Raw genomic sequence first — 57,671 nt, 5'->3', positions numbered from 1 at the left:
GTTTCCGCTGGCCCCGGCGACACGCCGCGAACGGGCGAAGCCATATGCTGCCTAGCATGACGAGTGAGCCGGAGCAGCAGATCGGAGTGGGGACGCAGGACGCGTTCCAGCGCCTGTGGACACCCCACCGGATGGCCTACATCCAGGGTGAGAACAAGCCGACCGGCCCGGGCGCCGACGACGGCTGTCCCTTCTGCTCGATCCCGGCCAAATCCGACGAGGACGGGCTCATCGTCCGGCGCGGCGAGCACGTCTACGCGGTGCTCAACCTCTACCCGTACAACGGCGGCCACCTGATGACGGTCCCGTACCGCCATGTCGCCGACTACACGGACCTGACCGGCCCGGAGACGGCCGAACTCGCGGAGCTGACCAAGCAGGCGATGACCGCGCTGCGGACGGCGTCCGGCGCGCACGGCTTCAACATCGGCATGAACCAGGGCACGGTGGCCGGCGCCGGCATCGCGGCCCACCTGCACCAGCACATCGTCCCGCGCTGGGGCGGCGACACGAACTTCATGCCGGTGGTCGGCCACACCCGGGTGCTGCCGCAGCTGCTGGCGGACACCCGCACGATGCTGGCCGAGGCCTGGCCGGCGCCGCGGGACTGACACGGCCCGCTCCCGGGGGCGAACCGTCCCCGGGAGCGGACCGCGGCGTCACGCCGGTCACGCGTCGTACTTGTCGGCCTTCTTCGGCGACGCGTCCTGGACCGCGCCGCTGAGATTGCCCGCGCGCGAGCTGAACTTGTCGATGTCGACGTCGTGCTCCTTCAGGACGCTGAGCGCGGCCCGGTGCACGGCACGGAGTATCGGCGTGGCCGCGCGCAGCGCGTCGTCGGCCATGAAGCGGTGGTCCCAGGGCTGGTCGGCCCAGGCGTGCCGCAGACCGAACGGCTCGGGCAGCCCTATCGAACCGCCGAGCCACTTCAGCAGCGGCGGATACCAGCTGACACTGGCACGGGCGCCGAGCCGGACCACCTCGTCGGGGGTGACCAGCGGCAGCTTGACGGTCCGGGTCTCCCAGAACCGCACGGTCTTCGCGACCGTCTTGGTGGGGGCCTCGGGCTTGCCGTTGAACAGGCCGTTGACCGGGCCGAGGGCGTGTCCGGTGACCTCGATGCGCAAGGTCTCCTTGAGCACGGTCACCGTCGCCATCATCGTGATGATCAGGTCGCCGTTCCACAGGTACGGCCACTGCACGCCCAGGTAGTGGCGGTCGCCCTTGTCGAAGTGGTTGCTGTTGCAGATGTCCTCGACGTCCTTGGGCCCCACCTTGTAGTCGGTGCCCTCGGGCCGGGACACCGCCTTGGCGCCCGCTCCGACATGGGTGACGATCCAGTGCTTGACATGGGGTTCGGGGAAGCCGCCGGTCTTCAGGTGCTGCCGGTGCAGCACGCTCAGCTCCTTCTCGATCTCCCGGACGACCGTCCAGGCCCGGAACTCGTGGACGCCCTTGACCGGATCGAGCGGGACCAGTTCCTCCGCGAGCACCCAGGAGCCCCAGCGGGTGCCCATGCCGAGTATGCCCTTGGTGCCGGCGTAGAAGACGGAGTTGGACTGCTGCTCGGCGCTGAGCCGGGCCAGCGACTGGCGCAGCTGCTCGGCCGCGGCCTGGTCCGGGCTGGTCGGCACCGCCTCGGGGACCTTCGCGCCGACGCTGCCGCCGGAGAGCAGCCCGCCCCAGGCCTCGCGCAGGTCGACCGCGGTCTTCTCGCAGAACCGCTTGGCCAGATACCAGCCGACGACGGGGAGCACGATGCAGCCGCGCGCGTACCAGCCCCAGAAGCCGGTCAGCGGCATCCGGATCAGGAAGATCACCGCGAGCACGCCGACGGCCGCCAGCAGGGCGCTGCCGAGCCCGGAGACCCGCTTGTTGTCCGCCTTCAGCATGGACGCGCGGAGCTGGAAGACCAGCAGCCAGACCACCAGGCCGGGCAGGAACAGCACCCCGCACAGCAGCATGACGGCGGTCAGCCGCTGGTCGCGCTCCTTGCGGATGCGGTTGGCCGCCAGGCAGTGCTCGACGACCACCTGGGGTTCGCTGCCGAAGGACTGGATCAGCGGCTTGCGGCCCACGCCCAGCATGCGGTCGATGACCGCCTGCGAGTACGCCTCACCGAAGTTGGGCCGGAAGATCTTCGCCCACTTGCGGCCTTCGTTGACCGTGGACTGGTGCCATTCGTTGTCGGCCTTCTTGATGTCCTCCATCGGCGTGTCCCGGTAGGCCGCCGAGGCCAGGGCATAGGTCGGGGCCTGCGCCTCGCCACCCGGCCTCGGCACCTGTGGCCCGAAGAAGTCCTCGAAGCTCATTCCCGCCCCCACTTGCCGCCGTCCCGCTCCTGCGGCCTTCCCGACTTCCGCACTCCGCACACCTGTTGATCAAGTACTCAGGGTATCCCCGGCCACCCGCGAGCGTCGGCGGACGGCCGAAGCCGTCCGCCGAACACCCTTGTTGTCGACTATGAGGCCGACTACGAGGCCTCCTTGACCTGTTCGCGAATCTTCTCGGCGATCTGCGGCGGCATCGGCTCATGACGGGCGTACGCGCGGCTGAAACGCGCCGTGCCGTGCGAGAGGGACCGCAGGTCGACCGCGTACCGGCCGATCTCGAACTCGGGCACCTCCGCCTTGATCAGCGTGCGTCCGCCGCTGGTCTGCTCGGTGCCCAGCACCCGGCCGCGCCGCCCGGACAGGTCGCTCATCACCGCGCCCACGTAGTCGTCGCCGACCAGCACGGAGACCTCGGCCACCGGTTCGAGGAGGTGGATCCTGGCGTCCGCGGCGGCCTCCCGCAGCGCCAGCGCGCCCGCCGTCTGGAAGGCCGCGTCGGAGGAGTCCACCGAGTGCGCCTTGCCGTCGAGCAGGGTGACCCGCACGTCGACCAGCTGGTAGCCGGCGGCGACCCCCTTGGTGGCCTGCGCCCTGATGCCCTTCTCCACCGACGGGATGAACTGCCGGGGCACCGCGCCGCCGACCACCTTGTCGACGAACTCGATGCCGGAGCCGCCCGGCAGCGGCTCCACCTCGATCTCGCAGATCGCGAACTGCCCGTGGCCACCGGACTGTTTGACGTGCCGGCCGCGCCCGGCGGACCTGCCGGCGAACGTCTCCCGGAGGGACACCCGGTGCGGTACGACGTCGACCTGGACGCCGTACCGGCTGCGCAGCCGCTCCAGGGCGACGTCCGCGTGCGCCTCGCCGAGGCACCACAGCACCACCTGGTGGGTGTCCTGGTTCTGCTCCAGACGCATGGTCGGATCCTCGGCCACCAGGCGGGAGAGGCCCTGCGAGAGCTTGTCCTCGTCCGCCTTGCTGTGCGCCTGGATGGCCAGCGGCAGCAGCGGGTCGGGCATCTCCCACGGCTCCATGAGCAGCGGGTCGTCCTTGCCGGACAGGGTGTCCCCGGTCTCCGCGCGGCCGAGCTTGGCCACGCACGCGAGGTCACCGGCGATCACGTGCGTGACCGGCCGCTGCTGCTTGCCGAACGGCGTGGACAGGGCGCCGATCTTCTCGTCGACGTCGTGGTCCTCGTGGCCGCGGTCGGCGAGGCCGTGCCCGGAGACGTGGACCGTCTCGTCGGGACGCAGGGTGCCGGAGAAGACCCGCACCAGCGAGACCCGGCCGACGTAGGGGTCGGAGGCGGTCTTCACCACCTCGGCGACCAGCGGGCCGCCGGTGTCGCAGGGGGTGATCTCGCGTGGCTCGCCGTCGATGGTGGTGACCCCCGGTGTGGGGTGCTCGAACGGCGTCGGGAAGCCGCCGGTGACCAGTTCCAGCAGCTCGACCGTGCCGAGGCCCTGGCGGGCGCCGTCGGCGGCCGGGGCGGCGGCCAGCACCGGGAAGAACGCCCCGCGTGCGACGGCCCGCTCCAGGTCCTCGATCAGCGTCTTGAGGTCGATCCGCTCGCCGCCCAGATAGCGGTCCATGAGCGTCTCGTCCTCGCTCTCCGAGATGATCCCCTCGATGAGCCGGTTGCGGGCCTCGTCGATGTCCGGCAGCTGGTCGGGGCCGGGCTCGGACTCCTTGCGCTCCCCTGAGGAGTAGTCGAACAGCTTCTGCGTGAGCAGCCCGACCAGACCGGTCACGGGCGCGTGCCCGTCCGGACCCTGCGGGCCGTGCAGCGGCAGGTAGAGCGGGAGCACCGCGTCGGGGTCGTCGGCGCCGAAGGCCTCGGCGCAGACCCGGGTCATCTCCTCGAAGTCCGCGCGGGCGGCCTCCAGGTGCGTGACGACGATCGCCCGCGGCATCCCGACGGCCGCGCACTCCTCCCACACCATCCGCGTCGAGCCGTCGACCCCGTCCGAGGCCGAGACGACGAAGAGGGCCGCGTCCGCGGCGCGCAGACCGGCCCTCAGCTCACCGACGAAGTCGGCGTATCCCGGAGTGTCCAGGATGTTGATCTTGATTCCGTTCCATTCGACCGGCACCAGCGACAGCTGGACGGAGCGCTGCTGCCGGTGCTCGATGTCGTCGTAGTCCGAGACGGTCCCGCCGTCCTCCACCCGGCCCGCCCGGTTCACCGCTCCCGCGGTCAGCGCGAGCGCCTCCACCAGCGTGGTCTTGCCGGATCCGGAGTGGCCGACCAGCACCACATTCCGTACGGACGCGGGGTGGTCGGCCGCCGTAGCCCTGCCGGCGGCCCCGGGGTGTTCCTTTGTCTTGTCGCCCATGGTTCTGCCTCCCGTGCACGGTGAGGTCATCTGTGGGCGCGGGCGAGCAGGGCGGGCCGCGTGCGGTGGCGGCACCGATGACGCCCGCGGTTATTCGAGCTTTCCACTCCCGTCACGGTGCGTCCATACGAAGGACGTGATCGCGCCCGCCGCCCGCTTCGGGCGCCGCCGGCGGCGCCCGCCGCGAGTGCCCAGCCGTCGCACACACGCGCGCGTGGCTACGATGGGCCAGCCGGGGCGGCCAGCAGGGGCCGCACGGCGCAACGACCGTCGGGAAGGCCATGCTGAACAAGTACGCGCGTGCATTTTTCACGCGTGTCCTCACACCGTTCGCCGCGTTTCTCATCCGCCGGGGTGTGAGCCCGGACACGGTCACGCTTCTCGGCACCGCCGGAGTCGTCGCGGGCGCGCTGGTCTTCTTCCCCCGGGGCGAGTTCTTCTGGGGCACGATCGTGATCACGCTGTTCGTGTTCTCGGACCTGGTGGACGGCAACATGGCCCGCCAGCTGGGCCGCACCAGCCGCTGGGGCGCCTTCCTGGACTCCACCCTGGACCGGGTCGCCGACGGCGCCATCTTCGGCGGCTTCGCCCTTTGGTACGCGGGCAACGGCGACAACGACATGCTGTGCGCCGTCTCCATCTTCTGCCTGGCCAGCGGCCAGGTGGTGTCGTACACCAAGGCGCGCGGCGAGTCGATCGGCCTGCCGGTGGCCGTCAACGGCCTGGTCGAGCGGGCCGAGCGCCTGGTGATCTCGCTGGTGGCCGCCGGTCTGGCCGGTTTCCACAACTTCGGTGTGCCGGGCATCCAGATCCTGCTGCCGATCGCCCTGTGGATCGTGGCCGTGGGCAGCCTCGTCACCCTCGTGCAGCGGGTCGTCACGGTCCGCAGGGAGTCCGCGGAGGCGGAGGCCGCGGCAGGCCGGGAGACCGCAGGTCACGGGAGCGAGGCCGGACAGTGAGCGCCGCCGACCGGCTCACCGACGGGCTGTACGGGCTCGGCTGGAGCACCGTCAAGAAACTGCCCGAACCGGTCGCCGCCCGCCTCGGTCGGACCGTCGCGGACCTCGCCTGGCACCGGCGCGGCAAGGGCGTCCAGCGCCTGGAGTCCAACTACGCGCGCGTGCTGCCGGACGCGAGCCCGGAGCGGCTGCGCGAGCTGTCCCGGGCCGGCATGCGGTCCTACCTGCGGTACTGGATGGAGTCCTTCCGGCTGCCGTCCTGGAACGAGGACCGGGTCAGGACCGGTTTCGCGCCCAAGGACGTCCATCACCTCACCGACGGTCTCGCCTCCCGCCGCGGTGTGATCCTCGCGCTGCCGCACCTGGCCAACTGGGACCTGGCCGGCGCCTGGGTCACCACCGAGCTGAAGACCCCGTTCACCACGGTCGCCGAGCGCCTCAAGCCGGAGACCCTCTACGACCGGTTCGTCGCCTACCGCGAGGGTCTCGGCATGGAGGTCCTGCCGCACAGCGGCGGCTCCGCCTTCGGCACCCTGGCCCGCAGACTGCGCGACGGCGGCCTGGTCTGCCTGGTCGCCGACCGCGACCTGTCCGCCTCCGGCGTCGAGGTCGACTTCTTCGGCGGCACCGCCCGGATGCCCGCCGGACCCGCCCTGCTGGCCCAGCAGACCGGCGCGTACCTGCTCCCGGTGACCCTCTGGTACGACGGCACACCGGTCATGAAGGGCCGGGTGCACGCACCGGTCGACGTGCCCGAGTCAGGCGACCGGGCGGCGAAGACGTCTGTCATGACACAGGCGCTGGCCGACGCCTTCGCCACCGGGATCGCCGACCATCCGGAGGACTGGCACATGCTCCAGAGGCTGTGGCTCGCCGACCTCGACCCCGCGAAGGGACCGTCGTGAGGATCGGCATCGTCTGCCCGTACTCCTGGGACGTCCCCGGCGGCGTCCAGTTCCACATCCGCGACCTCGCCGAGTACTTCATCCGCCTCGGCCACGACGTCTCCGTCCTGGCGCCCGCCGACGACGACACCCCGCTGCCGCCCTACGTCGTCTCGGCCGGCCGCGCGGTGCCGGTGCCGTACAACGGCTCGGTGGCCCGTCTCAACTTCGGGTTCCTGTCCGCCGCGCGGGTCCGGCGCTGGCTGCACGACGGCGCGTTCGACGTGGTCCACATCCACGAGCCGGCCTCGCCGTCCCTCGGCCTGCTGACCTGCTGGGCGGCGCAGGGCCCCATGGTGGCGACGTTCCACACCTCCAACCCGCGCTCCCGCGCCATGATCGCCGCGTACTCGATCCTGCAGGCCGCGCTGGAGAAGATCAGCGCCCGGATCGCGGTCAGCGAGTACGCCCGCAGGACCCTGGTCGAGCACCTCGGCGGGGACGCGGTCGTCATCCCGAACGGCGTCGACGTCGACTTCTTCGCCAAGGCCGAGCCCCGTCCCGAGTGGCAGGGCGACACCATCGGCTTCATCGGCCGCATCGACGAGCCCCGCAAGGGCCTGCCGGTGCTGATGAAGGCCCTGCCCAAGATCCTCGCCGCCCGTCCGCAGACCCGCCTGCTGGTGGCCGGCCGCGGCGACGAGGAGGCGGCCGTCGAGTCCCTGCCCGCCGAGCTGCGCTCCCGCGTCGAGTTCCTCGGCATGGTGAGCGACGAGGACAAGGCCCGCTTCCTGCGCAGCCTCGACCTGTACATCGCGCCCAACACCGGCGGCGAGAGCTTCGGGATCATCCTGGTCGAGGCGCTCTCCGCCGGCGCGCCGGTCCTCGCCTCCGACCTCGACGCCTTCGCCCAGGTCCTGGACCAGGGGGCGGCGGGCGAGCTGTTCGCCAACGAGGACGCGGACGGCCTGGCGAAGGCCGCGGTACGGCTCCTGGCGGACCCGGAGCGCCGGGCCGCGCTGAGCACCCGCGGCAGCCTGCACGTACGCCGCTTCGACTGGTCGACCGTCGGCGCGGACATCCTCTCCGTCTACGAGACGGTGACCGCGGGCGCGGCGGCGGTGGCCACCGACGAACGCCCGGGGCTGCGGTCCCGCTTCGGCCTGGCCCGGGACTGAGGGCCCCGCCGCGACGGCCCCGAAGCCGTCGCGGCCGGGCGCGCGGCACCCCGCGCCCCTGACGGGGCGCTCGCGCGGACGCTTCCTATAGCGTTCCGCCCGTGACCGCAACACTCATCTGGACGCTCTGGATCCTCGCCGCGCTCGTGGTGGTCGGCCTCTACTTGAGCTGGACCGCGGGGCGGCTCGACCGGCTGCACGCGCGCATCGACGCGGCCCGCGCCGCCCTCGACGCCCAGCTGCTGCGGCGCGCGTCCGTCGCCCAGGAGCTGGCGACCTCCGGGGTGCTCGACCCGGCCGCGTCGATCGTGCTGTACGAGGCCGCGCACGCGGCCCGGCAGTCCGAGGAGGACCAGCGCGAGGTCGCCGAGAGCGACCTGAGCCAGGCCCTGCGGGCGGTCTTCGAACATCCCCAGCAGGTCGAGGAGGTCCGCGCGGCCCCCGGCGGCGAGGCCGCGACCAGCGAACTGGCCGAGGCCGTGCGCCGGGTCCCGATGGCCCGCCGCTTCCACAACGACGCCGTCGGCGCGGCCCGCCGGCTGCGCGAGCACCGCAAGGTCCGCTGGTTCCGGCTGGCCGGCCACGCCCCGTTCCCGATGGCCTTCGAGATGGACGACGAACCGCCCGTGGCGCTGGCCGACCGCGGCACCGGAGCGGCCGCCTGACCTGCGGCGAACCGGCCCCACAAGGCCAAAAGGATCCACCGGCTTGCCATTGGCCCTTGCTGTGGACTGGTCCGCTCGCGTTTCCTCGGTGTTCGCAGAAACCCTCTTTCAGCAAGTGAGGTCACCCGTGTCCACCACTGACAACCAGGCTCCCGAGACCGGCACCGCCCGCGTGAAGCGCGGCATGGCCGAACAGCTCAAGGGCGGCGTGATCATGGACGTCGTCACGCCGGAGCAGGCGAAGATCGCCGAGGACGCGGGCGCCGTCGCCGTCATGGCGCTGGAGCGGGTCCCGGCCGACATCCGCAAGGACGGCGGAGTGGCCCGGATGTCCGACCCGGACATGATCGAGGGCATCATCGAGGCCGTCTCCATCCCGGTCATGGCCAAGTCCCGGATCGGCCACTTCGTCGAGGCCCAGGTCCTCCAGTCGCTCGGCGTCGACTACATCGACGAGTCCGAGGTCCTCACCCCGGCCGACGAGGTCAACCACTCCGACAAGTGGGCCTTCACCACGCCGTTCGTCTGCGGCGCCACCAACCTCGGCGAGGCCCTGCGCCGCATCGCCGAGGGCGCGGCCATGATCCGCTCCAAGGGCGAGGCCGGCACCGGCAACGTCGTCGAGGCCGTCCGCCACCTGCGCCAGATCAAGGGCGAGATCGCCAAGCTGCGCGGCTGCGACAACAACGAGATCTACGCCGCCGCCAAGGAGCTGCGCGCCCCGTTCGAGCTGGTCAAGGAGGTCGCCGAGCTGGGCAAGCTGCCGGTCGTGCTGTTCTCCGCCGGTGGTGTCGCCACCCCGGCCGACGCCGCCCTGATGCGCCAGCTCGGCGCCGAGGGCGTCTTCGTCGGCTCCGGCATCTTCAAGTCCGGCGACCCGGCCAAGCGCGCCGCCGCCATCGTCAAGGCGACCACCTTCTACGACGACCCGAAGATCATCGCGGACGCGTCCCGCAACCTCGGCGAGGCCATGGTCGGCATCAACTGCGACACCCTCCCCGAGACCGAGCGCTACGCGAACCGGGGCTGGTGATGACCACTCCGGTGGTCGGAGTGCTCGCGCTCCAGGGCGACGTACGGGAACACCTCGTCGCCCTGGCCGCGGCCGACGCCGTGGGCCGCCCGGTCCGCCGTCCCGAGGAGCTCGCCGAGGTGGACGGCCTGGTCGTGCCGGGCGGCGAGTCCACCACCATCTCCAAGCTCGCCGTCCTGTTCGGCGTGATGGAACCCCTCCGCGCGCGCGTGCGGGACGGCATGCCCGTCTACGGCACCTGCGCGGGCATGATCATGCTCGCCGACAAGATCCTCGACCCGCGCTCGGGCCAGGAGACGATCGGCGGCATCGACATGATCGTGCGCCGCAACGCCTTCGGACGGCAGAACGAGTCCTTCGAGGCCGCGGTCGCCGTCGAGGGCGTGCCGGGCGATCCCGTGGAGGGCGTGTTCATCCGCGCGCCCTGGGTCGAGTCGGTCGGTGCCGCGGCCGAGGTCCTCGCCGAGCACGACGGCCACATCGTGGCGGTCCGCCAGGGCAACGCTCTGGCCACGTCGTTCCACCCGGAACTGACCGGCGACCACCGCGTTCACTCCCTCTTCGTCGACATGGTGCACGCGTACCGGACGGCGCGGTCCTAGTAGGATCTCTGGCGTTCGTTGTTTGGATGGGTTACGCGAAGGAGACAGGCAGATGTCCGGCCACTCTAAATGGGCTACGACGAAGCACAAGAAGGCCGTGATCGACGCCAAGCGCGGCAAGCTCTTCGCGAAGCTGATCAAGAACATCGAGGTCGCGGCCCGGATGGGCGGCGTCGACATCGAGGGCAACCCGACTCTCTACGACGCCATCCAGAAGGCGAAGAAGCAGTCGGTCCCGAACAAGAACATCGACTCCGCGGTCAAGCGCGGCGGCGGCCTGGAGGCCGGCGGCGCCGACTACGAGACGATCATGTACGAGGGTTACGGCCCGAACGGCGTCGCGGTGCTCATCGAGTGCCTCACCGACAACCGCAACCGCGCGGCCTCCGACGTCCGCGTCGCCATGACCCGCAACGGCGGCTCCATGGCCGACCCGGGCTCGGTGTCGTACCTCTTCAACCGCAAGGGCGTCGTGATCGTCCCCAAGGGCGAGCTGTCCGAGGACGACGTCCTGGGCGCCGTCCTGGACGCGGGTGCCGAGGAGGTCAACGACCTCGGCGAGTCCTTCGAGGTGCTCAGCGAGGCCACCGACATGGTCGCCGTGCGCACCGCCCTCCAGGACGCCGGCATCGACTACGACTCGGCCGAGGCCAACTTCGTCCCGACCATGCAGATCGAACTGGACGAGGAGGGCGCCCGGAAGATCTTCAAGCTGATCGACGCCCTCGAGGACAGCGACGACGTGCAGAACGTCTTCGCCAACTTCGACGTCAGCGACGAGGTCATGGAGAAGGTCGACGCGTAACGCCGCCGCGGGCTGAACCGGCCGAACGGGCCGACGGGACACACCCGTCGGCCCGTCGTCATGCCGGCCGTTGTCGGTGGCACCCGCTAGCCTGCACAAACAGGTGACCGAAGGGAGGGGCGCGGTGCGCGTATTGGGGGTGGACCCCGGACTGACCCGATGCGGTGTCGGGGTCGTCGAAGGCGTCGCCGGACGGCCGCTCACCATGATCGGCGTGGGAGTCGTCCGCACGCCCGCGGACGCGGAACTCGGCCATCGCCTCGTCGCCGTCGAGCAGGGCATCGAGCGGTGGCTGGACGAACACCGGCCCGAATTCGTCGCCGTGGAACGGGTGTTCAGCCAGCACAACGTCCGGACCGTGATGGGCACCGCCCAGGCCAGCGCCGTCGCCATGCTGTGCGCCGCCCGCCGGGGCATCCCGGTCGCCCTGCACACCCCGAGCGAGGTCAAGGCCGCCGTCACCGGCTCGGGGCGCGCCGACAAGGCCCAGGTCGGCGCCATGGTCACCCGGCTGCTGCGACTGGACGCCCCGCCCAAGCCGGCCGACGCCGCCGACGCCCTCGCGCTCGCCATCTGCCACATCTGGCGCGCCCCCGCCCAGAACCGACTCCAGCAGGCCGTCGCCCTGCACGCAGCCAACGCAACGAAAGGCCGTACGGCATGATCGCCTTCGTGAGCGGCCCGGTCGCCGCCCTCGCCCCGGACTCCGCGGTCGTCGAGGTGGGCGGGATCGGCCTCGCGGTCCAGTGCACGCCGAACACCCTGTCCGGACTGCGCACCGGCCGGCAGGCCCGGCTCGCCACCTCCCTCGTCGTACGGGAGGACTCGCTCACGCTGTACGGCTTCGCCGACGACGACGAGCGCCAGACCTTCGAACTCCTGCAGACCGCGAGCGGGGTCGGCCCCCGGCTCGCGCAGGCCATGCTCGCGGTGCACAGCCCCGACGCCCTGCGCCGGGCCGTCGCCACCGGCGACGAGAAGGCACTCACCGCCGTCCCCGGGATCGGCAAGAAGGGCGCCCAGAAGCTGCTCCTGGAGCTGAAGGACCGGCTCGGCGAACCCCTCGGCACCCCCGCGATCGGCTCGCCCGTCAGCCAGGGCTGGCGCGACCAGCTGCACGCCGCGCTGATCGGCCTCGGCTACGCGACCCGGGAGGCCGAGGAGGCCGTCACCGCCGTCGCCCCGCAGGCCGAGGCCGCCGCCGGCACCCCGCAGGTGGGCCAGCTCCTCAAGGCGGCCCTGCAGACCCTCAACCGCGCCCGCTGACCCCACCACCGCTGAGGCACATCACTTATGAACTGGGACGACACGACCGACACCGGCGCCGACGCGGAGCGGCTGGTGGGCGCCGTCGCCGACCGGGAGGACCAGGCCGTCGAGGCCGCCCTGCGCCCCAAGGACCTCGGCGAGTTCATCGGCCAGGAGAAGGTCCGCGAGCAGCTCGACCTGGTCCTGCGGGCCGCACGCGCGCGCGGTGCCACAGCCGACCACGTGCTGCTCTCCGGCGCCCCCGGCCTGGGCAAGACCACCCTCTCGATGATCATCGCGGCCGAGATGGGCGCCCCGATCCGCATCACCTCGGGCCCCGCCATCCAGCACGCCGGTGACCTCGCCGCGATCCTCTCCTCCCTCCAGGAGGGCGAGGTCCTCTTCCTCGACGAGATCCACCGCATGTCCCGGCCCGCCGAGGAGATGCTGTACATGGCGATGGAGGACTTCCGGGTCGACGTCATCGTCGGCAAGGGGCCGGGCGCCACCGCCATCCCCCTGGAGCTCCCTCCGTTCACCCTGGTCGGCGCCACCACGCGCGCGGGCCTGCTGCCCCCGCCGCTGCGCGACCGCTTCGGCTTCACCGCGCACATGGAGTTCTACGAGCCGCGGGAACTGGAACGGGTGGTGCACCGCTCGGCGAATCTGCTCGACGTCGAGATCGACCCCGCGGGAGCCGCCGAGATCGCCGGCCGCTCCCGCGGCACGCCCCGGATCGCCAACCGCCTGCTGCGCCGCGTCCGCGACTACGCGCAGGTCAAGGCCGACGGGCTGATCACCCGCGAGATCGCGCACGCGGCCCTGGCCGTCTACGAGGTGGACGAGCGCGGCCTCGACCGGCTGGACCGCGCGGTGCTGGAGGCCCTGCTCAAACTGTTCGGCGGCGGTCCGGTCGGCCTGTCCACGCTGGCCGTCGCGGTGGGGGAGGAGCGGGAGACGGTCGAGGAGGTCGCCGAGCCCTTCCTGGTCCGCGAGGGCCTGCTCGCCCGCACCCCGCGCGGCCGCGTCGCCACCCCCGCGGCCTGGTCCCACCTGGGCCTGACGCCTCCCCGCGGCACGGGACCCGGCCAGCAGGACCTGTTCGGCGCCTGAGGGGCGGGGCCGGGGCCGGACGCGTCTCGCCCCGGATCCCGGCGCCGGATCGTGTCCGGTTCCCGATCCCGGCGCCGGACGTGGAGCGCCCGGTCTGCGGGTCCCCGGCGGGATGTGTCCCGTCTCTCCCTTACCTCCGGCCCCCGGTATTCGGCCGTCGCCCCGCGGGTCCCGTGGGCAGCCGTGATCTCTTCGTGACGGCGGGGCATTGGCGGGTGCAGGAACCCAGGTGCCATGCTGAGCGTTGTTCCATGCGCGCGGACTCGCTTAGACTCCGCCGATGCTGCCTTTGCGGGCGGCGCCGACCCACACCCCCATCATCCAGGCCGCTCACCGCCGCGGCTGCGCGAAGGAAATTCCGTCTCGTGAATACCTTGCCTCTTCTCTTCTTCGTCGTCCTTATCGCAGCCATGTTCCTGATGACGCGTTCCAACAGGAAGCGCCAGCAGCAGGCGAACCAGATGCGGAATGAGATCCAGCCCGGCAGTGGCATCCGCACCATCGGGGGCATGTACGCGACGGTCAAGGAGGTCCACGAGGACACGGTCCTCGTCGATGCCGGTCCGGGCGTCGACCTCCTCTTCGCGAAGAACGCGATCGGCGCCGTGCTCACGGACGACGAGTACAACCGCATCGTGCACGGCATCGAGCACGACCTGAAGTCGGACACCGCCATCGTTCCGGACGACGCCTCCGCCCTCACCGAGACCGACGACGAGCCCGCCGGCGCTGCCGCCGCCTCCGGCGACAAGGCCGTCGACTTCGGCAAGAAGGACGTGGCCGAGGACAAGGCCGACGAGAAGGCCGAGGGCACGGTGGAGGACAAGGCCGAGGAGGCGAAGCCCTCCGAGGCGAAGGCCGACGAAGAGCCGAAGAAGACCGAGGGCGACTCCGACGCGAAGTAGCCGTGTCCCGGGGAGGACGGCCCGCCTCAGGCATGCCGTCCGCACCCCGGGAGCGTCTGTTTCCCGCACGGGATCCCGACACCATGTCATGGCCGACCGCACCGACCAGGCGCGCGGCGGCCCGAGAGGGAGTACGAGAAGGTGGCAGCACCTAAGAGGGGCCGGAGCGCGAGCGCCCAGAGCAAGCCAGGGCGCTCGCTGGCCTTGATCCTGATCGCCATCGTGGCGCTCACCGGAGGGATGTTCGCCTCGGGGCACACCACTCCGCGTCTCGGTATCGACCTTGCGGGCGGTACGAGCATCACGCTGCAGGCGAAGGCGGACCAGGGGTCCGCGATCAACAAGGCCAACATGGACACCGCGGTCGAGATCATGAACCGCCGTGTCAACGGCCTCGGTGTCTCCGAGGCGGAGGTACAGACCCAGGGGACGAGCAACATCATCGTCAACATCCCCAAGGGCACCAACTCCGAGGAGGCGCGTCAGCAGGTCGGCACCACCGCGAAGCTGTACTTCCGTCCGGTCCTGGCCAGTGAGGCCAGCGCCGGTGCCACGCCGAGCACCTCCCCGAGCGCGTCCTCCAGCGGCAGCTCCAGCCCCTCCTCGAGCCCGAGCCCGTCGAGCAGCGCCTCGTCGTCCGAGAAGGCGACCGGGTCGTCCTCCTCGCCGTCGTCGTCCGCCACCTCCCAGGGCCGCGCCGTCACGGACGCGCTGAAGGCCGACTCCACGCCGTCCTCCTCGGCGTCCCCGAGCTCCTCCTCCAGCCCCTCCGCCTCCTCCTCGGCCGACGCGGCCGCCTCCGCGGAGGCCACTAAGCTGCAGGCCGAGTACGCGGCGCTGGACTGCTCCAAGGACGCCCAGCGCGCCAAGGCCGGCAAGTCCGCCAAGCCCACCGACTCGACGGTGGCCTGCGGCAAGGTCTCCGGCGTCTGGTACAAGTACGTGCTCGGCCCGGCCGCCGTCGACGGCACCGAGGTCAAGAAGGCCCAGGCCGTCTTCGACACGCAGGGTGCCTCCGGCTGGCAGGTCCAGATGAACTTCAACTCCAGCGGAGCCAAGAAGTTCGCCGACGTCACCGCCTCCCTCGCCAAGAACCAGCAGCCGCAGAACGAGTTCGGCATCGTTCTCGACGGCGAGGTCGTCTCCAGCCCGTACGTGAGCCAGTCCATCACCGGCGGCCAGGCGGAGATCTCCGGCAGCTTCAAGCAGGAAGAGGCGCAGAGCCTCGCCAACATGCTGTCCTACGGCGCGCTCCCGCTGTCCTTCCGGGAGGAGAGCGTCACCACCGTCACCGCCGCGCTCGGCGGCGAGCAGCTGCACGCCGGTCTGCTGGCCGGCGCCATCGGCCTCGCCCTCGTCGTGATCTACCTGGTGGTCTACTACCGCGGCCTGTCGCTGGTCGCGATGGCCTCGCTGCTGGTCTCCGCGATCCTGACCTACGTCATCATGGCGCTGCTCGGCCCGGCCATCGGCTTCGCGCTGAACCTGCCGGCCGTCTGCGGTGCGATCGTCGCGATCGGTATCACAGCGGACTCGTTCATCGTGTTCTTCGAACGCATAAGGGACGAGATCCGCGAGGGCCGCTCCCTGCGCCCCGCCGTCGAGCGGGCCTGGCCGCGCGCCCGGCGCACCATCCTGGTCTCCGACTTCGTGTCGTTCCTGGCCGCCGCCGTGCTGTTCATCGTGACCGTCGGCAAGGTCCAGGGCTTCGCGTTCACCCTCGGTCTGACCACCGTCCTCGACGTGGTCGTCGTCTTCTTCTTCACCAAGCCGCTGATGACGATCCTCGCCCGGCGTAAGTTCTTCGCGAACGGCCACAAGTGGTCGGGGCTCGACCCGAAGGGGCTGGGCGCCAAGCCTCCGCTGCGCCGCACCCGCCGTCCCGCCGGTCCCGTCGCCGGCCCTGTCGACCCGAAGGAAGCGTGAGCGATGTCGAAACTCGGCAGCCTCGGCGCCCGACTGCACCGCGGCGAGATCAGCTACGACTTCGTCGGCAAGCGCAAGATCTGGTACGGCGTCTCCATCCTGATCACCATCACGGCCATCGTCGGCCTGGCGGTGCGCGGCCTGAACATGGGCATCGACTTCCAGGGCGGTGCCGTCTTCACCACCCCGAAGACCAGCGTCTCGGTCTCCCAGGCGGAGACCTACGCCTCCCAGGCCGCCGGCCACGAGGCGGTCGTCCAGAAGCTCGGCTCCGGCGGTCTGCGCATCCAGATCGCGGGCATGGACACCGAGAAGTCGGACGCCACCAAGGCCCAGCTGGCCAAGGACATGAAGCTCAACCCCGAGTCGATCGCGGCCGACCTGGTCGGCCCCAGCTGGGGTGACCAGATCGCCAACAAGGCCTGGGAAGGCCTCGCCATCTTCATGGTGCTCGTGGTGATCTATCTGGCGATCGCGTTCGAGTGGCGGATGGCGATCGCGGCCCTGGTCGCGCTGATCCACGACATCACGATCACGACCGGCATCTACGCCCTGGTCGGCTTCGAGGTCACGCCCGGCACGATCATCGGTCTGCTGACGATCCTCGGTTACTCGCTCTACGACACGGTCGTCGTCTTCGACAGCCTCAAGGAGCAGACGAAGGACATCACCAAGCAGACCCGCTTCACCTACAGCGACATCGCCAACCAGTCGATCAACGGCACCCTGGTCCGTTCGATCAACACCACGGTGGTCGCACTGCTGCCGGTCGCGGGCCTGCTGTTCATCGGTGGCGGCTTCCTCGGCGCGGGCACGCTCAACGACATCTCGCTGTCGCTGTTCGTCGGTCTGGCCGCCGGTGCCTACTCGTCGATCTTCATCGCCACGCCGCTGGTCGCCGACCTCAAGGAGGCCGAGCCGCAGATGAAGGCGCTGCGCAAGCGCGTCCTCGCCAAGCGCGCCCAGGCCGCCGCAGAGGAGGAGATGGCCGACGCCCGGGTCGGCGGCCCGGACGGACCCGACGACTCCGCGCCGGCCGTCGTCGGCCCGCGCAACCAGCCGGCGTCCCGCAACCGGGGCGGCCGCGGCCGTCCTTCGGGGAAGCGCCGATGACGGACATCGAGGAGCTGCTGCTCAGCCGCATCCGGGACGTCGCGGACTACCCGGAGCCGGGCGTGATGTTCAAGGACATCACCCCGCTCCTGGCGGACCCGGCCGCGTTCACCGCGCTCACCGACGCCCTCGCGGAGATCGCCGGCCGCACCGGTGCCACGAAGATCGTCGGCCTGGAGGCCCGGGGCTTCATCCTGGGCGCGCCGGTCGCCGTCCGGGCCGGCCTCGGCTTCATCCCGGTCCGCAAGGCGGGCAAGCTCCCCGGAGCCACCCTGAGCCAGACCTACGACCTGGAGTACGGCTCGGCCGAGATCGAGGTGCACGCCGAGGACATCGGCACGCGCGACCGGATCCTGATCGTCGACGACGTGCTCGCCACCGGTGGCACCGCCGAGGCCTCGATCCGGCTGATCCACCGCGCCGGCGCCGAGGTCGCGGGTGTCGCGGTCCTGATGGAGCTGGGCTTCCTGTCCGGCCGAGCCCGCCTGGAGCCGGCCCTGGACGGAGCGCCGCTGGAGGCACTCCTCCAGGTCTGAGCGTCGTACTACTGATCGAACGGCCGTCCCTTCGGGGCGGCCGTTCGTCCGTCTCCCCGGCCCTCGCAACCCTCAGGACACCCGCGCGGAATCCCTCGGTGGCCTCGCGTGTTACTCCCGTATACATTCCTCGGTTCCGCCTGAAGGCGATGACCTGGCCCAGGATCGCTACCATGGGCACTCCGGAGCCTGACCGGGGGACCCGGATCGCGCACGAGGAGTCCTCTTGCCAGACGAGGCCCAGCCACTGACCGCCGCCAAGCCCGAGCCCGCCTCGGCGCCCGCGGCGAAGCCCGCGTCGAACGTGTCGCAGACCAAGAACGACACCCGTGGGCCGGTCGAGCACGCCCAGTCCGCGCCCGCCGAGAAGTCGGCCGAGACCTCGCGCCCCAAACCGGCCCCGGCCGAGCGTTCCACGACCCGGCCCAACACCGGCCAGCCCGCGCGCACCGGCTCCTCCAACCGCGTCCGCGCCCGACTGGCCCGGCTCGGCGTGCAGCGCGCCAACCCGTACAACCCGGTCCTGGAGCCGCTGCTGCGCATAGTCCGCAGCAACGACCCCAAGATCGAGAACGCCACCCTGCGCCAGATCGAGCGGGCCTACCAGGTCGCCGAGCGCTGGCACCGCGGCCAGAAGCGCAAGAGCGGCGACCCGTACATCACCCACCCGCTCGCGGTGACCACGATCCTCGCCGAGCTGGGCATGGACCCGGCGACCCTGATGGCCGGGCTGCTGCACGACACCGTCGAGGACACCGAGTACGGCCTGGAGGACCTGCGCCGCGACTTCGGCGACGTCGTCACGCTGCTCGTCGACGGCGTGACCAAGCTGGACAAGGTCAAGTTCGGCGAGGCCGCGCAGGCCGAGACCGTGCGCAAGATGGTCGTCGCCATGGCCAAGGACCCGCGCGTCCTGGTCATCAAGCTCGCCGACCGCCTGCACAACATGCGCACCATGCGCTACCTCAAGCGCGAGAAGCAGGAGAAGAAGGCGCGCGAGACCCTGGAGATCTACGCGCCGCTCGCCCACCGCCTGGGCATGAACACCATCAAGTGGGAGCTGGAGGACCTCGCGTTCGCGATCCTCTACCCCAAGATGTACGACGAGATCGTCCGGCTGGTGGCCGAGCGGGCGCCCAAGCGCGACGAGTACCTGGCCATAGTGACCGACGAGGTCCAGGCCGACCTGCGGGCCGCCCGCATCAAGGCGACCGTCACCGGCCGCCCGAAGCACTACTACAGCGTCTACCAGAAGATGATCGTCCGCGGCCGGGACTTCGCGGAGATCTACGACCTGGTGGGCATCCGCGTCCTGGTGGACACCGTCCGCGACTGCTACGCGGCCCTGGGCACCGTCCACGCGCGCTGGAACCCGGTTCCGGGGCGCTTCAAGGACTACATCGCGATGCCCAAGTTCAACATGTACCAGTCGCTGCACACGACGGTCATCGGCCCCAACGGCAAGCCGGTCGAACTCCAGATCCGCACGTTCGACATGCACCGCCGCGCCGAGTACGGCATCGCCGCGCACTGGAAGTACAAGCAGGAGGCCGTCGCCGGCGCCTCCAAGGTCCGCACCGACGTGCCGAAGTCGTCCGGCAAGGGCAAGGACGACCACCTCAACGACATGGCGTGGCTGCGGCAGTTGCTGGACTGGCAGAAGGAGACCGAGGACCCCAGCGAGTTCCTGGAGTCCCTGCGCTTCGACCTGTCCCGCAACGAGGTCTTCGTCTTCACCCCCAAGGGCGACGTCATAGCGCTGCCCGCCGGAGCCACCCCGGTCGACTTCGCGTACGCCGTGCACACCGAGGTCGGCCACCGCACGATAGGCGCCCGCGTCAACGGCCGTCTGGTCCCGCTCGAATCCACCCTGGACAACGGCGACCTGGTCGAGGTCTTCACCTCCAAGGCACCCGGCGCCGGCCCCTCCCGGGACTGGCTCGGCTTCGTCAAGTCGCCGCGGGCCCGCAACAAGATCCGCGCCTGGTTCTCCAAGGAGCGCCGGGACGAGGCGATCGAGCAGGGCAAGGACGCCATCGTCCGCGCGATGCGCAAGCAGAACCTGCCGATCCAGCGCATCCTCACCGGCGACTCGCTGGTCACGCTCGCGCACGAGATGCGCTATCCGGACATCTCCTCGCTGTACGCGGCGATCGGCGAGGGCCACGTGGCCGCGCAGAACGTCGTGCAGAAGCTGGTGCAGGCACTCGGCGGCGAGGAGGCGGCCACCGAGGAGATCGACGAGGCCGTACCGCCGTCCCGCACCCGCGGCCGCAAGCGGCGCAGCAACCAGGACCCCGGCGTGGTCGTGAAGGGCGTCGACGACGTCTGGGTCAAGCTGGCCCGCTGCTGCACGCCGGTGCCCGGCGACCCGATCATCGGGTTCGTCACCCGCGGCAGCGGCGTATCGGTTCACCGCAGCGACTGCGTCAACGTGGAGTCGCTGTCCCGGGAGCCCGAACGCATCCTCGACGTCGAATGGGCGCCCACCCAGTCCTCGGTCTTCCTGGTCGCCATCCAGGTCGAGGCGCTGGACCGATCCCGGCTCCTGTCGGACGTCACCCGCGTCCTGTCCGACCAGCACGTCAACATCCTGTCCGCGGCCGTCCAGACGTCCCGCGACCGGGTGGCCACCTCGCGGTTCACCTTCGAGATGGGCGACCCCAAGCACCTGGGCCACGTCCTGAAGGCCGTACGCGGCGTGGAGGGCGTCTACGACGTCTACCGGGTCACGTCGGCCCGCAACCGCTCCTAGCGGCGCCGCATACGACGAGAGGGGCCCCGTACACGGCGTACGGGGCCCCTCTCGTCTACCGTCCTGCGTCAGCCGCCGAACTCCTGGAGGCCCTTGAGAGCCTGGTCCAGGAGCGCCTGGCGGCCCTCCAGCTCACGCTCCAGCTTCTCCGCCTTCGACGCGTTGCCCTGCGCGCGGGCCTGGTCGATCTGCGACCGCAGCTTGTCCACGGCTGCCTGCAGCTGGCCGGTCAGACCCGCGGCACGCGCACGCGCCTCCGGGTTGGTCCGCCGCCACTCGGCCTCCTCGGCCTCCTGGATGGCCCGGTCGACCGTGTGCATCCGGCCCTCGACCTTCGGACGCGCGTCGCGCGGCACGTGGCCGATGGCCTCCCAGCGCTCGTTGATCGAGCGGAAGGAGGACCGCGCGGACTTCAGGTCCGTGATCGGCAGGAGCCGTTCGGCCTCGACGGCCAGCTCCTCCTTCAGCTTCAGGTTCTCGGTCTGCTCCGCGTCCCGCTCGGCGAAGGCGGACCCGCGGGCCGCGAAGAACACGTCCTGGGCGCCGCGGAAGCGGTTCCACAGGTCGTCCTCGTGCTCGCGCTGGGCACGGCCCGCGGCCTTCCACTCCGTCATCAGCTCGCGGTAGCGCGCGGCCGTCGGACCCCAGTCCGTCGAGGCCGAGAGCGACTCGGCCTCGGCGACCAGCTTCTCCTTGGCCTTGCGGGCGTCCTCGCGCTGCGCGTCGAGCTGCGCGAAGTGCGCCTTGCGGCGCTTGGAGAACGCCGACCTGGCGTGCGAGAAGCGGTGCCACAGCTCGTCGTCCGACTTGCGGTCCAGACGCGGCAGGCCCTTCCAGGTGTCCACCAGCGCGCGCAGCCGCTCACCGGCCGACCGCCACTGGTCGGACTGGGCCAGCTGCTCCGCCTCGACGACCAGGTCCTCCTTGGCCTTGCGGGCCTCGTCGGACTGCTTGGCGCGCTGCGCCCGGCGCTCCTCGCGACGCGACTCCACGGTCTTCACCAGCTCGTCGAGCCGGTCCCGCAGCGCCTGCAGGTCACCGACCGCGTGGTGCGCCTCCACCTGCTCGCGCAGGTGGTCGATGGCGACCTGGGCGTCCTTGGCGGACAGGTCGGTGGTGCGCACTCGCTTCTCGAGGAGGCCGATCTCGACAACCAGGCCCTCGTACTTGCGCTCGAAGTAGGCCAGCGCCTCGTCAGGGGAGCCGGCCTGCCAGGAACCGACGACCTGCTCGCCGTCGGCCGTACGCACGTACACGGTCCCCGTCTCGTCGACGCGGCCCCACGGGTCGCTGCTCACAGCGCCTCCTCCACATGATGCCCGCGAGGGGCCTCAGCGCCCCCGGGCATCGTCCACAGTTTCGTCACGGCCAACATAGGCGACCGGCGGGTTGCCTGTCCGCATCCCGCGCGACCGAAATTACGCAGTTGGACCTCAGGATTTCGTGACTGTCGCCTTGTTGATGACGACCGTCGCGTTCGGGGCCCCGTCACCGGCTCCGGTGCTCTCACCGGCCGCCGCGATCTTCTTCAGGACCTTGAGTCCGGCGGCGTCCACGGTGCCGAACGGGGTGTAGCTGGGCGGCAACTGGCTGTCCTGGTAGACCAGGAAGAACTGGCTGCCGCCGGTGTGCTTCTGACCGGTGTTGGCCATCGCGATCGTGCCCGCCGGGTAGACACCGCCCTTCAGGCTTTTGTCCTTCAGGTTCTCGTCGGGGATCGTGTAGCCGGGACCGCCGCTTCCGGTGCCCGTCGGGTCGCCGCACTGCAGCACGTAGATGCCGTTGGTGGTGAGCCGGTGGCACTTGGTGTGGTCGAAGTAGCCCTTCGACGCGAGGAAGTCGAACGAGTTCACCGTGTGCGGGGCGGCCGACGTCTTGAGCGCGATGCCGATGTCACCGCACGTCGTCGCCAGCTTCATGGTGTAGTCGGCCGACGTGTCGATCGACATCGCCGGCTCCTTCTTCCAGCTGAGTTTCTCCACCTTGCCGGCGGCGGGCTTCTCGCACGGGTCCGCCGCCTTGCTCGGGCTGGGCGCGGCGCTCGGCGTCGTGTCCGAGCTGGCGTTCGCCTTGTCGTCGTTCTTCAGCACGCCGGTCGTGTACAGGGCGACGCTGCCGATCACGATCACGCCGAGCACGGACGCGATCACCGAATTGCGCATGCGTGACTTGCGACGCGCGCTGGTGCGCCGCTGCTGCTGCCGCAAGAACTTCTCCCGGGCGAGCTGACGCCGCCGCTGCTCCTGGCTGACCACCGGGTTCTCTCCTCATGCGTGTCGTATGTCGACCGGTACGCGTGCGTCCTGTGCGCTGTGTGAGCCGACCACTGCGTGTAGCCCCGTACCGTATATGGGTTCGCTGAGGAAACGGCAGCGCCGGTAGGCTCTGCACCACAGCTTGTAGCCAGCCGAATCGACACAACGAAGGACGATCGTGCTCATTGCCGGGTTCCCCGCCGGGGCCTGGGGGACGAACTGTTATCTCGTCGCCCCCGCCGCCGGTGCGGAGTGCGTGATCATCGACCCCGGCCACCAGGCCGCCGAGGGCGTCGAGGAAGCACTGAGGAAGCATCGCCTCAAGCCCGTCGCCGTCGTCCTCACCCACGGCCACATCGACCACGTGGCCTCGGTCGTCCCCGTGTGCGGCGCCCACGACGTGCCGGCCTGGATCCACCCCGAGGACCGGTACATGATGAGCGACCCCGAGAAGGCGCTCGGCCGGTCCATCGGCATGCCGCTGATGGGCGAGCTGACGGTGGGGGAGCCCGACGACGTCCGCGAACTGACCGACGGCGCCCGGCTGGAGCTGGCCGGTCTTGAGTTCTCCGTCGCGCACGCACCGGGCCATACCAAGGGGTCGGTGACCTTCCAGATGCCGGAGACGGCCGACATCCCGTCGGTCTTCTTCTCGGGCGATCTGCTCTTCGCCGGCTCCATCGGACGCACGGACCTGCCGGGCGGCTCCATGGACGACATGCTGGCCTCACTGGCCCGGGTCTGCCTGCCGCTCGACGACTCCACCGTGGTGCTGTCCGGCCACGGCCCCCAGACGACCATCGGCCAGGAGCGCGCCGCCAACGCCTATCTGCGGCAGGTGGCCGCCGGCCAGGGAGCGCACGCCGACGCTCCCCGACGAGGAATGTGACGAGAACTTCCGTGAGCACCTTCCAGGCCCCCAAGGGCACCTACGACCTGATCCCGCCGGACAGCGCCAAGTACCTGGCCGTCCGCGAGGCGATCGCCGCGCCGCTGCGCAACTCCGGCTACGGCTACATCGAGACCCCGGGTTTCGAGAACGTCGAGCTGTTCGCGCGCGGTGTCGGCGAGTCCACCGACATCGTCACCAAGGAGATGTACGCCTTCGAGACGAAGGGCGGCGACAAGCTGGCCCTGCGTCCCGAGGGCACCGCGTCCGTCCTGCGCGCGGCCCTGGAGGCGAACCTCCACAAGACGGGCAACCTGCCGGTCAAGCTCTGGTACTCCGGCTCGTACTACCGCTACGAGCGCCCGCAGAAGGGCCGTTACCGCCACTTCTCGCAGGTCGGTGCCGAGGCGATCGGCGCGGAGGACCCGGCGCTCGACGCCGAGCTGATCATCCTGGCCGACCAGGCGTACCGCTCGCTGGGCCTGCGCGACTTCCGCATCCTGCTGAACAGCCTGGGCGACCAGGAGTGCCGTCCGGTGTACCGGGCCGCGCTCCAGGACTTCCTGCGCGGCCTCGACCTCGACGAGGACACCCTGCGCCGCGCGGAGATCAACCCGCTCCGCGTCCTGGACGACAAACGGGAGTCGGTGCAGAAGCAGTTGGGCGACGCCCCGCTGCTCCGTGACTACCTCTGCGACGCCTGCAAGGCGTACCACGAGGAGGTCCGCGAGCTGATCACGGCCGCGGGCGTCGTCTTCGAGGACGACCCGAAGCTGGTCCGCGGCCTGGACTACTACACGCGGACGACCTTCGAGTTCGTCCACGACGGCCTGGGCTCGCAGTCCGCGGTGGGCGGCGGCGGGCGCTACGACGGCCTCTCCGAGATGATCGGCGGCCCCGCGCTGCCGTCGGTGGGCTGGGCGCTCGGTGTCGACCGCACGGTCCTGGCCCTGGAGGCCGAGGGCGTCGCGCTGGACCTGCCCTCCGCCACCAGCGTCTTCGCGGTGCCGCTCGGCGAGGAGGCGCGCCGGATCCTGTTCGCCAAGGTCACCGAGTTGCGCCGGGCGGGCGTCGCGGCGGACTTCTCCTACGGCGGCAAGGGCCTCAAGGGCGCGATGAAGAACGCCAACCGCAGCGGGGCCCGCTACACGATCGTCGCCGGCGAGCGCGACCTCGCCGAGGGCGTCGTCCAGCTCAAGGACATGGAGTCCGGCGAGCAGACGTCGATCGGCGTGAACGAGATCGTGGCGGAGCTGGAGTCGAGGCTGGGCTGAGCCCGGCGGAGTGAGGGGGCCGGCGCCCCCTCACTCCCGCGGTCCGGCCGCGGGCTGCGGTGCGCGAAGCGGCGGGCCGTCAACCCGGCGGGCGCCGATTCGTCCTGCCGGACGATCCCGATCCGGGACCGCCACGCGCGCGTGCCCGTCGCCGGATCCGTGCCGAGGACCGACACCTCGCCGCCGCCCCGTTCCGGCTCCCCGGGAGGACCTCCACCGTCGTCCTCCTGCCCGCCCCGTCGGGTCCCAGCAGGCCGAACGCCCCGCCGTGCCGGACGCCGAGACCGGTGCCGTCCACCGTCGTCACGACCGCGCACCGCCGGCGCGGCTCCCGGACGTCCACCACGAGATCGCTCGCCTGTTCTGTCATGGCTCAGGCATCGGCCGAAACAGGACCTTCCGTGACGGCCGCGCGTGCGTCCTTATGTCCACCGAACGGTGGACAGGGCGCCTCGTGCGGCACAATGGCCCCTACCCGAAGGAGTTCCAACTCTCAAACAGACGGAATCGGCGTGATGAGCAAGACGACAGTCCACGACGTCTCCACCGAGCCCGGGCCCGAGCACGCCTCCACGGCGCCGCGCACCGAGGGCGGCAGCATCGCCTTCGGGCTGTTGCTGATCATCACCGGCGCGGCCGGCCTGCTGGCCGCCTGGGTCATCACGATCGACAAGTTCAAGCTGCTGGAAGCCAAGGTCGAGGGCAAGACCTTCACCCCCGGATGCAGCCTCAACCCGGTCGTCTCCTGCGGCAGCGTCATGGAGTCCAAGCAGGCCGCCGCCTTCGGCTTCCCGAACCCGATGCTCGGCCTGGTCTGCTACGGCATCGTCGTCTGCGTCGGCATGAGCCTGCTGGCCCGCGCCCGCTTCCCGCGCTGGTACTGGCTGACCTTCAACTTCGGCACCCTCTTCGGCGTCGGGTTCTGCACCTGGCTGCAGTTCCAGTCCCTGTACCGGATCAACGCGCTGTGCCTGTGGTGCTCCCTCGCCTGGGTCGCCACGATCATCATGTTCTGGTACGTGACCTCCTTCAACGTCCGCAAGGGCTTCCTGCCGGCCCCGAACTGGCTCAGGTCCTTCTTCGGCGAGTTCACCTGGGTCCTGCCGGTCCTGCACATCGGCGTCATCGGCATGCTGATCCTGACCCGCTGGTGGGACTTCTGGACCAGCTGACAGCGCGCGCCGCGTTGTCAGTGCCGTGATTTAGGGTTTCAGCGTGGAACCCGACCTGTTCACCGCAGCCGCAGAAGAACGCCAGGAGAAGGATCCGGCCGGCAGCCCCCTGGCGGTGCGGATGCGCCCGCGCACCCTCGACGAGGTGGTGGGCCAGCAGCATCTGCTGAAGCCCGGCTCCCCGCTGCGCAGACTGGTCGGCGAGGGCTCAGGCGGCCCCGCGGGCCCCTCCTCGGTGATCCTCTGGGGCCCGCCCGGCACCGGCAAGACCACCCTCGCCTACGTCGTCTCCAAGGCCACCGACAAGCGGTTCGTGGAACTCTCCGCGATCACCGCGGGCGTCAAGGAGGTCCGCGCGGTCATCGACGGCGCCCGCCGTGCCACCGGCGGGTACGGCAAGGAGACCGTCCTCTTCCTCGACGAGATCCACCGCTTCAGCAAGGCCCAGCAGGACTCCCTGCTCCCGGCCGTCGAGAACCGCTGGGTCACCCTGATCGCGGCGACGACGGAGAACCCGTACTTCTCGGTGATCTCCCCGCTGCTCTCCCGGTCCCTGCTGCTCACCCTCGAACCGCTCACCGACGACGACGTCCGCGGCCTGCTGCGCCGGGCCCTGACCGACGAGCGCGGCCTGAAGGGCTCCGTCGCCCTCCCCGAGGACACCGAGGAGCACCTGCTGCGGATCGCCGGAGGCGACGCCCGCCGGGCCCTGACCGCCCTGGAGGCAGCCGCCGGCGCCGCCCTCGACAAGGGCGCGGCGGAGATCGGCCTGGAGACCCTGGAGGAGGTCGTCGACCGGGCCGCGGTGAAGTACGACCGGGACGGCGACCAGCACTACGACGTCGCCAGCGCCCTCATCAAGTCCATCCGCGGCTCCGACGTCGACGCGGCCCTGCACTACCTGGCCCGGATGATCGAGGCCGGCGAGGACCCCCGGTTCATCGCCCGCCGCCTGATGATCTCCGCCAGCGAGGACATCGGCCTCGCCGATCCGAACGCGCTGCCCCTGGCGGTGGCCGCCGCCCAGGCCGTGGCCATGATCGGCTTCCCCGAGGCCGCCCTCACCCTCAGCCACACCACCATCGCCCTGGCCCTGGCCCCCAAGTCGAACTCCGCGACCACGGCGATCGGCGCCGCCCTGGAGGACGTACGCAAGGGACTGGCCGGACAGGTGCCCGCGCACCTGCGCGACGGCCACTACAAGGGCGCCGCCAAGCTGGGGCACGCCCAGGGGTACGTCTACCCGCACGACGTGCCCGAGGGCATCGCCGAGCAGCAGTACGCCCCGGACCCGATCAAGGACCGCGAGTACTACAGCCCGACCCGGCACGGCACCGAGGCACGGTACGCGGACGCGGTCGAGTGGACCAGGAAGCACCTCGGTCGCAGGCGGTCCTGAGCAGCCTGTAGAATCCTTCGGAGCGCTGAGTCCCGCGCAGTCAGAGCGGGACAGTCGGCCGGAGCCTCCGCAAGGAGGCCCCAGGAGCGTCGCGCACCGTCGAACGGTGTCGCGGGCAGCCCACCACCACTCGCCGTACGGCGGGACCGGTCGGTGGGCCACTCGCGTGCTGCACGTATGTGCCCAGATCAGGGGAGCGGCTGCCCACCAGGCCCGGCAACGGGTCCCGGCGGGTTTCCCCGGCTGCGGATTGCGACCTCCCTCAACCCTGACGAGCCGATATCAGAAGGAAGAAAGAGACAAGTGGCGAACCAGTCCCGCCCCAAGGTCAAGAAGTCGCGTGCCCTCGGCATCGCGCTGACCCCGAAGGCCGTCAAGTACTTCGAGGCCCGCCCCTACCCGCCGGGCGAGCACGGCCGCGGCCGCAAGCAGAACTCGGACTACAAGGTCCGTCTGCTGGAGAAGCAGCGTCTGCGCGCGCAGTACGACGTGTCCGAGCGCCAGCTCGTCCGCGCCTACGAGCGTGCCTCCAAGGTGCAGGGCAAGACCGGTGAGGCCCTGATCATCGAGCTGGAGCGCCGCCTCGACGCGCTGGTCCTGCGTTCGGGCATCGCCCGCACGATCTACCAGGCCCGCCAGATGGTCGTGCACGGCCACATCCAGGTCAACGGTCAGAAGGTCGACAAGCCGTCCTACCGCGTGCGTCCGGACGACGTCGTCCAGGTCCGCGACCGCTCGAAGGACAAGACGCTCTTCCAGATCGCCCGTGAGGGCGGCTTCGCCCCCGACGGCGAGATCCCGCGCTACCTGCAGGTGAACCTCAAGGCCCTGGCGTTCCGCCTGGACCGCGAGCCGAACCGCAAGGAAGTTCCGATCATCTGTGACGAGCAGCTCGTCGTCGAGTACTACGCCCGCTGACCCCAGCTCCGGCGCGGTACTCCAGCGTCAGCCCGCCGTCTCCCCGCCCTTCCGGGTGGGCGAGGCGGCGGGCTTCCGCATACCGGCACCGTCCTCACGGCGCCGTACCGGGCCGCGCGGCGCCGGCAGCGCCTCCAGCGGCCGTTCCCCGGAGCCGTCCAGGGCCCGGGCCACCGCCGCCTCCCCGTCCAGCAGCGCCCCCTGCCGTACGCACTCCGCGTACCGCTCCCCGCCCAGCGCCCGCCTGGCCGTCGCCTCGCACAGCTCGTGCGGGGCGTTGTAGTGGGCGGAGCCGAACAGCGGCAGTCCCACCGACGCCCACATCCGGCCCGCCGCGCCCTGCAGCACCGCGGCCTCCGCCGGATCGCCCTCGGTCGCCGTCACCAGGGCCAGCAGCTCGACCGACAGCACCGAACCCAGCAGGTCGTGGAAGCCGTGCGCATGGCCCAGGCAGTCGGTCAGCAGCTCACGGGCGGCGGCCTGATCCCCGTTCCGCCAGGCCGCGTACGCCAGCACGTACAGCGCGTACGACCGCGCCCAGCGCTCGCCGTGGTCCTCGCACACCCGGCGCACGTCCTCGCACAGCCGCACCGCCTCCGGCAGATCGCCGAGGAAGGCCCTGGCCATCGCCAGCTCGACCTGGCCCATCAGGACGTTGCTGTTCAGCTCGCCGATCTCCCGGTAGCGGCCGAGCGCCGACCGCAGCAGCGTCTCCGCGCGGGCCATGTCGTCGGTGACCAGGGCCAGACAGCCGGCGCGGTGCTCCGCGTACGCCAGCGCCGTCGGGTCGGCGGCCAGCTCGGCCTCCTCCCGGCACTCCTGGAGCGCCGCCAGCGCCGCCACCGCGTCGCCCTGCAGGATCGCCACGTAACCGAGCACCCACAGCGCCTTCAGCCGGGACCGCGGGTAGAGGGAGTCCAGCCCCAGGCTCAGCTCCAGCCAGCGCCGCCCCTCCGAGAGCCGCCCGCAGCCCGCCCAGTGGAACCACAGCGAGCCCGCCAGGTACTGCCCCAGATGAGCCTCGTCCGGTTCGGTCAGACAGTGGTCAAGCGCGGCCCGCAGGTTCGGCAGCTCGGCCTCGACGCGCGCCGCCACCTCGTCCTGCCGCGGGGAGAACCAGTCCAGCTCGCACCAGGTCGCCAGCCCCATGAACCAGTCACGGTGCCGGCGCCGCAGCCGCTCCGCGTCCCCCGCCGCCGCCAGCCACTCCCCGCCGTACGCCCGCACGGTGTCGAGCATCCGGTAGCGCACCCCGGCCGCGGTCTCCTCGCGGGACACCACCGACTGCGCGAGCAGCTCCGCCAGCACGTCCAGGATGCTCTCCGACGGCAGCCCGTCCCCGCCGCACACGTACTCGGCGGCCTCCAGGTCGAAGGTCCCCGCGAACACCGACAGCCGCGCCCACAGCAACCGCTCGGCGCCGGTGCACAGTTCGTGGCTCCAGCCGATCGCCGTGCGCAGCGTCTGATGACGCGGCAGGCCGTCGCGCCCGCCGCCGGTCAGCAGCCGGAACCGGTCGTCGAGCCGCTCCAGGATCTGCCCCGGCGACAGCACCCGCAGCCGGCCCGCCGCCAGCTCGACCGCCAGCGGGATCCCGTCCAGGCGCCGGCACACCTCCCGTACCTCCGCGTGGTCCCCGACCGCGAGCCCCTGCCGCTCCGCGCGTTCGGCGAACAGCTCCACCGCCTCCTCCACGGCGAGCGGCGCCAGCGGGAACAGCCGCTCGCCCGCGACGCCCAGCGGCCGCCGGCCCGCCGCCAGCACGGTCAGGCCCGGCAGCCGCCGCAGCAGCTCGGCCACCAGACCGGCGCAGCCCTCGACCAGATGCTCGTAGCCGTCCAGGAGCAGCAGGCAGCGGCGGCCGTCCAGGTGGTCCAGGAGCGTCCGGCGCGGCGGCCGGGTGGTGTGGTCGGTCAGGCCCAGCGCCTCCACCACGGCGTACTCGACGAACTCCGGGTCGCGCACCGCCGACAGCTCCACCCGCCACACCCCGTCCCGGGGCGCCGCCGCGGCGGCCGCCCGGGCCGCCAGCCGGGACTTGCCGACCCCGCCGACCCCGGTCACCGTCACCAGCCGGTCCGACTCAAGAGCCCGGGCCAGCTCGCCGAGTTCGGCCGTGCGGCCCACGAACGCGGTCAGTTCCAGGGGCAGATTGCCGTCCGCGGAGGGGCCGGGGCGCTGAGGACCTCGCATGGGACACGGAGCGTACTTAACCGTGTTCGGTCCGTACAATCGGTTCCGGCAACTCCGCCGCCCGCGCGCGGTAATCCGGTACGGAGCCCGACGTCCCGCGCGATAGGCTCGGATCTCAATTGATTTTCGCAAAAGAGCGGGAAGCAGGTGCGCACAGTGTCCGGTGGAGAGGTGGCCGGGATCCTGGTGGCCGTCTTCTGGGCGATCCTGGTCTCCTTCCTCGCGGTGGCTCTCGTGAGGCTGGCCCAGACGCTCAGGGCGACCACCAAGCTGGTGGCGGACGTGACCGACCAGGCCGTCCCGCTGCTCGCCGACGCCTCCGCGGCCGTGCGCTCCGCGCAGACCCAGATCGAGCGGGTCGACGCGATCGCCTCGGACGTCCAGGAGGTCACCTCCAACGCCTCCGCGCTGTCGTCCACCGTCGCCTCCACCTTCGGCGGTCCGCTCGTCAAGGTCGCCGCGTTCGGCTACGGCGTGCGCCGGGCCCTGTCCGGCCGCAAGGCGGACGTGCCCGCCCGGGAGGCCGGGCGTACCGTGATCGTGGGCCGGACGGTGTCCGCCGCACGGCGGAAGAACCGGGGAAAGTAGGAGCCAGGCTGATGTTCCGCCGAACCTTCTGGTTCACCACCGGTGTCGCCGCCGGTGTCTGGGCCACCACCAAGGTCAACCGCAAGCTCCGGCAGCTGACCCCCGAGAGCCTCGCCGCCTCCGCCGCGAACAAGGCGCTGGAGACCGGCCACCGGATCAAGGACCGGGCGGTCGGCTTCGCGCTCGACGTGCGCGAGAACATGGCCCGGCGGGAGGAGGAGCTGGGAGACGCGCTGGGCATCAACGCGGACCCCGAACTCCCCGCACCACGGCGGTTCGCCGTCATCGAGAACCAACGCAGCAACCCGAAGTACATCGAGAACACGACGTACTCGTACGACCGGAATGAGGACCACTGATGGAGTCGGCAGAGATCCGCCGCCGCTGGCTGAGCTTCTACGAGGAGCGCGGTCACACCGTCGTCCCTTCGGCGTCGCTCATCGCGGACGACCCGACTCTGCTGCTGGTCCCGGCCGGCATGGTGCCCTTCAAGCCCTACTTCCTCGGCGAGGTCAAGCCGCCGTGGGCCCGCGCCACCAGCGTGCAGAAGTGCGTGCGCACCCCTGACATCGAAGAGGTCGGCAAGACCACCCGGCACGGCACCTTCTTCCAGATGTGCGGCAACTTCTCCTTCGGCGACTACTTCAAGGAAGGCGCCATCAAGTACGCCTGGGAGCTGCTCACCACGCCCCAGGACAAGGGTGGTTACGGCCTGGACCCGGAGCGGCTCTGGATCACCGTCTACAAGGACGACGACGAGGCCGAGCGCATCTGGCACGAGGTCGTCGGTGTGCCGAAGGAGCGCATCCAGCGCCTCGGCATGAAGGACAACTACTGGTCCATGGGCGTCCCCGGCCCCTGCGGCCCCTGCTCCGAGATCAACTACGACCGCGGCCCCGAGTTCGGCGTCGAGGGCGGCCCCGCCGTCAACGACGAGCGGTACGTCGAGATCTGGAACCTCGTCTTCATGCAGTACGAGCGGGGCGAGGGCATCGGCAAGGACAACTTCGAGATCCTCGGCGAGCTGCCGAGCAAGAACATCGACACCGGTCTCGGCCTGGAACGACTCGCCATGATTCTGCAGGGCGTGCAGAACATGTACGAGATCGACACCTCCATGGCCGTCATCGAGAAGGCCACCGAGCTGACCGGTGTCCACTACGGCGACGCCCACGCCTCGGACGTCTCGCTGCGGGTCGTCACCGACCACATGCGCACGTCGGTCATGCTCATCGGCGACGGCGTCACCCCCGGCAACGAGGGCCGCGGCTACGTGCTGCGCCGCATCATGCGCCGCGCCATCCGCAACATGCGGCTCCTCGGCGCCACCGGCCCGGTCGTCCTCGACCTCATCGACACCGTGATCCGGATGATGGGCCGGCAGTACCCGGAGCTGGTCACCGACCGCGAGCGCATCGAGAAGGTCGCCGTCGCCGAGGAGAACGCCTTCCTCAAGACGCTGAAGGCCGGCACCAACATCCTCGACACCGCCGTCACCGAGACCAAGGAGTCCGGCGGCACGGTCCTCGCCGGCGACAAGGCCTTCCTGCTCCACGACACCTGGGGCTTCCCGATCGACCTCACCCTCGAAATGGCCGCCGAGCAGGGCCTGGCCGTGGACGAGGAGGGCTTCCGCCGCCTGATGAAGGAGCAGCGGGACCGCGCCAAGGCCGACGCCCAGGCCAAGAAGACCGGGCACGCCGGCGCCGGTGCCTACCGCGAGATCGCCGACAAGACCGGCGAGACCGACTTCATCGGCTACTCCGACACCGAGGGCGAGTCCACGATCGTCGGCATCCTCGTCGACGGCGTCTCCTCGCCGGCCGCCACCGAGGGCGACGAGGTCGAGATCGTCCTGGACCGCACCCCGTTCTACGCCGAGGGCGGCGGCCAGATCGGCGACACCGGCCGGATCAAGGTCGACACCGGTGCCGTCATCGAGATCCGCGACACCCAGAAGCCGGTCCCCGGCGTCTACGTCCACAAGGGCGTCGTCCAGGTCGGCGAGGTGACGGTCGGCGCCAAGGCCCACGCCGCGATCGACCAGCGCCGCCGGACCGCCATCGCCCGCGCCCACTCGGCCACCCACCTCACCCACCAGGCGCTGCGCGACGCCCTCGGCCCGACGGCCGCCCAGGCCGGTTCGGAGAACCAGCCCGGCCGCTTCCGCTTCGACTTCGGCTCGCCCGCCGCCGTCCCGACGGCCGTGATGACCGACGTCGAGCAGAAGATCAACGAGGTGCTCGCCCGCGACCTGGACGTGCGCGCCGACATCATGGGCATCGACGAGGCCAAGAAGCAGGGCGCCATCGCCGAGTTCGGCGAGAAGTACGGCGAGCGGGTCCGCGTGGTGACCATCGGCGACTTCTCCAAGGAGCTGTGCGGCGGCACCCACGTGCACAACACCGCCCAGCTGGGCCTCGTGAAGCTGCTCGGCGAGTCGTCGATCGGTTCGGGTGTCCGCCGGATCGAGGCCCTCGTCGGTGTGGACGCCTACAACTTCCTGGCCCGCGAGCACACGGTCGTCGCCCAGCTCCAGGAGCTGATCAAGGGCCGTCCCGAGGAGCTTCCGGAGAAGGTCTCCGCCATGCTCGGCAAGCTGAAGGACGCCGAGAAGGAGATCGAGAAGTTCCGCGCCGAGAAGGTGCTGCAGGCCGCCGGCGGCCTGGCCGACTCCGCGAAGGACGTCCGCGGGATCGCCGTGGTGACCGGGCAGGTCCCGGACGGCACGACCGCGGACGACCTGCGCAAGCTGGTCCTCGACGTGCGCGGCCGCATCCAGGGCGGACGCGCCGCCGTGGTCGCCCTGTTCACGGTCACCGGCGGCAAGCCGCTCACGGTCATCGCCACCAACGACGCCGCCCGCGACCGCGGCCTCAAGGCCGGTGACCTGGTCCGCGCCGCCGCCAAGACGCTCGGCGGCGGTGGCGGCGGCAAGCCGGACGTGGCCCAGGGCGGCGGCCAGAACCCGGCCGCCGTGGGCGAGGCCATCGACGCCGTCGAGCGCCTCGTGGCCGAGACCGCCAAGTAAGAGACGGTAAGAAGATGCGCAGAGGACGTCGGCTCGCGGTCGACGTCGGGGACGCCCGGATCGGGGTCGCCTCGTGCGACCCCGACGGGATCCTGGCCACCCCGGTCGAGACCGTCCCCGGCCGGGACATCCCCGCCGCCCACCGCCGGCTGCGGCAGCTGGCCGAGGAGTACGAGCCGATCGAGGTGGTCGTCGGACTCCCGCGCTCCCTCAAGGGCGGCGAGGGCCCGGCCGCCGTCAAGGTCAGGGCCTTCGCGCAGGAGCTGGCCCAGGGCATCAGGCCGGTGCCGGTCCGGCTGGTCGACGAGCGGATGACGACCGTGACGGCCAGTCAGGGACTGCGCGCCTCGGGGGTGAAGTCCAAGAAGGGCCGGGCCGTGATCGACCAGGCCGCCGCTGTGATCATCCTCCAGCAGGCGCTGGAATCCGAACGGGTGTCAGGTAAACCACCCGGCGAGGGCGTCGAAGTGGTCATCTGATCGCGATACGGTAACGTTCCGCGCGATGCGATGGTTTTCGAACAGCCACCGCACAGCAAGAGGCGGAACGGTCGGCCGGCCCACCAGCCGCGTGACGCGCCGCCTCGCGGCTCTAGGGGATCGATGACTGAGTATGGCCGGGGCCCTGGCTCCGAACCGTGGCACCCGGAGGACCCGTTGTACGGGGACGACGGGTGGGGAGGACAGCAGGCCCACGTGGGCCAGCAGTCCCCCTACGGCGGCCAGCCGCAGCACTACCCGCAGCAGCCGCAGCAGAACTACGGCGGCTGGAGCCAGCACCCGCAGGGCGGGTACGACCAGCACCCCGACCCGCAGCAGTACGCGTACTACGACGAGCAGGGGCAGCTCCGGTACGCCGACGGACAGGGCCAGCAGCAGTACGACCAGCACCAGCAGTACGTCGGACAGGCCCAGCAGTACCACCAGGGTGGCGGCTGGGACGCGACCGGAACCCACGGCCAGGTGCCCTATGGGGCCGACCCGGGCGATCCCTACGGCCAGCAGCCGGTGGCGTACGGCGGTGAACAGCCGGACTTCTACGGCACCGAGGACGCCTACCCGCCGCCGGAGCCGCCCGGCCGCCGCCGTCCGGAACCGGAACCGGAACCGCAGGCGGAGTCCGTCGTCACGGAGGAGGAAGAGCAGCACCCCTTCTTCACGGGCGCCGACGACGACGATGACGACGACGACCCGAAAGGGCGCCGCGGTGGTGGCCGCGGCAAGGACGCGAAGGGCGGCAAGGGCGCCAAGAAACGGCGCAACGGCTGCGCCTGCCTGGTGGTCTGTCTGGTCTTCGGAGGCGGCGCGGCCACGGTCGGCTACTTCGGCTGGCACTTCTACCAGAACCGTTTCGGCCCGGCCCCCGACTACGTGGGCGGCGGCACCGGCGCGGTGACGGTCGAGATCCCGAAGGGCGCCGGCGGTTACGAGATCGGCCGTCGGCTGGAGGACGCCGGGGTCGTCAAGAGCGTGGACGCGTTCGTGGCCGCCCAGTCCCAGAATCCCGACGGAAAAACGATTCAGGCCGGTGCTTATCTCCTGAAGAAGGAGATGTCCGCGGCGAGCGCCGTGAAGCTGATGCTGGACCCGAACAGCCAGAGCAATGTGGTGGTCAAGCCGGGCGAACGCAATGCCTCCGTCTACCAGGCGATCGACAAACAGCTGCAACTGCGCGCCGGTACGACGCAGGGCATCGCCAAGAAGGAATACAAGAGTCTCGGCCTGCCCTCGTGGGCGAACAGCAGCAGCCGGATCAAGGATCCGCTGGAAGGCTTCCTCTACCCGAACACCTATCCCGCGGCCAAGGGTATGAAGCCCGAGGCGATCCTCAAGAGCATGGTGTCCGCGGCCAAGGAGCAGTACGCGACCTACGATCTCGCCGCGCAGGCCAAGAAGTTCGACCTGGACAACCCGCTCCAGGTGATCACCGTGGCGAGCCTCGTCCAGGCCGAGGGCAAGACGCAGGACGACTTCCGCAAGATGGCGGAGGTCATCTACAACCGCCTCCAGCCCACGAACACCGAGACCAACCAGAAGCTGCAATTCGACTCGACCTTCAACTATCTGAAGGGCACCAGCAACATCCATATCAGCGAGTCGGAGATCAACAGCAACCAGGACCCGTACAACACGTACACCCAGAAGGGTCTCCCGCCCGGTCCGATCGGCAACCCCGGCGACGAGGCGCTGAAGGCGGCCCTGGATCCGACCGACGACGGCTGGATCTATTTCGTGGCGACCGACGGCCAGAACAACACCGAATTCGCGAAGACCTACCAGGAATTCCAGCAGCTCAAGGACAAATTCAATGCCACCTCGGGGCACTGAAGCCCGTCGGGCCGCCGTGCTCGGCAAGCCCATCGCCCATTCGCTCTCCCCGGTGCTGCACCGGGCCGCGTACGACGAACTCGGGCTCACCGGGTGGTCGTACGAGCGCTTCGAGGTCGACGAGACCGCGCTGCCCGGATTCCTCGGGCGGCTCGGGCCGGAGTGGGCGGGGCTGTCGCTGACCATGCCGCTGAAGCGGGCGGTCATCCCGCTGGTCGACGAGATCAGCGAGACGGCCGCCTCGGTCGACGCGGTCAACACGGTCGTCCTCGCCGAGGACGGCCGGCGGCTCGGGGACAACACCGACATCCCGGGCATGGTCGCGGCGCTGCGCGAGCACGGCATCGAGCAGGTCGAGACCGCCGCCGTCCTGGGCGCCGGGGCGACCGCCTCCTCCGCGCTGGCCGCGCTCGCCCGGATCTGCACCGGCGAGGTCGTCGCCTACGTCCGCAGCGAGGAACGCGCCGCCGAGATGCGGCACTGGGGCGAGCGGCTCGACGTCGAGGTGCGGACCGCCGACTGGGCCGACGCCGAACAGGCCCTGCACGCCCCGCTGGTGATCGCCACCACGCCGGCCGGCACCACCGACGCCCTGGCCGCCGCCGTGCCCGAGCGTCCCGCCACCCTCTTCGACGTCCTCTACCACCCCTGGCCCACCACGCTGGCCGCACGCTGGTCCATGGCCGGCGGGGCCGTGGTCGGCGGCCTCGACCTCCTGGTGCACCAGGCCGTCCTCCAGGTCGAACAGATGACCGGGATGAGCCCGGCGCCCGTGGACGTCATGCGCAGGGCCGGGGAGAAGGCGCTCGCCGAGCGCTGACCCGGTCCACGTCCGCGTCCGTCTGCTGGACCGGCGGCCGGGTTCACCGCCCGGACGTGGGAGGATCAAAGACGGCGGACCGGGGCCGCGCACCCGGTCGGGCCGTCGCCGTGCACGAGGACGCGTGTACGCAGGCAGTACCAGGGCGCGAGCACTGAGGAGCATCGTTGAGCAGGCTGCGTTGGCTGACCGCGGGGGAGTCCCACGGTCCCGCACTTGTCGCGACGCTGGAGGGCCTTCCCGCCGGCGTGCCGATCACGACCGAGATGGTCGCGGACCATCTCGCGCGGCGGCGCCTCGGCTACGGACGCGGTGCCCGCATGAAGTTCGAGCAGGACCAGGTCACCTTCCTCGGCGGGGTCCGGCACGGTCTCACGCTCGGCTCCCCGGTCGCGATCATGGTGGGCAACACCGAGTGGCCCAAGTGGGAGCAGGTCATGGCGGCCGACCCGGTCGACCCGGAGATCCTCGCAGGCCTCGCCCGCAACGCCCCGCTGACCCGCCCGCGGCCCGGCCACGCCGACCTCGCCGGCATGCAGAAGTACGGCTTCGACGAGGCCCGGCCGGTGCTGGAGCGGGCCTCCGCGCGGGAGACCGCGGCCCGGGTGGCGCTCGGCGCGGTCGCCCGGTCGTACCTCAAGGAGACGACCGGCGTCGAGATCGTCTCGCACGTCGTCGAGCTGTGCTCGGTGAAGGCGCCCAAGGGCGTCTACCCGACCCCGGCCGACGTCGAGAAGCTGGACGCCGACCCGCTGCGCTGCCTGGACGCCGACGCCTCCAAGGCGATGGTCGCGGAGGTCGACCAGGCCCACAAGGACGGCGACACCCTCGGCGGCGTGGTCGAGGTCCTGGCCTACGGCGTACCGGTCGGCCTCGGCTCGCACGTCCACTGGGACCGCAAGCTGGACGCCCGGCTCGCCGGGGCCCTGATGGGCATCCAGGCGATCAAGGGCGTCGAGATCGGCGACGGCTTCGAGCTGGCCCGGGTCCCCGGTTCCCAGGCCCACGACGAGATCGTCGGCACGCCCGAGGGCATCCGCCGCGCCTCCGGCCGCGCCGGCGGCACCGAGGGCGGCCTGTCCACCGGTGAGCTGCTGCGGGTCCGGGCCGCGATGAAGCCGATCGCGACCGTGCCGCGCGCCCTGCAGACCGTCGACGTCGCCACCGGCGAGGCCACCCAGGCCCACCACCAGCGCTCCGACGTCTCCGCGGTGCCGGCCGCCGGCATCGTCGCCGAGGCGATGGTCGCCCTCGTCCTCGCCGACGCGGTGGCGGAGAAGTTCGGCGGCGACTCGGTGACCGAGACCCGCCGCAACGTCCGGTCGTACCTCGAGAACCTGGCCATCCGGTGACCCCCGCACCGAGGGTGGTGCTGGTCGGACCGATGGGCGTCGGCAAGTCCACGGTCGGCGAACTGCTCGCCCGGCGGCTCGGCATCGGCTACCGGGACACCGACGAGGACATCGTCGCCGCCGAGGGCCGCGAGATCGCCGACATCTTCGTCGCCGACGGCGAGGCGGCCTTCCGGGAGATCGAGAAGCGCGCGGTACGGCAGGCACTGGCCGAACACGACGGCGTCCTCGCGCTCGGCGGCGGCGCGGTCCTCGACGCGGACACGCGCGCGCTGCTGGCCGGCCGGCAGGTGGTCTACCTCTCCATGGACGTCGAGGAGGCCGTGAAGCGCACCGGCCTCAACGCGGCCCGGCCGCTGCTCGCCATCAACCCGCGCAAGCAGTGGCGGGAGCTGATGGAGGCGCGGCGGCACCTGTACGAGGAGGTCGCCTCGGCCGTCGTCGCGACCGACGGCCGCACCCCCGAAGAGGTCACCCAAGCAGCGCTGGACGCACTGGAGTTGAAGGAAGCATGAGCGAGGCAGTCACCCGGATCCAGGTCGGCGGCACGGCGGGCACCGAGCCGTACGAGGTCCTGGTGGGCCGTCAGCTGCTCGGAGAACTGGGCGGATTGATCGGCGAGCGGGTCAAGCGGGTCGCGGTGATCCACCCCGAGGCGCTCGCCGAGACCGGCGACGCGCTCCGCGCCGACCTGGCCGGGCAGGGCTTCGACGCCATCGCCATCCAGGTGCCCAACGCCGAGGAGGCCAAGACCGCCGAGGTCGCCGCCTACTGCTGGAAGGCACTCGGCCAGTCCGGCTTCACCCGCTCCGACGTGATCGTCGGCGTGGGCGGCGGCGCCACCACGGACCTCGCCGGTTTCGTGGCCGCCACCTGGCTGCGGGGCGTGCGCTGGATCGCCGTCCCGACCACCGTCCTCGCCATGGTGGACGCGGCGGTCGGCGGCAAGACCGGCATCAACACCGCCGAGGGCAAGAACCTGGTCGGCGCCTTCCACCCGCCGGCGGGCGTGCTCTGCGACCTGGCCGCCCTCGACTCCCTGCCGGTCAACGACTACGTGTCCGGGCTCGCCGAGGTCATCAAGGCCGGCTTCATCGCCGACCCGGCGATCCTGGAGCTGATCGAGTCCGACCCCGAGGCCGCGCGCACCCCGGCCGGCCCGCACACGGCCGAGCTGATCGAGCGCTCCATCCGGGTCAAGGCCGAGGTCGTCTCCTCCGATCTCAGAGAGTCCGGGCTGCGCGAGATCCTCAACTACGGCCACACCCTCGGCCACGCCATCGAGAAGAACGAGCGCTACAAGTGGCGGCACGGCGCCGCGGTCGCCGTCGGCATGCACTTCGCCGCCGAGCTGGGCCGGCTGGCCGGACGCCTGGACGACGCGACGGCGGACCGCCACCGCACGGTCCTGGAGTCGGTCGGCCTTCCGCTGCACTACCGCTACGACCAGTGGCCCAAGCTGGTCGAGACGATGAAGGTCGACAAGAAGTCCCGCGGTGACCTGCTGCGCTTCATCGTCCTGGACGGCCTCGCCAAGCCCACCGTCCTGGAGGGCCCGGACCCGGCCGTGCTGCTCGCCGCCTACGGCGAGGTCGGGCAGTAGGTCCGCACCTGTTCCCTACGCCCGATTCGCCTCCCGGCACGGGCACTTCGTACCGCCTCCGGCCGTTTCACCAAACGACGACCGGGGGCGGTACCGTTCGGTAACGAGCGCAGCCGAACATGACGAGACGGAGTGGCACCGGATGCAGCACGCAGTGGGATCTCCGCTGCCGCCGCCCCATCAGCCGGGGCAGGGACCGACCGGCTGGCCGCCGGCCGCACACCACCCGGGGGCGCCGCAGGGCCCCGCGCCCGCGCCCGTCCCACCGCCGCCGGCCGCGCCCCCGCAGCCGCCGGTCCCGCCGCCACCGCCGCCCACGTCCGCGCCGCCCGCCGACGCCACGGGCCATGTCCCGCTGCCGCCGGGCGCCCCGGTCGGCATCCCCGCGGCGGCCCCGGCCGCCGCGCCCGACCCGGCCGGCACCACCCTGGCCGTCCTGCTCATCGGCCCGGCCGGCGCGGGCAAGACCAGCGTGGCCAAGTACTGGGCCGATCACCGCCGGGTCCCCACGGCCCACATCAGCCTCGACGACGTCCGCGAATGGGTCCGCTCCGGATTCGCCGACCCCCAGTCCGGCTGGAACGACAACTCCGAGGCCCAGTACCGCCTGGCCCGCCGCACCTGCGGCTTCGCCGCGCGCAACTTCCTGGCCAACGGCATCTCGTGCATCCTCGACGACGCGGTCTTCCCCGACCGCCCGGTCGTCGGTCTCGGCGGCTGGAAGCGCCACGTCGGCCCCGGCCTGCTCCCGGTCGTCCTGCTGCCCGGACTGGACATCGTCCTGGAGCGCAACGCCGAACGCTCGGGCAACCGCCGCCTCACCGACGAGGAGGTGGCCCGCATCCACGGCCGGATGGCGGGCTGGTACGGCTCGGGACTTCCCATCATCGACAACTCCCAGCTGGACGTGCCGAGCACCGCCCGGGTACTGGACGAGGTCCTGGCACGGGCGATAGCGAGCCCGCCGAACTGGTGAGAGCGGCCGGGGGAGGGCCCGGCCACCCCACTCGGCCCTCTCCAACCGGCGGACATCGCCCGCGACTCCTACGCTCGACTCATGTCAGAGGTGTACGCCACCCGCCGAGCCCGCCTACGGGACCGCTGCCAAGCCAGCGGCAGCGCCTCCGCCCTCGTCTCGCGCCCCGCCAACGTGAGGTACCTCGCCGGCGCCGCTCCCGCGGGCTCCGTCCTGCTGCTCGGCAGCCGCGAGGACCTGCTGGTCAGCCCCGGTCCGCAGGACGACCGCTCCCACGGAGCCCGCCCCGACGACCGCCTGCGGCAGCACCTTCTCGAAGGACCCGGCGGGGACCCCGCCGTCGCCGCCGCCGACCTCGCCGCCGCCCAGGACGCCGACGTCCTCGCCGTCGAGGAGCACCACCTCACGGTGACCCGGCACCGCGCCCTCGCCTCGGTCGCGCCCCGTCTGCGCCTCACCGACCTCGGCAGCGCCGTCGAGCAGCTGAGGGTCGTGAAGGACGAGGAGGAGATCGCCTGCCTCCGGATCGGCGCCGAGATCGCCGACCAGGCCCTCGGCGAGCTGCTGGAGTCGATCCTCGTCGGCCGCACCGAACGGCACCTGGCGCTGGAGCTGGAGCGCCGCCTGGTCGACCACGGCGCCGACGGCCCGGCCTTCCGCACCTCCGTGGCGACCGGCCCGAACGCGGGCAGCCGCGGCCACCGCCCCACCGACCGGCGGGTGGAGGAGGGCGACTTCCTCTCCGTCTGCCTCGGCGCCGCCTATCACGGCTACCGGTGCGAGATCGGCCGGACGTTCGTCATCGGCACCTCTCCCGCCGACTGGCAGATCGAGCTCTACGACCTCGTCTTCGCCGCTCAGCGGGCCGGCCGGGAAGGTCTCGTACCGGGGGCCGCCTACCGCGACGTGGACCGCGCGGCCCGCCAGGTGCTGCACTCCGCGGGCTACGCGGAGGGGCTGGAGCCCGTCATGGGACACGGGGTGGGACTCGAAATCGACGAGGACCCGCAGCTCGCCCCGTCGTCCATGGGTAAACTGGACGCTTGCGTGCCGGTCACCGTCGAACCGGGGGTCCACCTCCCGGGCCGGGGCGGTGTCCGGATCGATGACACGCTCGTCGTACGCCCTGAGGCGGACGGCGGACCCGAGCTACTCACCATCACGACCAAGGAGCTGCTCGCGCTGTAGCGCGTGACCCGGGGTCGTACGTCAGTCCAGGAGATTCCGCAACCGTGGCTTCCACGAACGACCTCAAGAACGGCCTGGTGCTCAAGCTCGAAGGCGGCCAGCTCTGGTCCGTCGTCGAGTTCCAGCACGTCAAGCCCGGCAAGGGCCCGGCCTTCGTGCGCACCAAGCTGAAGAACGTGCTGTCCGGCAAGGTGGTCGACAAGACCTTCAACGCCGGCGTCAAGGTCGAGACGGCCACTGTCGACAAGAGCGACATGCAGTTCTCGTACATGGACGGCGAGTACTTCGTCTTCATGGACATGGAGACCTACGACCAGCTGCACATCGACCGGAAGACCGTCGGCGACGCCGCGAACTTCCTGATCGAGGGCTTCGAGGCCACCGTCGCCCGCCACGAGGGCGAGGTGCTCTTCGTCGAGCTGCCGGCCGCCGTCGAGCTGGTCATCCAGGAGACCGAGCCGGGCGTCCAGGGCGACCGCTCCACCGGCGGCACCAAGCCGGCGACCCTGGAGACCGGCCACCAGATCCAGGTCCCGCTCTTCATCACCACCGGTGAGAAGATCAAGGTCGACACCCGTACGAGCGACTACCTCGGCCGGGTGAACAGCTAACCGTGGCTGCCCGCAACACGGCCCGCAAGCGCGCCTTCCAGATCCTCTTCGAGGGCGACCAGCGCGGGGCAGACGTGCTGACCGTCCTCGCCGACTGGATCCGGCTCTCCCGGGAGGACACCCGGCAGCCGCCGGTGAGCGAGTACACGATGCAGCTGGTCGAGGGCTACGCCGAGCAGGCGCGGCGCATCGACGAGCTGATCGCCCAGTACGCGGTCGGCTGGACGCTCGACCGGATGCCGGTGGTCGACCGCAACATCCTGCGCCTCGGGGCGTACGAGCTGATCTGGGTCGACGAGACCCCGGACGCGGTCGTCCTCGACGAGATGGTGCAGCTGGCGAAGGAGTTCTCGACGGACGAGTCGCCGTCGTTCGTGAACGGACTGCTGGGACGGCTGAAGGAGCTGAAGCCGTCGCTGCGCCGGGAGGCGTGAGCCGACACCATGCCGGAGGGCCCGCAGCGCGCCTGCTGCGGGCCCTCCGGCATGTCTGTGCCCAGTGGGGCCCGTGGTGCGCCCAGAGGGCGCCAGCGGGGCTCCTGCGGCCTGTCACGCGCGCTCCCGCGCGCCCCCAGGGGTTCCCGCCCGCCCCTCCCGCCCGGCCCGAAGGCGGAAAAGCCGCCGGGGCGGCCGGAACCGTCGAGTTCCGGCCGCCCCGGCGGCACGTTTCTGCTCAAGCGCTGTGGGGTCAGGCGTCCTCGTGGGTCGCGACCGCGCGGCGCGCGTCCGCGTCCAGCACGCCCCAGCTGATCAGCTGCTCGGTCAGGACCGAGGGGGACTGGTCGTAGATGACGGCGAGCGTGCGCAGGTCGTCCTGGCGGATCGACAGCACCTTGCCGTTGTAGTCACCGCGCTGGGACTGGATCGTGGCCGCGTAGCGCTGCAGCGGGCCTGCCTTCTCGGCCGGCACGGTGGCCAGTCGCTCCAGGTCCAGGACCAGCTTCGGCGGGGGCTCGGCGGCACCGCCGGGGGTGGTGCCAGGAAGCAGCTCCTGCACCGGCACCCCGTAGAAATCCGCCAATTCGGCAAGGCGCTGCACGGTCACGGCACGGTCGCCGCGCTCGTACGAACCGACCACCACGGCCTTCCAGCGACCCTGGGACTTCTCCTCGACACCGTGGAGGGAAAGGCCCTGCTGGGTGCGGATGGCCCGGAGCTTGGCCCCGAGCTGTTTGGCGTATTCGCTGGACATATAGCTCCCCGGACACTGTGTCGACGCGGCCGGCCTTGGGTTCCCGCCGCGCGGCTGGTAACTCACTGTGAGGTTACGCAGCGTTACTCTCTCGCGTCAAGCCGAATGGTCCGCACCGACTCTTCCGTGGTCGTGGGCACCGATTGGGCCAAGGGGGTGACAGGGGGCCCGTACGGCACCTGATACGGTGGATGGCGCAAATCCGACGTCCTTTAAGGTCCGTCCCGTGAGGCGGAGAAGGAGGTCCGTTTCGTATGGACAAGCAGGTCAGGCCTGAGCTTCAGGCATCCGATGCCCGGCCCGTTCTCGAAGGGCCCGACATCGCGCGGGTGATCACCCGCATCGCCCACGAGATCGTCGAGCGCGCCAAGGGCGCCGACGACGTGGTGCTCCTCGGCATCCCGACCCGCGGTGTCTTCCTCGCCCGGCGGCTCGCCGCCAAGCTGGAGGAGATCACCGACCGCAAGATGCCCGTCGGTTCGCTCGACATCACCATGTACCGCGACGACCTGCGCATGCACCCGCCGCGTGCGCTGGCCCGCACCGAGATCCCCGGTGACGGCATCGACGGCAGACTGGTCGTCCTCGTCGACGACGTGCTGTTCTCCGGCCGCACCATCCGCGCCGCCCTGGACGCCCTGAACGACATCGGGCGCCCGCGCGCGGTCCAGCTCGCGGTCCTCGTCGACCGCGGCCACCGTGAACTGCCCATCCGCGCCGACTACGTCGGCAAGAACCTCCCCACGTCGCTGCGGGAGACGGTCAAGGTCCTGCTCGCCGAGGAGGACGGTCGCGACACCGTCCTGCTCGGTGTGAAGCCGGCCCAGTAGCGAGCCCGCGGACCCGCACCGCACCGGTGCGCCCGCCCTCGCCCGTAATCTCCCAGTATGTGAACTTCCCTACGGAGCCTGACAGATGCAGCGTCATCTCATCTCGGCCGCCGACCTCACCCGCGACGACGCCGTCCTGATCCTCGACACCGCCGAGGAGATGGCCCGGGTCGCCGACCGGCCGATCAAGAAGCTGCCGACCCTGCGCGGCCGCACCGTGGTCAACCTCTTCTTCGAGGACTCGACCCGGACCCGGATCTCCTTCGAGGCCGCCGAGAAGCGGCTGTCCGCGGACGTCATCAACTTCACCGCCAAGGGGTCGAGCGTCTCCAAGGGCGAGTCCCTGAAGGACACCGCCCAGACCCTGGAGGCGATGGGCGTCGACGCCGTCGTCATCCGGCACGGCGCCTCCGGAGCCCCCTACCGCCTGGCCAACTCCGGCTGGATCGACGCCGCCGTGATCAATGCGGGCGACGGCACGCACCAGCACCCCACCCAGGCCCTCCTGGACGCCTTCACCATGCGCCGCCGGCTCGTCGGCCGGGACGCCGGGATCGGGCAGGACTTGGCCGGCCGGCGCATCACGATCGTCGGCGACGTCCTGCACAGCAGGGTCGCCCGCTCCAACGTCGACCTGCTGCACACCCTCGGCGCCGAGGTCACCCTGGTCGCCCCGCCCACCCTGGTGCCGGTCGGCGTCGGGAACTGGCCCTGCGAGGTGTCGTACGACCTCGACGGTGTCCTGCCCAAGTCCGACGCGGTGATGATGCTTCGCGTCCAGCGCGAGCGCATGAACGCCGCGTTCTTCCCGACCGAGCGCGAGTACTCGCGGCGGTACGGCCTCGACGGCGACCGCATGGCGCGGATGCCCGAGCACGCCATCGTGATGCACCCCGGCCCGATGGTCCGCGGCATGGAGATCACCGCCGAGGTCGCCGACTCCGACCGCTGCACCGTGGTCGAGCAGGTCGCAAACGGAGTCTCCATCCGGATGGCCGTCCTCTACCTCCTGCTCGGCGGCAACGAACCCGCCGTCAGCCCCGCCCGCACCACCGAGGAGAAGTAACACCCATGAGCAAGATCCTGATCCGTGGTGCGAAGGTGCTCGGCGGTGACCCGCAGGACGTCCTGATCGACGGCGAGACCGTCGAGGCGGTGGGCAGCGGGCTGTCCGCCGAGGGCGGCGAGGTCGTGGAGGCCGCGGGCAAGGTGCTGCTGCCGGGCCTGGTCGACCTGCACACCCACCTGCGCGAGCCCGGCCGCGAGGACTCCGAGACCGTGCTCACCGGCACCCGCGCGGCCGCGAGCGGCGGGTACACCGCCGTGTTCGCCATGGCCAACACCTTCCCGGTCGCGGACACCGCCGGTGTGGTCGAGCAGGTCTACCGGCTCGGGCAGGAGCACGGCTACTGCGACGTCCAGCCCATCGGCGCCGTCACCGTCGGCCTGGAGGGCAAGAAGCTCGCCGAACTCGGGGCCATGCACGAGTCGGCCGCCGGGGTCACCGTCTTCTCCGACGACGGCAAGTGCGTCGACGACGCCGTGATCATGCGCCGGGCCCTGGAGTACGTGAAGGCCTTCGGCGGAGTCGTCGCCCAGCACGCGCAGGAGCCGCGGCTGACCGAGGGCGCCGAGATGAACGAGGGCGTCGTCTCCGCGGAGCTGGGACTCGGCGGCTGGCCGGCCGTCGCCGAGGAGTCGGTCATCGCGCGGGACGTCCTGCTCGCCGAGCACGTCGGCTCCCGCGTCCACATCTGCCACCTCTCGACCGCCGGCTCGGTGGAGATCGTGCGCTGGGCCAAGTCCCGCGGCATCGACGTCACCGCCGAGGTCACCCCGCACCACCTGCTCCTCACCGAGGAGCTGGTGCGGTCCTACAACCCGGTCTACAAGGTCAACCCGCCGCTGCGCACCGAGCGCGACGTCCTGGCCCTGCGCGAGGCGCTCGCCGACGGCACCATCGACATCGTCGCCACCGACCACGCCCCGCACCCGCACGAGGACAAGGACTGCGAGTGGGCCGCGGCCGCCATGGGCATGGTGGGCCTGGAGACCGCGCTGTCGGTGGTCCAGGAGACCATGGTGGACACCGGCCTGCTGACCTGGGCCGGCGTCGCCGACCGGATGTCCTTCAAGCCCGCCCGGATCGGGCAGGCCGCCGGTCACGGCCGTCCCGTCTCGGCTGGTGAGCCCGCCAACCTCGTCCTCGTCGACACGGAATACCGTGGCCCGGTGGACCCCGCGGGCTTCGCCTCGCGCAGCCGCAACACCCCGTACGAGGGACGCGAGCTGCCGGGCCGTGTCACCCACACGTGGCTGCGGGGCAAGGCGACGCTCGTGGACGGGAAGCTGACGTGACACCTCTGATCCTGCTGGCCGACGACAAGAAGTCGGCCGCGGTCACCGACTGGTCCGCCCGCATCGGCTGGCTGGTCGGCCTCGCCCTGTTCGTCGCGCTCGTCTACTGGCTGATGCGCGAGGGCTGGAAGTGGCGCGGCACCCTCCAGGGCGACCTGCCGGAGCTGCCCGACGCGCCGGACGACCCGGGCCCGGCGAGACTGACGATGAGCGGCCGCTACCACGGCTCCACCACCGCCGGGCAGTGGCTGGACCGCATCGTGGCCCGCGGCCTCGGCTCCCGCAGCCGGGCCGAGCTCACCCTGACCGACGCGGGCCTGGACGTCGTACGCCCCGGGGCGAGCGACTTCTTCATCCCCGCCGCCGCACTGCGCGAGGCCCTGCTCGGCAAGGGCATCGCGGGCAAGGTCCTCACCGAGGGCGGACTGCTCGTGGTGACCTGGCAGCACGGCGACCGGCTGATCGACTCCGGATTCCGCTCGGACCACGCGGCCGAGCACGCCGAGTGGGTCGACGCCATCAACTCCATGATCAAGACACCCAGCACGGAAGGCGCCGAACGATGACGACCTCCACCAGGGGAGCCGGCCAGGCTCCCGCCGTACTCGTCCTGGAGGACGGCCGCATCTTCCGCGGCCGCGCCTACGGGGCCGTGGGGGAGACCTTCGGCGAGGCCGTGTTCTCCACCGGCATGACCGGCTACCAGGAGACCCTCACCGACCCCTCCTACGACCGCCAGATCGTGGTGGCCACCGCCCCGCAGATCGGCAACACCGGCTGGAACGACGAGGACGACGAGTCCAGCCGCATCTGGGTCTCCGGCTACGTCGTGCGCGACCCCGCGCGCGTGCCGTCCAACTGGCGCGCCAGCCGCTCCCTGGACGACGAGCTGGTCGCCCAGGGCGTGGTCGGCATCTCCGGGATCGACACCCGTGCCCTCACCCGCCACCTGCGCGAGCGCGGCTCGATGCGCTCCGGCATCTTCTCGGGCGAGGCGATCGCCGCCGACGCCGAGCTGGTCGCGCGCGTGCAGGCCCAGCCGCACATGAAGGGCGCGAGCCTCTACGAGGAGGTCGCGACCAAGGAGGCGTACGTCGTCCCCGCCGTCGGCCCCGACGGCGAAGCCGTCCCGATCGGCAGCGCGCGGTTCACCGTCGCCGCCGTCGACCTCGGCATCAAGGGCATGACCCCGCAGCGGATGGCCGAGCGCGGCATCGAGGTGCATGTGCTGCCCGCGACCGCCACCGAGGACGACGTGTACGCGCTCTCCCCGGACGGCGTGTTCTTCTCCAACGGCCCCGGCGACCCGGCCACGGCCGACGGGCCGGTGGCCCTGATGACGGCCGTCCTGGCGCGGAAGACCCCGCTGTTCGGCATCTGCTTCGGCAACCAGATCCTCGGCCGCGCGCTCGGCTTCGGCACCTACAAGCTGAAGTACGGCCACCGGGGCATCAACCAGCCGGTCCAGGACCGTACGACCGGCAAGGTCGAGGTCACCGCGCACAACCACGGCTTCGCCGTGGACGCCCCGCTCGACCAGGTCAGCGACACGAAGTTCGGCCGCGCCGAGGTCTCGCACGTGTGCCTGAACGACGACGTCGTGGAGGGGCTGCAGCTGCTCGACCAGCCGGCCTTCTCCGTCCAGTACCACCCCGAAGCGGCAGCCGGCCCGCACGACGCCGCCTACCTGTTCGACCGCTTCGTTTCTCTGATGGAGGGCCAGCGTGCCTAAGCGCACCGATATCCAGTCCGTCCTGGTCATCGGCTCCGGCCCGATCGTCATCGGCCAGGCCGCCGAGTTCGACTACTCCGGCACCCAGGCCTGCCGCGTGCTGCGCGCCGAGGGCCTGCGGGTCATCCTCGTCAACTCCAACCCGGCGACGATCATGACCGACCCGGAGATCGCCGACGCGACGTACGTCGAGCCGATCACGCCCGAGTTCGTCGAGAAGATCATCGCCAAGGAGCGCCCCGACGCCCTGCTGCCCACCCTGGGCGGCCAGACGGCCCTGAACACCGCCATCTCGCTCGACAAGAACGGCGTCCTCGCCAAGTACGGCGTCGAGCTGATCGGCGCCAACGTCGAGGCCATCAACAAGGGCGAGGACCGCGACCTGTTCAAGGAGGTCGTGGAGGAGGTCCGCCGCAAGATCGGCCACGGCGAGTCGGCCCGCTCCGTCATCTGCCACACCATGGACGAGGTCATCGCGGGCGTCGAGGAGCTCGGCGGCGGCTACCCGGTCGTGGTGCGTCCCTCCTTCACCATGGGCGGCGCCGGCTCCGGCTTCGCCCACGACGAGGAGGAACTGCGCCGCATCGCGGGCCAGGGCCTGACCCTCTCGCCGACCACCGAGGTGCTCCTGGAGGAGTCCATCCTCGGCTGGAAGGAGTACGAGCTGGAGCTGATGCGCGACAAGCACGACAACGTCGTGGTCGTCTGCTCCATCGAGAACTTCGACCCCATGGGCGTCCACACCGGCGACTCGATCACCGTCGCCCCCTCCATGACGCTCACCGACCGCGAGTACCAGATCCTGCGGGACATCGGCATCGCCGTGATCCGCGAGGTCGGCGTGGACACCGGCGGCTGCAACATCCAGTTCGCGGTGAACCCCGAGGACGGCCGGGTCATCGTCATCGAGATGAACCCGCGGGTCTCGCGGTCCTCCGCGCTCGCCTCCAAGGCGACCGGCTTCCCGATCGCCAAGATCGCCGCCAAGCTGGCCGTCGGCTACACCCTCGACGAGATCCCCAACGACATCACGCAGGAGACCCCGGCCTCCTTCGAGCCGACGCTCGACTACGTGGTCGTCAAGGCCCCGCGGTTCGCGTTCGAGAAGTTCCCGCAGGCCGACTCCACGCTGACCACGACCATGAAGTCGGTCGGCGAGGCGATGGCCATCGGCCGCAACTTCCCCGAGGCCTTCCAGAAGGCGCTGCGCTCCCTGGAGAAGAAGGGCAGCCAGTTCACCTTCGTCGGCGACCCCGGCGACAAGGAGACCCTGCTGCGCGAGGCGGTGCGGCCCACCGACGGCCGGATCAACGCCGTCATGCAGGCCATCCGCGCCGGCGCCACCCCCGAGGAGGTCTTCGACTACACGAAGATCGACCCGTGGTTCGTGGACCAGCTGTTCCTGATCAAGGAGATCGCGGACGAGCTGGCGGCCGCCGCCGAACTCACCCCCGGCCTGCTTGCCGACGCCAAGCGACACGGCTTCTCCGACCAGCAGATCGGCGAGATCCGCGGCCTGCGCGAGGACGTCGTCCGCGAGGTCAGGCACGCCCTCGGCGTCCGCCCGGTCTACAAGACGGTCGACACCTGCGCCGCCGAGTTCGCCGCCCGGACGCCGTACTTCTACTCCTCCTACGACGAGGAGACCGAGGTCGCGCCCCGCGAGAAGCCGGCCGTCATCATCCTCGGCTCCGGACCCAACCGCATCGGCCAGGGCATCGAGTTCGACTACTCCTGCGTGCACGCCTCCTTCGCGCTGTCGGACGCCGGGTACGAGACGGTGATGGTCAACTGCAACCCGGAGACCGTCTCCACCGACTACGACACCTCCGACCGGCTGTACTTCGAGCCGCTCACCCTGGAGGACGTGCTGGAGATCGTGCACGCCGAGCAGCAGGCCGGACCGGTCGCCGGCGTGGTGGTGCAGCTGGGCGGACAGACCCCGCTGGGCCTGTCGCAGGCGCTGAAGGACAACGGCGTGCCGATCGTCGGCACGTCCCCCGAGGCCATCCACGCGGCCGAGGACCGGGGCGCGTTCGGGCGGGTCCTGGCGGAGGCCGGCCTGCCGGCGCCCAAGCACGGCACCGCCACCACCTTCGCCGAGGCCAAGGCCATCGCCGACGAGATCGGCTACCCGGTCCTCGTGCGGCCGTCGTACGTCCTCGGCGGCCGGGGCATGGAGATCGTCTACGACGAGACCCGCCTCGCCTCCTACATCGCCGAGTCGACGGAGATCAGCCCGTCCCGGCCGGTGCTCGTCGACCGGTTCCTCGACGACGCGATCGAGATCGACGTCGACGCCCTCTACGACGGCGAGGAGCTCTACCTCGGCGGCGTCATGGAGCACATCGAGGAGGCCGGCATCCACTCCGGCGACTCGGCCTGCGCCCTGCCGCCGATCACGCTGGGCGGCTTCGACATCAAGCGCCTGCGGGCCTCGACGGAGGCCATCGCCAAGGGCGTCGGCGTCCGCGGCCTGATCAACATCCAGTTCGCGATGGCCGGGGACATCCTCTACGTCCTGGAAGCCAACCCGCGCGCGTCCCGCACCGTCCCCTTCACCTCCAAGGCGACCGCGGTGCCGCTCGCGAAGGCCGCGGCCCGGATCTCACTCGGCGCGACCGTCGCCGAACTGCGTGCCGAGGGCCTGCTGCCGGCCCGCGGCGACGGCGGCGAGCTGCCCTTCGACGCGCCGATCTCCGTCAAGGAGGCGGTCATGCCGTGGTCGCGGTTCCGGGACATCCAGGGGCGCGGTGTGGACACCGTGCTCGGCCCGGAGATGCGCTCCACGGGCGAGGTCATGGGCATCGACTCGGTCTTCGGCACGGCGTACGCCAAGTCGCAGGCCGGCGCCTACGGGCCGCTGCCGACCAAGGGCCGCGCCTTCATCTCGGTCGCCAACCGCGACAAGCGCTCGATGATCTTCCCGGCGCGCGAGCTGGTCGCCCACGGCTTCGAGCTGCTGGCCACGTCCGGCACGGCCGAGGTGCTCAAGCGCAACGGCATCAACGCCACGGTGGTCCGCAAGCAGTCGGACGGCATCGGACCGAACGGCGAGCGCACGATCGTCCAGCTCATCCACGACGGCGAGGTCGACCTCATCGTCAACACCCCGTACGGCACGGGGGGTCGCCTGGACGGGTACGAGATCCGGACCGCCGCGGTGGCCCGGTCGGTGCCCTGCCTGACGACCGTTCAGGCGCTGGCGGCGGCCGTGCAGGGGATCGACGCGCTCAACCACGGAGGCGTGGGCGTGCGGTCGCTCCAGGAGCACGCGCAGGTGCTGACCGCGGCTCGGGACTGAAAGGTCGCCGTGAGACTGCGGGCCGGTCGTGACCGGTCGCGCAGTTCCCCGCGCCCCTCAGGGGCGCTCGGCTGAGGGGGGACACCGGAGACGGCGTCCCCCCTCCGTATGAGGACAGTCGATGTACAAGATCTTCTTCCAGCTCGTCTTCCGGCGGATGGATCCCGAGGCCGCCCACCACCTGGCCTTCCGGTGGATCCGGCTGGCCGCTCGCGTGCCCGTGCTGCGCACCTTCGTCGCCGCCGCGCTCGCGCCCCGCTACAAGGAGCTGCGCACCGAGGCCTTCGGGCTGCGGATGCACGGGCCGTTCGGGCTCGCGGCCGGGTTCGACAAGAACGCCGTCGCGATCGACGGGATGGCGATGCTCGGCTTCGACCACGTCGAGATCGGCACCGTGACCGGCGAGGCGCAGCCGGGCAACCCGAAGAAGCGCATGTTCCGGCTGGTGGCCGACCGCGCGCTGATCAACCGCATGGGCTTCAACAACGACGGCTCGCTCACCGTCGCCGCCCGGCTGGCGACCCGTGAGCCCGTCTTCAGGACCGTCGTCGGCGTCAACATCGGCAAGACCAAGGCCGTACCGGAGGCCGAGGCGGTCCGCGACTACGTGAAGTCCGCCGAGCGGCTCGCGCCGTACGCCGACTACCTGGTCGTGAACGTGTCCTCGCCGAACACGCCGGGCCTGCGCGACCTCCAGGCCGTCGACCATCTGCGTCCGCTGCTGACGGCCGTGCGCGAGGCGGCCGACCGGGTCGCGGCCAACCGCCGGGTGCCGCTGCTGGTGAAGATCGCGCCGGACCTCGCCGACGAGGACGTCGACGCCGTCGCGGACCTGGCCGTCGAGCTGGGACTCGACGGCATCATCGCGACCAACACCACCATCGCGCGCGAGGGCCTCGGGCTGCGCTCCGGCGCCGAGCTGGTGGCGGAGACCGGAGGACTCTCGGGGGCGCCGCTGAAGACGCGGTCCCTGGAGGTGCTGCGGCGGCTGTACGCGCGCGTGGGCGACGAGATCGTCCTGGTCGGCGTCGGCGGCGTGGAGAACGCCGAGGACGCCTGGCAGCGCATCCTGGCCGGTGCCACGCTGGTCCAGGGCTACAGCGCCTTCGTCTACGAGGGGCCGTTCTGGTGCCGCGCCGTCCACAAGGGGCTGGCCGCCCGCCTGCGCACCAGCCCGTACGCCACGCTCGCCGACGCGGTCGGCGCCGATGTGAGGAAGACCGTATGAGCCCGTTGGAGCCCTTCGGCGCCCGGCTGCGCCGTGTCATGGACGAGCGCGGTCCGCTGTGCGTCGGCATCGACCCGCATGCCTCGCTGCTCTCCGAGTGGGGTCTGAACGACGACGTGGCGGGACTCGAACGGTTCAGCCGCACCGTCGTGGCGGCGGTGGCCGACCGGGTCGCGGTCATGAAGCCGCAGAGCGCGTTCTTCGAGCGGTTCGGCTCGCGCGGGGTGGCCGTCCTGGAGCGGGTGGTGCGGGAGGCGCGGGAGGCCGGGACGCTGGTCGTCATGGACGCCAAGCGCGGCGACATCGGCTCCACCATGGCCGGGTACGCGGAGGCCTTCCTCAGCAAGGACGCGCCGCTGTTCTCCGACGCACTGACGGTCTCGCCGTACCTCGGCTACGGATCGCTCAGCCCGGCCGTCGCCCTGGCCAGGGAGAGCGGGGCCGGCCTCTTCGTGCTGGCGCTGACCTCGAACCCGGAGGGCGCGGAGGTGCAGCACGCGGTGCGCGGCGACGGCCGGACGGTCGGCGCGACCATGCTGGCCCACCTCGCCGCCGAGAACACCGGGGAGGAGCCGCTGGGCTCCTTCGGCGCCGTGGTCGGCGCCACGGTCGGCGACCTCTCGTCGTACGACCTCGACATCAACGGTCCGCTGCTCGCGCCGGGCGTCGGTGCCCAGGGTGCGACGGCGGCGGATCTCCCCTCGGTGTTCGGGGCGGCGGTGCGCAACGTGGTTCCAAACGTGAGCCGAGGTGTTTTGCGTCACGGTCCCGATGCCGGGGCCCTCAGGGCGGCCGCCGAGCGGTTCGCGGGCGAGATCAGGGACGTCGTCGCAGGTGGCTGAGGACGGAGATGAGGGGCTCGGCGAGCGCTCCGGCGTTTCGCCGAGCGTGAATACACCCTCAAATCCGGGGCATTATGTCCGAAAAGTCTGGCCTCACGGAGGCTGACCAGGACTTTTCCGCTGTTCTCGCTGACTCCGGCGGACTTGCCCGCTAGTCTCCGAGCAGAGTCACGGGCAAGCGTGTTGCTCGTAGCTCCCCAGGTGTGGGGCGACTAGGTTCCTCACCGGTCCGTATCCGACAGATCGACATCCGAGGTGACGTAGGCGTGGCTCTTCCGCCCCTTACCCCTGAACAGCGCGCAGCCGCGCTCGAAAAGGCCGCCGCGGCTCGCCGGGAGCGGGCCGAGGTCAAGAATCGACTCAAGCACTCCGGCGCCTCTCTCCACGAGGTCATCAAGCAGGGCCAGGAAAACGACGTCATCGGCAAGATGAAGGTCTCCGCCCTGCTCGAGTCCCTGCCGGGCGTGGGCAAGGTCCGCGCCAAGCAGATCATGGAGCGACTCGGGATCTCCGAGAGCCGTCGGGTGCGTGGTCTCGGTTCCAACCAGATCGCGTCCCTTGAGCGCGAGTTCGGCAGCACCGGCTCCTGATCACCGGGCAGTCCGGGACGGCCGTCCCGGGCAGTCCGCGATTGCTGGAATAATCGCTGCATGGCTGCAACATTCCGGGGGACGACCCCCGAGCCCCCGGACGTACGTCCGCGGCTGACCGTGCTCTCCGGCCCCTCCGGGGTCGGCAAGAGCACGGTCGTCGCCCATATGCGCAAGGAACACCCCGAGGTCTGGCTCTCGGTGTCCGCGACCACCCGCAAGCCCCGCCCCGGCGAGAAGCACGGAGTGCAGTACTTCTTCGTCTCCGACGAGGAGATGGACAAGCTCATCGCCAACGGCGAACTCCTGGAGTGGGCCGAGTTCGCGGGCAACCGCTACGGCACCCCGCGCCAGGCGGTGCTGGAGCACCTGGAGTCCGGCGTGCCGGTGCTGCTGGAGATCGACCTCCAGGGCGCCCGCCAGGTCCGTGAGTCCATGCCGGACGGCCGGCTCGTGTTCCTGGCCCCGCCCTCCTGGGAGGAACTGGTGCGCAGGCTCACCGGACGGGGCACCGAGCCGCCCGAGGTGATCGCACGCCGTCTGGACGCCGCCAAGATCGAGCTGGCCGCGGAGCCCGAGTTCGACGAGACCCTGGTCAACACCTCCGTCGAGGACGTGGCGCGCGAGCTGCTAGCCTTGATGGACGTTGTGTGATCGTCGCTGATCATTCAGACTGAATCTTTCCCATCCATCGGAAGGCAGAGCGTGTCCTCTTCCATCACCGCGCCCGAGGGCATCATCAACCCTCCGATCGACGAGCTCCTCGAGGCCACCGACTCGAAGTACAGCCTCGTGATCTACGCGGCCAAGCGCGCCCGTCAGATCAACGCGTACTACTCGCAGCTCGGCGAGGGTCTCCTGGAGTACGTCGGTCCGCTCGTCGACACCCACGTCCACGAGAAGCCGCTCTCCATCTCCCTCCGCGAGATCAACGCGGGTCTGCTGACCTCCGAGGCCATCGAGGGCCCGGCGCAGTAGTACCTTCGCACTGCGGTTGACTTATCCACAGGCCCGGCAGCCGACTGCCGGGCCTGTGGTGTGAGATGGAGTCGTACGCCGGAGCCGGTGTGCGGGAGCCGAGTGCGGGGAGTGACGTGGACAAGCCGAAGGTCGTCCTGGGGGTCAGCGGCGGGATCGCCGCCTACAAGGCCTGCGAGCTGCTGAGAAGGTTCACCGAGTCGGGCCACGACGTCCGGGTCGTGCCCACCGCCTCCGCGCTGCACTTCGTCGGTGCCGCCACCTGGTCCGCCCTCTCCGGCCACCCCGTCTCCACCGAGGTCTGGGACGACGTCGAAGAGGTCCCGCACGTCCGGATCGGCCAGCACGCCGACCTGGTCGTGGTCGCTCCCGCCACCGCCGACATGCTCGCCAAGGCGGCCCACGGCCTCGCCGACGACCTGCTGACCAACACCCTCCTCACGGCCCGCTGCCCGGTCGTCTTCGCGCCCGCGATGCACACCGAGATGTGGGAGCACCCGGCCACCCAGGAGAACGTGGCCACCCTGCGCCGCCGCGGCGCCGTCGTCGTCGAACCGGCCGTCGGCCGGCTCACCGGCGTCGACACCGGCAAGGGCCGGCTGCCCGACCCGGGCGAGATCTTCGAGGCCTGCCGCCGGGTCCTCGCGCGGGGCGTGCGCGAGCCCGACCTGGCCGGCCGGCACGTCGTCGTCTCCGCGGGCGGCACCCGCGAGCCCCTGGACCCGGTCCGCTTCCTCGGCAACCGCTCCTCCGGCAAGCAGGGCTACGCCCTCGCCCGCACCGCCGCCGCCCGCGGCGCCCGGGTGACGCTGGTCGCCGCCAACACCACCGGTCTGCCCGACCCGGCCGGCGTGGACGTCGTCCCGGTCGGCACCGCCGTGCAGCTGCGGGAGGCCGTGCTGAAGGCGGCCGCCGACGCCGACGCCGTGGTCATGGCCGCCGCCGTCGCCGACTTCCGCCCCGCGGTCTACGCGGCCGGGAAGATCAAGAAGAAGGACGGACAGGAGCCCGAGCCGATCGTCCTGGTGCGGAATCCGGACATTCTCGCGGAGATCTCGGCCGACCGGGCGCGGCCCGGACAGGTGATCGTCGGCTTCGCCGCGGAGACCGACGACGTCCTCGCCAACGGCCGCGCCAAACTGGTCCGCAAGGGCTGCGACCTGCTCGTGGTGAACGAGGTGGGCGAGCGCAAGACCTTCGGTTCCGAGGAGAACGAGGCCGTGGTGCTCGGCGCCGACGGCAGCGAGACACCGGTGCCGCACGGGCCCAAGGAGGCCCTCGCCGACATCGTGTGGGATCTGGCCGCGGCCCGATTGGGTTAACTTTTTCCGGCCGTCTGTCAACTTTCCCGCCCGCCACATTAGGGTGCGGGGGCCCTGTTCAACGCCGCCGCCCATTGGGCAGAATGCCCGTGCCGCAGGTCACAGCACTTCCGAGTGTCGAGACAGGTGGGCCTGGGGCAAGGTACGACCGATAAACTGTTCTCGGACGATGCCGGGCGCAGCTCCCCGTGTCGTCCGCCAATGATCAGCCAGCAGCCGCTGCAACCCCAGGGAGCGTTGTGTCCCGTCGCCTGTTCACCTCGGAGTCCGTGACCGAGGGTCACCCCGACAAGATCGCTGACCAGA

The 57,671-nt window shown here is 71.0% G+C and carries 53 protein-coding genes (1 of these 53 cut by a window edge); 47 read left to right on the top strand and 6 right to left on the bottom strand.

What is annotated here, in order from left to right:
• The first annotated feature begins 44 nt into the window (after positions 1-44).
• Positions 45-611, top strand: a complete 567-nt coding sequence (locus tag ACIQOE_RS30290; RefSeq protein ID WP_365558084.1) for an HIT domain-containing protein — start codon at positions 45-47, stop codon at positions 609-611.
• 57 nt (positions 612-668) lie between these two features.
• On the opposite strand, the gene ACIQOE_RS30285 is transcribed toward ACIQOE_RS30290, so the two are convergent.
• Together ACIQOE_RS30285 and ACIQOE_RS30280 are read right to left on the bottom strand one after the other, a co-directional pair.
• A complete protein-coding gene (locus ACIQOE_RS30285) occupies positions 669-2,312 on the bottom strand; it encodes a hypothetical protein (protein WP_365558087.1) in 1,644 nt (547 codons plus the stop codon).
• A 161-nt stretch (positions 2,313-2,473) separates the two neighbouring features.
• Positions 2,474-4,672 (bottom strand): elongation factor G-like protein EF-G2, encoded by a 2,199-nt coding sequence (locus ACIQOE_RS30280; protein WP_365573630.1) that lies wholly within the window; start codon positions 4,670-4,672, stop codon positions 2,474-2,476.
• Positions 4,673-4,953: 281 nt separating this feature from the next.
• On the opposite strand from ACIQOE_RS30280, the gene pgsA reads away from it, so the two are divergent.
• From pgsA to ACIQOE_RS30205, 15 genes are all read left to right on the top strand, one after another.
• Positions 4,954-5,631, top strand: a complete 678-nt coding sequence (pgsA, locus tag ACIQOE_RS30275) for a phosphatidylinositol phosphate synthase (protein ID WP_362643729.1) — start codon at positions 4,954-4,956, stop codon at positions 5,629-5,631.
• Positions 5,628-6,536, top strand: a complete 909-nt coding sequence (locus tag ACIQOE_RS30270; RefSeq protein WP_399012924.1) for a phosphatidylinositol mannoside acyltransferase — start codon at positions 5,628-5,630, stop codon at positions 6,534-6,536. The genes pgsA and ACIQOE_RS30270 overlap by 4 nt, the downstream gene beginning before the upstream one ends.
• Positions 6,533-7,693, top strand: coding sequence for a glycosyltransferase family 4 protein (locus ACIQOE_RS30265; RefSeq protein ID WP_362643728.1), 1,161 nt, complete (start codon positions 6,533-6,535; stop codon positions 7,691-7,693). Before ACIQOE_RS30270 ends, ACIQOE_RS30265 begins: the two co-directional genes overlap by 4 nt.
• Before the next feature lie 101 nt (positions 7,694-7,794).
• A complete protein-coding gene (locus ACIQOE_RS30260; RefSeq protein ID WP_351320178.1) occupies positions 7,795-8,358 on the top strand; it encodes a hypothetical protein in 564 nt (187 codons plus the stop codon).
• 127 nt (positions 8,359-8,485) lie between these two features.
• On the top strand, positions 8,486-9,391 hold the full coding sequence (gene pdxS, locus ACIQOE_RS30255) for a pyridoxal 5'-phosphate synthase lyase subunit PdxS (RefSeq protein WP_351320176.1): 906 nt from the start codon (positions 8,486-8,488) through the stop codon (positions 9,389-9,391).
• Positions 9,391-9,993 (top strand): pyridoxal 5'-phosphate synthase glutaminase subunit PdxT, encoded by a 603-nt coding sequence (gene pdxT, locus ACIQOE_RS30250; RefSeq protein WP_351320174.1) that lies wholly within the window; start codon positions 9,391-9,393, stop codon positions 9,991-9,993. Before pdxS ends, pdxT begins: the two co-directional genes overlap by 1 nt.
• A 52-nt stretch (positions 9,994-10,045) precedes the next feature.
• Entirely contained in the window at positions 10,046-10,798 is a 753-nt protein-coding gene (locus tag ACIQOE_RS30245; RefSeq protein WP_365573634.1) for a YebC/PmpR family DNA-binding transcriptional regulator, read from the top strand.
• Between the two features lie 124 nt (positions 10,799-10,922).
• A complete protein-coding gene (ruvC, locus tag ACIQOE_RS30240) occupies positions 10,923-11,462 on the top strand; it encodes a crossover junction endodeoxyribonuclease RuvC (RefSeq protein ID WP_351320170.1) in 540 nt (179 codons plus the stop codon).
• Positions 11,459-12,064, top strand: coding sequence for a Holliday junction branch migration protein RuvA (ruvA, locus tag ACIQOE_RS30235; RefSeq protein ID WP_401414846.1), 606 nt, complete (start codon positions 11,459-11,461; stop codon positions 12,062-12,064). The genes ruvC and ruvA overlap by 4 nt, the downstream gene beginning before the upstream one ends.
• Before the next feature lie 27 nt (positions 12,065-12,091).
• The gene (gene ruvB, locus ACIQOE_RS30230; RefSeq protein WP_351320166.1) at positions 12,092-13,159 is read left to right on the top strand and encodes a Holliday junction branch migration DNA helicase RuvB; all 1,068 of its coding nucleotides are present in this window, start codon (positions 12,092-12,094) and stop codon (positions 13,157-13,159) included.
• Between the two features lie 365 nt (positions 13,160-13,524).
• The gene (gene yajC / locus ACIQOE_RS30225) at positions 13,525-14,064 is read left to right on the top strand and encodes a preprotein translocase subunit YajC (RefSeq protein ID WP_351320164.1); all 540 of its coding nucleotides are present in this window, start codon (positions 13,525-13,527) and stop codon (positions 14,062-14,064) included.
• Between the two features lie 141 nt (positions 14,065-14,205).
• Complete coding sequence (gene secD / locus ACIQOE_RS30220) at positions 14,206-15,990, top strand: protein translocase subunit SecD (RefSeq protein ID WP_351320162.1); 1,785 nt, start codon at positions 14,206-14,208, stop codon at positions 15,988-15,990.
• 3 nt (positions 15,991-15,993) lie between these two features.
• On the top strand, positions 15,994-17,103 hold the full coding sequence (gene secF, locus ACIQOE_RS30215; RefSeq protein WP_351320160.1) for a protein translocase subunit SecF: 1,110 nt from the start codon (positions 15,994-15,996) through the stop codon (positions 17,101-17,103).
• Entirely contained in the window at positions 17,100-17,639 is a 540-nt protein-coding gene (locus tag ACIQOE_RS30210) for an adenine phosphoribosyltransferase (RefSeq protein ID WP_365558103.1), read from the top strand. The genes secF and ACIQOE_RS30210 overlap by 4 nt, the downstream gene beginning before the upstream one ends.
• Before the next feature lie 226 nt (positions 17,640-17,865).
• On the top strand, positions 17,866-20,394 hold the full coding sequence (locus tag ACIQOE_RS30205; RefSeq protein ID WP_362178346.1) for a bifunctional (p)ppGpp synthetase/guanosine-3',5'-bis(diphosphate) 3'-pyrophosphohydrolase: 2,529 nt from the start codon (positions 17,866-17,868) through the stop codon (positions 20,392-20,394).
• 68 nt (positions 20,395-20,462) lie between these two features.
• Here the strand turns inward: ACIQOE_RS30205 and ACIQOE_RS30200 are convergent, their stop codons facing one another.
• Positions 20,463-21,692 carry a DUF349 domain-containing protein gene (locus ACIQOE_RS30200; RefSeq protein ID WP_365558105.1) on the bottom strand — a complete coding sequence of 410 codons (1,230 nt, stop codon included), beginning with the start codon at positions 21,690-21,692 and terminating at the stop codon, positions 20,463-20,465.
• 135 nt (positions 21,693-21,827) lie between these two features.
• Positions 21,828-22,649: a peptidylprolyl isomerase gene (locus ACIQOE_RS30195; protein WP_365558107.1), complete on the bottom strand. Its 822-nt coding sequence runs from the start codon at positions 22,647-22,649 to the stop codon at positions 21,828-21,830.
• A gap of 178 nt (positions 22,650-22,827) precedes the next feature.
• Between ACIQOE_RS30195 and ACIQOE_RS30190 the strand changes: the two genes are divergently transcribed.
• From ACIQOE_RS30190 to rpsD, 5 genes are all read left to right on the top strand, one after another.
• On the top strand, positions 22,828-23,538 hold the full coding sequence (locus tag ACIQOE_RS30190; RefSeq protein WP_362643720.1) for an MBL fold metallo-hydrolase: 711 nt from the start codon (positions 22,828-22,830) through the stop codon (positions 23,536-23,538).
• Between the two features lie 11 nt (positions 23,539-23,549).
• Positions 23,550-24,812 (top strand): histidine--tRNA ligase, encoded by a 1,263-nt coding sequence (gene hisS / locus ACIQOE_RS30185; RefSeq protein WP_365558110.1) that lies wholly within the window; start codon positions 23,550-23,552, stop codon positions 24,810-24,812.
• Between the two features lie 515 nt (positions 24,813-25,327).
• A complete protein-coding gene (locus tag ACIQOE_RS30180; RefSeq protein ID WP_365573649.1) occupies positions 25,328-25,984 on the top strand; it encodes a vitamin K epoxide reductase family protein in 657 nt (218 codons plus the stop codon).
• Between the two features lie 43 nt (positions 25,985-26,027).
• A complete protein-coding gene (locus tag ACIQOE_RS30175; RefSeq protein ID WP_351320144.1) occupies positions 26,028-27,383 on the top strand; it encodes a replication-associated recombination protein A in 1,356 nt (451 codons plus the stop codon).
• 303 nt (positions 27,384-27,686) lie between these two features.
• The gene (rpsD, locus tag ACIQOE_RS30170; protein ID WP_351320142.1) at positions 27,687-28,301 is read left to right on the top strand and encodes a 30S ribosomal protein S4; all 615 of its coding nucleotides are present in this window, start codon (positions 27,687-27,689) and stop codon (positions 28,299-28,301) included.
• A 27-nt stretch (positions 28,302-28,328) separates the two neighbouring features.
• Here the strand turns inward: rpsD and ACIQOE_RS30165 are convergent, their stop codons facing one another.
• Positions 28,329-30,494 carry an ATP-binding protein gene (locus ACIQOE_RS30165; RefSeq protein ID WP_401414840.1) on the bottom strand — a complete coding sequence of 722 codons (2,166 nt, stop codon included), beginning with the start codon at positions 30,492-30,494 and terminating at the stop codon, positions 28,329-28,331.
• Between the two features lie 147 nt (positions 30,495-30,641).
• Here ACIQOE_RS30165 and ACIQOE_RS30160 point away from each other — a divergent pair, with 147 nt between their 5' ends.
• The 13 genes from ACIQOE_RS30160 to nusB all read left to right on the top strand — a co-directional run bounded on the left by ACIQOE_RS30160 (position 30,642) and on the right by nusB (position 43,424).
• A complete protein-coding gene (locus tag ACIQOE_RS30160) occupies positions 30,642-31,082 on the top strand; it encodes a DUF948 domain-containing protein (RefSeq protein WP_351320138.1) in 441 nt (146 codons plus the stop codon).
• Between the two features lie 11 nt (positions 31,083-31,093).
• Positions 31,094-31,441 (top strand): hypothetical protein, encoded by a 348-nt coding sequence (locus ACIQOE_RS30155; protein WP_351320136.1) that lies wholly within the window; start codon positions 31,094-31,096, stop codon positions 31,439-31,441.
• Positions 31,441-34,113, top strand: a complete 2,673-nt coding sequence (gene alaS / locus ACIQOE_RS30150) for an alanine--tRNA ligase (protein WP_351320134.1) — start codon at positions 31,441-31,443, stop codon at positions 34,111-34,113. The genes ACIQOE_RS30155 and alaS overlap by 1 nt, the downstream gene beginning before the upstream one ends.
• Positions 34,114-34,127: 14 nt before the next feature.
• On the top strand, positions 34,128-34,592 hold the full coding sequence (gene ruvX, locus ACIQOE_RS30145; protein ID WP_351320132.1) for a Holliday junction resolvase RuvX: 465 nt from the start codon (positions 34,128-34,130) through the stop codon (positions 34,590-34,592).
• Positions 34,593-34,715: 123 nt separating this feature from the next.
• A complete protein-coding gene (gene mltG, locus ACIQOE_RS30140) occupies positions 34,716-36,440 on the top strand; it encodes an endolytic transglycosylase MltG (protein ID WP_401414837.1) in 1,725 nt (574 codons plus the stop codon).
• Complete coding sequence (locus tag ACIQOE_RS30135) at positions 36,421-37,260, top strand: shikimate dehydrogenase (RefSeq protein ID WP_351320128.1); 840 nt, start codon at positions 36,421-36,423, stop codon at positions 37,258-37,260. Before mltG ends, ACIQOE_RS30135 begins: the two co-directional genes overlap by 20 nt.
• Before the next feature lie 167 nt (positions 37,261-37,427).
• Positions 37,428-38,612, top strand: a complete 1,185-nt coding sequence (gene aroC, locus ACIQOE_RS30130) for a chorismate synthase (RefSeq protein WP_351320126.1) — start codon at positions 37,428-37,430, stop codon at positions 38,610-38,612.
• A gap of 32 nt (positions 38,613-38,644) precedes the next feature.
• The gene (locus tag ACIQOE_RS30125; protein WP_351320753.1) at positions 38,645-39,127 is read left to right on the top strand and encodes a shikimate kinase; all 483 of its coding nucleotides are present in this window, start codon (positions 38,645-38,647) and stop codon (positions 39,125-39,127) included.
• Positions 39,124-40,215 carry a 3-dehydroquinate synthase gene (gene aroB, locus ACIQOE_RS30120; protein WP_351320124.1) on the top strand — a complete coding sequence of 364 codons (1,092 nt, stop codon included), beginning with the start codon at positions 39,124-39,126 and terminating at the stop codon, positions 40,213-40,215. The genes ACIQOE_RS30125 and aroB overlap by 4 nt, the downstream gene beginning before the upstream one ends.
• Positions 40,216-40,357: 142 nt before the next feature.
• A complete protein-coding gene (locus tag ACIQOE_RS30115) occupies positions 40,358-41,191 on the top strand; it encodes a Pro-rich N-terminal domain-containing protein (protein WP_401414834.1) in 834 nt (277 codons plus the stop codon).
• An 81-nt stretch (positions 41,192-41,272) separates the two neighbouring features.
• Positions 41,273-42,379, top strand: coding sequence for an aminopeptidase P family protein (locus tag ACIQOE_RS30110; protein WP_351320120.1), 1,107 nt, complete (start codon positions 41,273-41,275; stop codon positions 42,377-42,379).
• A gap of 44 nt (positions 42,380-42,423) precedes the next feature.
• On the top strand, positions 42,424-42,990 hold the full coding sequence (efp, locus tag ACIQOE_RS30105) for an elongation factor P (protein ID WP_351320118.1): 567 nt from the start codon (positions 42,424-42,426) through the stop codon (positions 42,988-42,990).
• A 2-nt stretch (positions 42,991-42,992) separates the two neighbouring features.
• Complete coding sequence (gene nusB, locus ACIQOE_RS30100) at positions 42,993-43,424, top strand: transcription antitermination factor NusB (RefSeq protein WP_362643709.1); 432 nt, start codon at positions 42,993-42,995, stop codon at positions 43,422-43,424.
• 253 nt (positions 43,425-43,677) lie between these two features.
• On the opposite strand, the gene bldD is transcribed toward nusB, so the two are convergent.
• Entirely contained in the window at positions 43,678-44,181 is a 504-nt protein-coding gene (gene bldD / locus ACIQOE_RS30095; RefSeq protein WP_020938842.1) for a transcriptional regulator BldD, read from the bottom strand.
• Positions 44,182-44,435: 254 nt separating this feature from the next.
• Here bldD and pyrR point away from each other — a divergent pair, with 254 nt between their 5' ends.
• The 13 genes from pyrR to metK all read left to right on the top strand — a co-directional run.
• Complete coding sequence (pyrR, locus tag ACIQOE_RS30090; protein ID WP_351320114.1) at positions 44,436-45,011, top strand: bifunctional pyr operon transcriptional regulator/uracil phosphoribosyltransferase PyrR; 576 nt, start codon at positions 44,436-44,438, stop codon at positions 45,009-45,011.
• A gap of 85 nt (positions 45,012-45,096) precedes the next feature.
• Positions 45,097-46,077 (top strand): aspartate carbamoyltransferase catalytic subunit, encoded by a 981-nt coding sequence (locus ACIQOE_RS30085; RefSeq protein WP_365558127.1) that lies wholly within the window; start codon positions 45,097-45,099, stop codon positions 46,075-46,077.
• Positions 46,078-46,082: 5 nt separating this feature from the next.
• On the top strand, positions 46,083-47,369 hold the full coding sequence (locus tag ACIQOE_RS30080; RefSeq protein ID WP_401414830.1) for a dihydroorotase: 1,287 nt from the start codon (positions 46,083-46,085) through the stop codon (positions 47,367-47,369).
• Positions 47,366-47,935: a hypothetical protein gene (locus ACIQOE_RS30075; RefSeq protein ID WP_365573661.1), complete on the top strand. Its 570-nt coding sequence runs from the start codon at positions 47,366-47,368 to the stop codon at positions 47,933-47,935. The genes ACIQOE_RS30080 and ACIQOE_RS30075 overlap by 4 nt, the downstream gene beginning before the upstream one ends.
• Positions 47,932-49,101, top strand: coding sequence for a glutamine-hydrolyzing carbamoyl-phosphate synthase small subunit (gene carA, locus ACIQOE_RS30070; protein ID WP_365573664.1), 1,170 nt, complete (start codon positions 47,932-47,934; stop codon positions 49,099-49,101). Before ACIQOE_RS30075 ends, carA begins: the two co-directional genes overlap by 4 nt.
• Positions 49,094-52,405, top strand: a complete 3,312-nt coding sequence (gene carB, locus ACIQOE_RS30065) for a carbamoyl-phosphate synthase large subunit (protein ID WP_362643707.1) — start codon at positions 49,094-49,096, stop codon at positions 52,403-52,405. The genes carA and carB overlap by 8 nt, the downstream gene beginning before the upstream one ends.
• Before the next feature lie 121 nt (positions 52,406-52,526).
• Positions 52,527-53,633, top strand: a complete 1,107-nt coding sequence (locus ACIQOE_RS30060) for a quinone-dependent dihydroorotate dehydrogenase (RefSeq protein WP_401414827.1) — start codon at positions 52,527-52,529, stop codon at positions 53,631-53,633.
• Positions 53,630-54,475, top strand: a complete 846-nt coding sequence (pyrF, locus tag ACIQOE_RS30055; RefSeq protein ID WP_351320100.1) for an orotidine-5'-phosphate decarboxylase — start codon at positions 53,630-53,632, stop codon at positions 54,473-54,475. The genes ACIQOE_RS30060 and pyrF overlap by 4 nt, the downstream gene beginning before the upstream one ends.
• A gap of 266 nt (positions 54,476-54,741) precedes the next feature.
• Positions 54,742-55,065 (top strand): integration host factor, encoded by a 324-nt coding sequence (locus ACIQOE_RS30050; RefSeq protein WP_003977346.1) that lies wholly within the window; start codon positions 54,742-54,744, stop codon positions 55,063-55,065.
• Positions 55,066-55,125: 60 nt separating this feature from the next.
• Positions 55,126-55,719 (top strand): guanylate kinase, encoded by a 594-nt coding sequence (gmk, locus tag ACIQOE_RS30045; protein ID WP_351320098.1) that lies wholly within the window; start codon positions 55,126-55,128, stop codon positions 55,717-55,719.
• Between the two features lie 51 nt (positions 55,720-55,770).
• On the top strand, positions 55,771-56,043 hold the full coding sequence (gene rpoZ / locus ACIQOE_RS30040) for a DNA-directed RNA polymerase subunit omega (protein WP_039649019.1): 273 nt from the start codon (positions 55,771-55,773) through the stop codon (positions 56,041-56,043).
• A gap of 116 nt (positions 56,044-56,159) precedes the next feature.
• Entirely contained in the window at positions 56,160-57,365 is a 1,206-nt protein-coding gene (gene coaBC / locus ACIQOE_RS30035; protein WP_351320096.1) for a bifunctional phosphopantothenoylcysteine decarboxylase/phosphopantothenate--cysteine ligase CoaBC, read from the top strand.
• A gap of 239 nt (positions 57,366-57,604) precedes the next feature.
• A protein-coding gene (gene metK, locus ACIQOE_RS30030) for a methionine adenosyltransferase (RefSeq protein WP_351320094.1) crosses the window boundary here: on the top strand, positions 57,605-57,671 show its 5' portion. 1,142 nt of this gene lie beyond the right edge of the window; 67 of the gene's 1,209 nt are visible here — the first part of the coding sequence; its start codon is at positions 57,605-57,607; its stop codon lies off the right edge, out of view.

The sequence above is a fragment of the Streptomyces sp. NPDC091282 genome (assembly GCF_044757385.1).
GTDB classification, from domain to species: Bacteria; Actinomycetota; Actinomycetes; order Streptomycetales; family Streptomycetaceae; genus Streptomyces; species Streptomyces gramineus.
Note: the sequence above shows the minus strand (reverse complement) of the source record. Positions and strands in the feature narration are given on the sequence as shown.

Excerpts from the sequence above, each read along its gene's own strand:
- ACIQOE_RS30290 (WP_365558084.1), top strand. The coding sequence starts at position 45 with ATGCTGCCTAGCATGACGAGTGAGCCGGAGCAGCAGATCGGAGTGGGG.
- ACIQOE_RS30245 (WP_365573634.1), top strand. The coding sequence starts at position 10,046 with ATGTCCGGCCACTCTAAATGGGCTACGACGAAGCACAAGAAGGCCGTG.
- ACIQOE_RS30180 (WP_365573649.1), top strand. The coding sequence starts at position 25,328 with ATGAGCAAGACGACAGTCCACGACGTCTCCACCGAGCCCGGGCCCGAG.
- ruvB (WP_351320166.1), top strand. The coding sequence starts at position 12,092 with ATGAACTGGGACGACACGACCGACACCGGCGCCGACGCGGAGCGGCTG.
- pdxT (WP_351320174.1), top strand. The coding sequence starts at position 9,391 with ATGACCACTCCGGTGGTCGGAGTGCTCGCGCTCCAGGGCGACGTACGG.
- ruvX (WP_351320132.1), top strand. The coding sequence starts at position 34,128 with ATGCGCAGAGGACGTCGGCTCGCGGTCGACGTCGGGGACGCCCGGATC.
- ruvA (WP_401414846.1), top strand. The coding sequence starts at position 11,459 with ATGATCGCCTTCGTGAGCGGCCCGGTCGCCGCCCTCGCCCCGGACTCC.
- mltG (WP_401414837.1), top strand. The coding sequence starts at position 34,716 with ATGACTGAGTATGGCCGGGGCCCTGGCTCCGAACCGTGGCACCCGGAG.
- ACIQOE_RS30165 (WP_401414840.1), bottom strand. The coding sequence starts at position 30,494 with ATGCGAGGTCCTCAGCGCCCCGGCCCCTCCGCGGACGGCAATCTGCCC.
- ACIQOE_RS30280 (WP_365573630.1), bottom strand. The coding sequence starts at position 4,672 with ATGGGCGACAAGACAAAGGAACACCCCGGGGCCGCCGGCAGGGCTACG.
- secF (WP_351320160.1), top strand. The coding sequence starts at position 15,994 with ATGTCGAAACTCGGCAGCCTCGGCGCCCGACTGCACCGCGGCGAGATC.
- ACIQOE_RS30285 (WP_365558087.1), bottom strand. The coding sequence starts at position 2,312 with ATGAGCTTCGAGGACTTCTTCGGGCCACAGGTGCCGAGGCCGGGTGGC.
- ACIQOE_RS30110 (WP_351320120.1), top strand. The coding sequence starts at position 41,273 with ATGTCAGAGGTGTACGCCACCCGCCGAGCCCGCCTACGGGACCGCTGC.
- ACIQOE_RS30085 (WP_365558127.1), top strand. The coding sequence starts at position 45,097 with ATGCAGCGTCATCTCATCTCGGCCGCCGACCTCACCCGCGACGACGCC.
- carA (WP_365573664.1), top strand. The coding sequence starts at position 47,932 with ATGACGACCTCCACCAGGGGAGCCGGCCAGGCTCCCGCCGTACTCGTC.
- ACIQOE_RS30155 (WP_351320136.1), top strand. The coding sequence starts at position 31,094 with ATGTTCCGCCGAACCTTCTGGTTCACCACCGGTGTCGCCGCCGGTGTC.
- ACIQOE_RS30080 (WP_401414830.1), top strand. The coding sequence starts at position 46,083 with ATGAGCAAGATCCTGATCCGTGGTGCGAAGGTGCTCGGCGGTGACCCG.
- bldD (WP_020938842.1), bottom strand. The coding sequence starts at position 44,181 with ATGTCCAGCGAATACGCCAAACAGCTCGGGGCCAAGCTCCGGGCCATC.
- ACIQOE_RS30125 (WP_351320753.1), top strand. The coding sequence starts at position 38,645 with ATGGGCGTCGGCAAGTCCACGGTCGGCGAACTGCTCGCCCGGCGGCTC.
- alaS (WP_351320134.1), top strand. The coding sequence starts at position 31,441 with ATGGAGTCGGCAGAGATCCGCCGCCGCTGGCTGAGCTTCTACGAGGAG.
- pyrR (WP_351320114.1), top strand. The coding sequence starts at position 44,436 with ATGGACAAGCAGGTCAGGCCTGAGCTTCAGGCATCCGATGCCCGGCCC.
- ACIQOE_RS30210 (WP_365558103.1), top strand. The coding sequence starts at position 17,100 with ATGACGGACATCGAGGAGCTGCTGCTCAGCCGCATCCGGGACGTCGCG.
- ACIQOE_RS30060 (WP_401414827.1), top strand. The coding sequence starts at position 52,527 with ATGTACAAGATCTTCTTCCAGCTCGTCTTCCGGCGGATGGATCCCGAG.
- gmk (WP_351320098.1), top strand. The coding sequence starts at position 55,126 with ATGGCTGCAACATTCCGGGGGACGACCCCCGAGCCCCCGGACGTACGT.
- ACIQOE_RS30135 (WP_351320128.1), top strand. The coding sequence starts at position 36,421 with ATGCCACCTCGGGGCACTGAAGCCCGTCGGGCCGCCGTGCTCGGCAAG.
- aroB (WP_351320124.1), top strand. The coding sequence starts at position 39,124 with ATGAGCGAGGCAGTCACCCGGATCCAGGTCGGCGGCACGGCGGGCACC.
- pgsA (WP_362643729.1), top strand. The coding sequence starts at position 4,954 with ATGCTGAACAAGTACGCGCGTGCATTTTTCACGCGTGTCCTCACACCG.
- pyrF (WP_351320100.1), top strand. The coding sequence starts at position 53,630 with ATGAGCCCGTTGGAGCCCTTCGGCGCCCGGCTGCGCCGTGTCATGGAC.
- ACIQOE_RS30115 (WP_401414834.1), top strand. The coding sequence starts at position 40,358 with ATGCAGCACGCAGTGGGATCTCCGCTGCCGCCGCCCCATCAGCCGGGG.